This is a genomic window from Atopobium deltae (assembly GCF_001552785.1).
Taxonomy (GTDB): Bacteria; Actinomycetota; Coriobacteriia; order Coriobacteriales; family Atopobiaceae; genus Atopobium; species Atopobium deltae.
The window spans coordinates 89853-147523 of the sequence record NZ_KQ959516.1 but is presented as its reverse complement, the minus strand read 5'-3'; the positions used below and the strand labels follow the sequence as shown (position 1 = coordinate 147523).

The window sequence follows — 57671 nt, the reverse complement described above, 5'->3', positions numbered from 1 at the left end:
TTGACCGACGAGCAAACGCGTTCGGTTTGTGCTAACGCTGCGGGAATGGAGTTAATAAGACGACGGTCGGCGTTGCCAATGCCCTTGTGCACGAGTGCCGAAAAACCACCCATAAAGTCAATGCCCAACGCTTTAGCAGCGCGATCCATGGTCTGTGCCAGGGGAGTTAAATCTTGGTCGTGGCATGCGCTCGCAATGTGCGCGACAGGCGTTACTGACACGCGCTTGTTCACAATGGGAATGCCATACTCGTCCTGCAGATCCTGCGCTGTCGCGACGAGTTTCTCGGCAGTCGTGGTGATGCGATCATACACTTTGGTGCACATGCGTTGCATGTCTTCGTCAGCGCACGAAGCGATGTTAATACCCATGGTAATGGTGCGAATATCCAGGTGTTGGTCCGCCACCATGCTGCGGGTTTCGGCAATTTCTTCGAGCGTAATATCCATACGAGACATGTTTCGCCTTTCTACGGGCACAATGTAGTGCCAATGAGTCCGTTTGATGCCTACGAGCCACATCGATTCTCTCGACAATTGGGTAAGCAGCTAGGATATTGGCACAATGTGAACTTCTAGCAAACTACGGCACCATTAAGGGGTAAGTCCCCCGTGCGCATCATATTCCTATACACTGATATTAGATTATAGAAGCTCTGATAAACCACAAGGTTGGGAGTAAGTATGGATAAGTGCGAACTTAAAAACTACACGGGCGTACCCATTCCCGAGGGCGTTTCGGATGTCGTGGCGCGTTTTATGCGCTACGTACAGGTGTGGAGCACATCGAATCCGAACAATTCCGACGAGGTTCCGTCGTCGCCCATGCAATTTGATATGGCGCGCATGCTCGAGAAGGATCTGCTTAAGCTGGGCTGCCTTGATGTTGCGGTAAGCGATCATGCCTACGTCACTGCGACGGTTCCTGCGTCTGCTGGTGCCGAGGATCTGCCTGCGCTCGGCCTGTGCGGCCACATGGATTCGGCCCCCGATGCCCCTGGTAAGGGCGTGCGTCCGCATATCGTACATTACGAAGGCGGTCCCTTGGTTGCAGGCATCGTTGATGGCAAGCCCGTGCAAACCACGCCCGAAATGGTGCCCGATCTCGAGAAATTCGTCGGTATGGACATCGTGTGCTCTGACGGCACCACCTTGCTTTCGGGTGACGATAAGGCCGGCGTGGCCGAGATCATGGCCCTTATCGCCCGCCTGCAGGCCGATCCTACTATCCCACATCCCACGCTGAAGATCGCCTTCGTTCCCGACGAGGAAATTGGCCACGGTGCGGAGCTTTTGGATATCGATAAGTTCGGTGCTAAGTGGTGCTACACCGTCGATGGCGGCGCATTAGGCGAGATCAACTACGAGACCTTCTCGGCATCGGAAGTCAACATCACCATTAAGGGTGTGGCCGTGCACCCCGGCGAGGGCAAGAACATTTTGGTCAACGCGATCACCCTCGCGCACCAGTTTGACGCGCTTGTTCCCGCCAACGAGCGTCCCGAGCATACCGAGGGTTACGAAGGCTTCTTCATGCCCACCGAGATTTCGGGTAATGAGTCCGAAATAAAGATGCAGTACATTATTCGTGACTTTAATAACGAGAAGTTCGCCGTGCGTGAGCAGTTGATGCGCGATGTGGCTGAGTTTTTGAATAAGCGCTACGGCGAAGGCACCATTGAGGTTTCGATCAGGCCTGAGTATCGCAACATGGCCGAGCGCCTGGTTGGTTTGGACTTCTTGATTGATCACGCTATCGAGGCAAATCACGAGGCTGGTGTTGCGGATGTTCGTTGTGTTGCAGCTCGTGGCGGTACCGATGGTAGCCAGTTGACCTTCCGCGGCTTGCCGTGTCCCAACCTGGCAACGGGTGCGTACGGCATGCATTCGATTCGCGAGTTTGTGCCCGTGCCGAGCCTGGAGACCATGGTTGACGTGCTGCAAAACTTGGTTGCTTACTTCGCCGTGCCCCAAAAGGAGGAGTAGGGGCGACGCCGCACACTTGCGTCCGTCGTAACCGAACATTTTGACCAAACAGGGGGTTTATGTGATTAAGCTTGTTTTATCGGATTTGGATAACACACTCTTGCCATTTGGTGAGCCCGTTGTGTGTGAGCAAACTTTGCAAGCAATTCGAGAGCTTCGAAGTGCTGGTATACGTTTTGCTCCCGCAACGGGACGTCCCCTCAATGATTTACAGTACTTTTTTAAGCACGATTTGTCGGCGCTTGATTGTGCACTTATGTGCAACGGCTTGCTTTTGCGCATTGACGGCAAGACCGTGTTTGAGAGGTGTTTCGATCACGAAGATCTTGTGCGCATTGCCAAGCTGGTAGAAAAATATCCTGGCGTCGGCTTGCTTTTGAGTGATGAGGATCCCCAGCCGTGGATTATCGGTATAGGGGATGTCGTCAATTGGCAGATGCAGCACGAGCAGGTCTTTCCTCACGGTTATCGTGTAGTGAATGAAGTTCCTCGTTTTGCCTGCAACAAAGCAGCGCTTACTTGTGATGCGTCCTTGGCGGACTTGCAGGCTTTACATCAGGAGCTTTCGGAAACGTTCCCGCAGTTCGAATTTTTTAACTCCTACACCGACTGGTTTGATGTATCGCCTGCTGGTTGGACTAAGGCTGACGGCATAAAAATTCTTGCCTCCAAACTCGGTCTGAGCCTCGACGAAATCATGGTATTTGGCGACGGCGTCAACGATATCGAGATGTTCGACGCGGCGGTGCATTCGGTTGCAGTACACAACTCAGTGTCCGAAGTTCACGCCCGCGCCCGCTATCACATTGGCGCCGCTGCCGATCACTCAGTCGCGGCTGCATTTTGTGAGCTTGCCGATGCCGCTCGTGACCAGCGTCTTCCCGCTTTTATGCAAAGCGCTTAACGCAACATAACCTACAGTCAAAAGAGAGGGCAGCATGATTAAGCTTATTGCATCTGATATGGATGGAACATTGCTTGACGAGAATAGCGAAGTACCACCCGAGACTTATGATCTGATTCTTGCCTTGCGCGAGAAGGGCGTGCGTTTTGCCGCTTCTTCGGGTCGTCGTTACGATACCCTTTGCAAATTCTTTGCGCCTATTAAGGACAAGATGGACTTTGTCGCTTCGAACGGTGCGCAGGTATACGTCGAAGGCGAGCTCGTCGATCGTGAAGTGATGAGCCACGCAGCTCTGAAGCGCCTTATTGAAGTGGTGCGTCGTTTCGATTGCTTGCACGTCGCTCTGTCGGCGCGCACGCAAACGTTTTTGTACGACGATTTTGATGTTTACGAGCGCGAAGTCGATAAAGACCTCCCCGATGCGCATCGTATTTATGACGAGCTGAGCCCGAGTGTCAACATTATTAAAGCTGCTATTTACTGCGATACGGCCGAGTATCTGATGGACATGCAGTATGCGCTTTCTCGCGAGCTCGGCGACCGCTTTGCCTTTACGCCCTCAGGCAAAAAGTGGATTGACGCCAACCAGTTGGGTGTGACAAAGGCGACGGGTATCGTACAGGTTATGAAGGCGTACGGTATTTCGCGCGATGAGGTCATGGCCTTTGGCGATTCGATGAACGACTACGAGATCTTGAGCTTTGTGGGTCATTCTTGCGCTATGGGTAATGCCCGCTATGCGATTAAGCAAATTGCCGAGCGTGTTATCTTTACGAATCGCGAACAGGGCGTGCAGCAGGAAATGCGAGCGTTGCTGGAGTCGCTTTCGTAGTGTGCCGCCAGCGTCTTAACAAGATCGTCACAACTAGTTGACACGCTTCTGGCAGGTTGTTAGTATTATATGTCGCACGTTGTGCATACCATAGTGCGGGGTGGAGCAGTCTGGTAGCTCGTCGGGCTCATAACCCGAAGGTCGTTGGTTCAAATCCGGCCCCCGCGACCAAAATTTCAGCCCTGAACTGGTAAAACAGTTCAGGGCTTTTTCGTTTTCCAGAGCCAAAAGGTCGCAAGGTAATAAGTATGGCAATAAGTATCGGCAAAACCCGGCTAGTGCCGCCGCTGACGAGAAGACCCTCGAAGCTTCGGGCACCTACGGCATTCGTCGATACATTCTGATGGAGGATCCCGTGCCCGCGGGCTTCGTGAACAGGTATCTGCCAGTGCCACAGGCAGGTGTTCCTCAGGGCAGCGATCGTTCGAGTAGCGACCTTCAGCCGTCGATCCTTCAGGTGCGGCTCGTTCGAACGCCACTGTTAACACGCGGTCAAGCACCAGCGTAAAGCGTCGGAGCAGTCAACGCCGCAGCAGTTCAGCAAGCAGCAGGTTTCTTCTGCTACACCTGCAGCCGTGGCCAATAAGCAGACAAGTCAAAACCCAGGTGCACAAAAAACTGGCGCTGCAAAACTTCCTCATACGTACGACACGTCCTCCATGCTCACGCCGCTTGTGCTGGGTACGGCAGCCTTCGCCGCGACCATAACACAAGGCAAACGCCGCTCAAACACTGCCTCTATACAGGGCTTGTGAAGGTATGTACATATTTACCACCGTTTTTATTACGGTCTTCTCGGCAAACTTTTTATCCATTCCGTTAATCGTTCGCATGTTTCCGATAATCGGTTTGTTCTGAGCGCTTGTAGGATAGTGCTCCAAGACAAAACCTTTCCTTATTACTCTATAGATAACCAAAGGTGGTTTTTTGTACGTCGTCTTTGTTGTGTGTGGTGCACCTTAAATGCGCCGTACGGACATCCACCCAAGGGTGCGTTTCGTTTTGCACGTCCTCGAAAGCATAAACTCTCTGGGCATTGTGCATTCACGACCTGCGCAAACAGAAGCGCGAGCGTTTGGTTCTACTAGTTAGTGTAAGCAGTTCGTAGTGTAAGCATACGTTATGATTGGAGTAAGTATGGGCAAGTATGCTTTTAAAGGCGGCAAGCTTATCGATGGTACTGGCGCTGCCCCTGTCAACGACAGTCTGGTGCTTGTTGATGACAAGAAAATTGTCTATGCAGGCGAGGGTAAGGAAATCCCTGAGGGTTACGAAGTCCTAGACATTACGGGCAAATCCATTATGCCTGGTCTTATTGACACCCACCTGCACTTCTCTGGTAACCTGACCGACAACGATAACGACTGGGTTATCGAGTCTACTGCTCAAAAGCAGGCTTGTGCTGTTAAGCAGTCCTATGATGCTTTGAGCCATGGTCTTACCACCGTACTTGAGATCGGTCGTAACGGTATTGCTATCCGTGACTTGGTCAACATGGGCGTTATGAAGGGTCCTCGTATCTTCGCAACTGGTCTCGGCTTCTGCCGTGTTGCTGGACATGGTGACTCCCACAACCTGCCTTTGCAGATCTCCCGTGAGACCCATCCTTGGGGTTATCAGGCCGACGGTCCTTGGGAGCTTCGTAGGGCAATCCGTATGCGCCTTCGCGAGAACCCCGATGCCATTAAGATTTGGGCCACTGGTGGCGGCATCTGGCGTTGGGACTCTGACCGTCTGCAGCTCTTCAGCTCTGAAGAGATTAAGGCTATTGCTGACGAGTGCAAGATGGTAGGCATTCCTCTGGTATCTCACTCTTACAACAACTTTGGCGCTGCGTATGACGTTGTACGTTTTGGTAGCCGTCAGCTTATTCACGGTTTCGAGGTGGACGAGCGCACCATGCAGCTTATGGCCGAGATGGGTACCTACTTCACCCCAACTATCGGCTTCCTGCCCACATGGTACTCCACCTATCCACCCGACTGGACTCCTGAGCTCGAGAAGTTCGAGGGCGAGACCGTGGTCGAGAAGGGCCTTGACCGTACGTACAAGAACCTCGAGAAGGCTTACAAGATGGGTATTACCCTTACCATCGGTTCTGACTCCTTCAGCTTCGTAACTCCTTATGGTCACGTAACCATCGATGAGATGTACGCATTCGTAGACCACGCAGGCGTCTCCATTATGGACACCATTAAGGCTGCTACCCTCAACGGTGCTGCTATGCTTGACAAGGCTGACGAGTTTGGTTCTCTCGAGGCTGGTAAGTATGCTGACTTGCTCGTTATCAACGGCGATCCTTCTCGTGACATCCACGACCTCAAGGTTGATAACATGGACAAGATCATGAAGGAAGGCGAATTCGTCGTCCAGAATGCCTTCTAAGATCAGCGTTGATCTATAAGAGGTGCATTTACCTCTAGCTTAGCTTAGACCCCGGCACTTCTTGCAGTGTCGGGGTCTTTTTTGACCACAGCGTGGCTCTGAGCCGATAAGCTGTTATTGATGTGGGGTATATAGTAGAGCACAGATGCTATACCAATGTGTGACTTGTGTTCTACAAGAGATAGGAGATGCGATGGAGGAGCAAAAACTCGTAAAGGTGGTTTTGCTTACGGGCTACCTGGGTTCGGGAAAGACAACGATTGTCAATCATATTCTTTCGAATACAGAAGGTATTCGTGCTGCCGTTATCGTCAACGACATTGGTGAGGTCAATATTGACGCAAGCCTCATTAGCGATAATGGCGTAACGAGTTCCGATGACGTCATTCCTTTAACCAATGGTTGTCTGTGCTGCAGTTTGTCCGATAATCTTACCGTGCAATTAGGCGACATTGCCGATACCTTCCAGTACGATTACATCATTATTGAAGCCTCTGGTATTTGCGAACCCATACCTATCACCTATAACATCCAGGCATTTTCCAATCAATCCAGTCATGCCCCAGGGCACGCGCATGTTGTGCTCGACAATATTGTCGCTGTGGTCGATTGCGCTCGCATGTATGACGAGTTCAAGGGTGGTAAAGCGCTCTTTAAAGATAATCTGAACGACGACGATATCGAGAATCTCTTGGTGCAGCAAATTGAGTTCTGCACGACGCTGGTGCTTAATAAAACCGACTTAGTAAGCGAAGCACAAATTAAAGAGCTCAAGGCACTGGTTCGTAGCTTGCAAAAGGATGCCGTTATTCTCGAAGCGGTCAATGGAAAAATTCCTATGACCGAACTTGTCGATACCAATCGTTTTGATCTTGATAAGGCCTATCGCTCGTCCGCTTGGATGGACGCTATGGATCATCCCGAGGAGCACGAGGATCCCGAAGTGCTCGAGTATGGAATTAAGACCTTTGTGTATACGCGCCGCCAACCTTTTGATGGCAATGCTTTTAATGCGTTTGTGAATAGCTGGAGCTCCGACATCATCCGTGTAAAAGGCAAGATTTGGACGATGCAAGATCCCGACATGTCATACGTGTTTGAGCAGGCAGGCAAGCAGGTGACCATGTACGAGAATGGCATGTTTTTCCATGCTTTTGCTGTGGATCACAAGGAGCAAATCTTTGAGGAGCGCCCCGAGCTTGCTAAAATCTGGGATCCGGAATTTGGCGATCGCATAACGCAACTTTGCTTCATTGGGCATCATATCGATAAGGACGAGATTACCAAGCGCTTGGATGAGTGCCTAGTTAGCTGGCCCAAGCAGTGAGCTTACCTTGCGTGCGACGGGCCTGGGCAGTGAAGCTTACCTTCCCGCGATGTATCTATGCGCGAACCGCCTCACGCATGACAAAAACGTTCAGTGACGCAAGCATTGATAGCACGCCATACGTATAATAATGCGTGTGGCGTGTTTGCTTTTAAAAACCGTAAGGAGACATTCGTGAGTATGATAGGCGCCATCGAAGCAGGTGGAACAAAAATGGTCATGGCTACCGGAGACGAAACGGGAGCCATATTTGATCGTCGAGAAATTCCAACGACCGATCCCGATCAGTGCATACCGCAGATGATCTCGTGGTTTAAAGAGCACCACATTGACGCATTGGGCGTGGCAGCCTTTGGACCGACAGGCGTCAATCCTGCCAGCAAGCGTTTTGGCCAGATTCTCGAGACGCCCAAAACCGCATGGCGTTACTTCGATTTTCGAGGAGCACTTTACGAGGGGCTACAGGTGCCCATCGGCTACGATACCGATGTGAACGCAGCCTGTTTGGGCGAAGTGGTCTTTGGTGCCGCCAAGCAGCTTGATTGCGTGGTATATATCACCGTCGGCACCGGTATTGGCGCTGGCGTCATGATTGACGGCAGGCTCCTCCACGGCATGCTGCACGCCGAGGCGGGTCACATTTTGGTCACCCGTGCGAAAGGCGACGCTGCGACAAGCGTGTGCCCTTATCATCAAAACTGCTTGGAAGGCGTTGCTTCTGGCCCCGCTATCGAGAAGCGCTGGGGCAAAACTGCACGTGAGCTTGCGCATGACGATAAGGTCTGGGAGCTCGAAAGTAGCTATCTTGCGCAGGCTATCTCGACCTATGTGCTGTGCTATTCTCCGCAGCGTATTATTTTGGGCGGCGGAGTGATGCATCAAACGCAGCTGTTCCCACAAATTCGCGAGAAGACCCTCGATTTGTTAGCGGGTTATATTACAACGTCTGAGCTTGCGGCCATAGATTCCTACATCGTTCCTGCTTCATGCGGAGGAGATCAAGGTATTTTGGGCTCCATCGAGCTTGGGCGCCGTGTCCTCTAGGCTGAATAACAACGAGCGGCTTAAAGATGAGCAACTGATGCAAGAAAAGTATTTAAACGAACTTTTGCTTCGAGAATTTCCTGAGATTACTAAGGAATTTGAGGACTATATTTCTCAAAATGAATGAGCACTGGGTGCTTTTTGACATACGAATATGTGTTTCTTCCATTCATTGGGCTTCTTGAAGGTTTGAAGGCCCAAGAACAGGACTCCATAAGAAAGTTTTTGGGACCAAAAGCGCAACAGACATATGATTCTCTTGCTTATTAGAAAATATTTCCACTAGAGGCGAGCCATTCAAGTAAACGGTTCGCTTCTAGTGGATGCAAGGTAAAGTCACTTATACTTGCGCTGCAAAGTAATGACCCTTATAGATTTTGCAGCAGGCTTAATACTGAACGCTTAGCGGATGATTGCCAGCATTTGCTCGACGCTTTTACGGCCAAATTCGATCTTCTCGCCATCATTAATAATGATGCAAGGGACGCTCATGACGTTGTAGCGATCCTTGAGCTGCCCGAAGTGCGATACGTCGTAGACCTCTGCGCTTATTGCATTATTGAGGGAAGCGATGCGCTGCGCGGCCACGACGGTGTCGGGGCACATGGTGCAGGTCAGCGATGTGAGGACCTGAATTTTTGTAGGCTTTTTGATTGCTTGAATCGCTGTGCGTGTTGCATCATCGAGCGCCTGTCCAGGGCCTGCTGCATTGTAAAGTCCCAGGACAAAGGGGGTAAACTCATGCCCGCCTGGGACGCCGTGGAATGCCAGACCTGTATCGTTTCCGTCGGCAGTGAAGATGTGCACACTGGGCGCGTAGACGTCGGAGTCGGTGTCGCCGCTTGCGTTACTTGTGCTGACTTTGGTGGTGCTACCGATTGTGATCTTATCGGTAAGGCTTACGATTTGCTTGCAGTAAGCTTCTAGCTCTTGGGAGATGGGTCTGTCGTCAAGAGTGAGCTTAAACACCAGCGAGCGTTGCATGCGATCAAAGACGCTCTTGAGCTGTGAAATCGTGTTACTGTCGAAGAGGGAAGTGGCCGTCGCGGTAGCGTTGCTGGCGGAGTCGGCGGTGATGGCGCTGCCAGCAGGGGCAGTGGTTGAGGTGGCATTTGCGTCCGTGTTTGCGAGCTCGCGGTCTTCTCGGCTGGCAGTGATGCGCGAGACAGGGTGCTGGGGGATAATACCAAGTTTATGCTGCATAGAGGCCAGATGGCGCTCCATCTCGGTGGCGGTACGCGCAGCTTCGCCCACGGCGGTGGTCACCTGACGCAGGTTTTTGATGGTTACATCGCCCGCAGCATACACGCCCTCGACGGAGGTTTGGTTGTGCTTGTCGGTGTTGATGTTACCAGCATGATCGAGCTCGATAAGACCGCACAGAAGCCCCGTTGCGGGAGCGTAACCTGCAAGAATGAACAGGCCAAAGGTGTCGCCATTGGGTGCATTGTAGACGATTTCCTCGCCCGTTTTGTTGTTGCGCATCTTAAGGCTGCGAGGGACGCTGTCTCCCGTGACTTCGACCACCTCGGTATTGGGGTGGATAGTAATCTTTTTGTTTGCGCGCGCACCGTCGGCGGCAGACGCAGCGCAGGTGAAGTCATCAGTTCTCATGAGGATGTGGACGTGGGTGCCGTATTTTGCCAAAAAGACGCTCTCCTCGGCAGCGGCAAAGCCTCCGCCTACGACAAAGATGTCTTTTCCCGTAAAGAACTCGCCATCGCAGGTAGCGCAATAGGCAACACCGCGGCCCCTGAAGGTTTCTTCTCCAGGAAAACCAAGGGTGCGAGGCGCACAACCGCAGGTCAAAAGCACTCCGAAGCAGCGTAGATCGCCTTGGGTGGTGTGGACGGTTTTAATGTCGCCATTCAGCTCAAAACCAGTTGCTTCGGCAAGGAGTAGTTCCGCCCCAAAGGCTTCAGCTTGTTTGCGCATGGTGGTTGTAAGAGCACGACCACTTGTGCGCTCGACACCGGGGTAATTGACAACCTCATTGGTGAGGTTGATCTGTCCACCAAACTCATTCTTCTCGACAACCAATACGCGATAGCGCGCACGCGCCAAATAAATGGCTGCGGTTAAGCCAGCAGGGCCTCCACCTACGATGACTGCGTCGTACAGGTTATCTGCGGCGGTGGTGTTGTCGGTGGCTGCAGCTGTGCTAGTGTTGTTTGCTGCCGTGTTTGGTGAAACAGATGATGTCATAAAGCTCTCCTTAGGGGCGAACACAAACGAAGTGATGGACTGGTTTACAGCTGACCTACCAAGTCAAGGCTCGGCTTAAGGGTTTCGCCACCTGGGGTCCACTGAGCTGGGCAAACCTGGTCGCCGTGCTCGGCAACAAACTTGGAAGCCTGGACAAGACGCAGCAATTCCTTTGCGTTACGACCAATGCCACCAGCGGTTACCTCGTATACTTGGATGCGACCCTTGGGGTCAACAATAAAGGCACCGCGCTCGGCCTGACCGTCCTTCTCGATAAGAACCTCAAAGTCGCGAGCAAGAACCTGTGCAGGGTCTGCGAGCATAGGGTAAGTAACCTTGCTAATGCGCTCAGAAGACTCGTGCCATGCCTTGTGTACAAAGTGCGTATCACAAGAAACAGAGTAAACTTCGCAGTTCTCGGCCTTGAAGGCGTCGTAATTCTCGGCAAGCTCCTCAAGCTCGGTTGGGCAAACGAAGGTAAAGTCAGCGGGGTAGAAGAAGAACAGCGCCCACTTGCCCAAAACGTCATTTTTGGTAATCGTCTTGAAGTCATTATCCACGTACGCCTGTACCGAAAAATCGCCAATTTCTTTACCGATAAGAGACATTGCTCCTCCTTACGCGCATACGTTTGTATGCATAACCATGGGTACATGAAAGGGTGACTGATGAGAGTTCTAAGCAAAACAAGCCTTGAGGCTCGCGCGTGTGGGATGCAAGCAGATGCACTGCGCTATAGCGCACTCAGATGCAGATAAGAGCAGGTGAATGCCTAAGAAGTACAGGTCAATGCATGTGTTTGCGTCGGATGAGCCTTACGTCAGCTGTGCTTTTTTACAACGCACAAAGAGTTTCCCTCTCCTTGTTTGATGGTGTACCCAATGTAAATGTTTGTAGACAGGAACATTCAAGCGATAAAAATTTTTTGCGTGGTACGCTCTACTGGCATAAAAGAAGCGCCCCACTAATCGAGACGCTTCTTGTTTTACTAATCTTATGATACCCTTACGCAATGCGCTTATCCACGGGTTCTATCCCATACGCCAGAGGAATTGAAGTGGTATTTTCCTACCCAGCAGTTGGCAGCCATAGCACCATTGTCGTACAGGAAGTACCAGTAACCATTCAGCTGTTGCCAGCCCGTGCGCATAGCGCCGTTACCACCAAGGAAATACCAGTAGCCGTTCACCTTTTGCCAACCAGCAAGCATGCCACCACTACCATTAAACAAGTACCAGGTGCCGCCAACTTTTTCCCAGCCGGTACGCATAGCGCCATTGCCACCAAAGTAGTACCACCAGTCGCCAATTTTTTGCCAACCGACTCGCATGGCGCCGTTACCACCGAAGAAGTACCAGGTGTTGCCGAGCTTTTGCCAGCCCGTGAACATTGCACCGTTACCGCCGAGGAAGTACCAGGTACCATTCACTTTTTGCCAACCTGTGAGCATTGCGTTGGGCTCTACATCTGCGTCGACGTACGCTATGCCATCGCTGGTGCGGTATGAATCATTGAACAGATACCACCAGTCGTTGATTTTTTGCCAACCCGTTTGCAGTTCTCCAGAACCATTAAAGAAAAACCAGCGCGGCTCAGTACTCAAAGGAGCATCGCCCTTCAGTTTTTGCCAGCCCGTGAGCAAAACACCATTATCCTGCAGGTAGTATGTGTGACGTACGCCGTCAGAATCGTGCGCTTGAATCCAACCTGTCAGCATGATGCCAGAAGGGTTGAGGTAGTACCATGACCCGTTGACCTTTTGCCAACCCGTGGTGCGCGCGCCGTTGTGGCCCATGTAAAACCAAAAGCCCGAAACTTTGATCCAGCCAGTTTGCATGATGCCAGCATCGTCGAAGTGCCACACACGGCCATCTGCTGTTTGAATCCACTCGCTTCGTGCAAAGCTTCCGTCACTTTTTTGGAACTTCCAGCCAGCCTGCGTTTGACGCCAGCCGTCGTGATCCTCAGCGCTAATAACGTCGTTGCTTGCAGCTGCGTTGCTTGCAGTCGCACTGCTTGCGGCCGCCGCACGCGGGCGCGCAAGCGTAGATGCGGGATGCAAAAGCAAAAGCATAACCGCCAATCCCACAAGACCAATAAGGCTCGCGACGAGCAAGAAATGATACTGCGGATACTGTTTATGCTGCGTTGATGTCATGTGAAGCCTTTCGTAGGGTTTCAGCTTGTAAGGGAAGCAAAAGTATTACAAAAATACTATACCATTACAAGCGCACTAAATTGCTTCGTTCCTGAGCACCTCAACAATGTTGCGCGCCTTTGTTTTGTGCAGGGCGTACAGAACGCTGATCGCTAGCACAACCATAACGCACACTCCAGCGCTTATAAACGAGATCCACGGAATCGAAAACGCCATCCTTTCGCCCACGATAGCGCTGTCGAAGCGCATGATGACGTTCTTCCAAAACAGCCAGTAGGCGCCCATCGAAATCAGGCTGCCCCACGCAAGGCCGCGCAGTGCGTAGCGCGCGCATTCGTAAAAGATCATGAGCCTAAACTGCTTTTCGCTCATGCCAACCGAGCGCAAAATGGCAAACTCGCTCGTGCGCAAAATCATGCTATTGCACAGCGTATTAAAGACGTTGGACATCGAAATCAGCAGCATAATGCCTGCAAACAGGCTCATAAAGAGCAACAGTGTCTGCGCGACGAGCAAATCATTGCGCCTCGCCGTAGAAAAATCGTGGATGTCAAAGGTGTTCGAAGCAAAGCCTTGTCGTTTAAGGGTTTCGCGCAGTTGTTCAGTTGCCTTTGCGGCGCTTTGCGTTGTCTGGGCCGCGCCACCCTGCATCGTGAACATGTAGTTGATGGATGGCTTATCAAAATACGAAACATAGCGTTTGTACAACGCAGGCGACATGATCATAAAGTTGTCTGGCGAGAAGTTCGACGAAAACATATACGGTGCCTCAGTGGGGCTTTTCTCGAGCAGTGCGGCGCTCTTCAGCGGCAGGCGCACCAGCTGCTGCTCGATGCTCGAAAGCGGAATGTACGTTTCTTGCTTGTCGGTCTTCTTGCCAGTGCCGCCCTTCTCGGCAGCGTTGGCAGCATCGTCAAATACCACCAGTTCGCCTGCGCTATCGAAATTCGCGAACAGCGGCATGCCGTAGGGCTCGCTGCCATTTTTACGACCGATAAGCGTTGCCGCGCCCGCGAGCACCTTCGCATTCGTAAAAGGCTTGATAGTCTTCGTTTTTATGGGATTTGTGTCGTAGCTGCCTGCAGTGTCTGTACCTGCGGCATCGTTGCCCATCAGCTGCGCATCGACCCGTTGCTTGTTAAATAGTAACATGCCCGTATCGCGGTCGACACCATAGGCCGCAGCGAGTTTTTCCCAGCTTTCTTGACTGGGAACAACCACATTGTAGATGGCGCTCCACTGCTGTGAGGTGGCTGCAAAGCTGCTGTAGGTGTCTTTCACGCGGCTGCCGTCGCTCTTGACGGTTACACCCTGCAACAGAGTTTGCTCACTAGGCTTTCCAGGCTGCGTTGTATACTGTCGCGTCAGGTAGTTGCGCATGGTTTCTGTGAGGGCGTCCTTTTGCAGCACAAGGGTGGCAATCGTGCGCCTGGTTGTCTCGGCAGTCTTAAGACCAGGGATCTGAGCTGCGGCTTTATCGAGCGTGCGCGCGAGCTCTTCAGGATCGTAGCGTCCATCGCCATTCACTCTGACGAGAATATCGGGCACAATCATTTCGTTTTTTGCGAACGCGTAGGGTAAGAAGATCTGTGCAATGACACCCGTTATAACGATGAGCGTCACACTGACAGCAAGTGAAGCGGTGATCGTGCGTCCGCGCGAACTTGCGCGAGACAAATTGCGTGTGCTCAGCATGCCTTCGGTCCCAAAGAGGCGCTCAGACAAGCTGAGCCGTGGTGTTGCGTCGGTGTTGCCTGCGGCGGTCGTGGCGGTGTTGCCCGCGCCGCTCGCGGCTCCACGCTTGGTCAAACGCATGAGCTTTTTGCTCAGGCGACGACCAATTTTAATGTCTTGCGCTTGTCTGATGGCTGCAATGGGGCTCACGCGACTCGCGCGCAAGGCAGGAATCGTGGCACTCATAAAGAGTACGAGCAGCTCAAAGCCTACGGTGGTGATAAGCGCGACGGGGTTTATCGCAAGGCTTATCATGCCCGTTTTGCCAAAGATGACGCTAAAGCCATCGCGTGCAAGCCACAGCGTTCCTGCTACACCTGCGATGCCGCAGATAATGCCCACAGGAATGCCAATGACAGCAATGCTGAGTGTTTCCAGATAGACCATGCGGCGGATCTGCGCCTTCGAGGCACCCAGCGAGGCTAACAGACCAAATTGTTTTTTGCGTTCGGCAACCGAAATGCTAAAGGAATTGTAGATAAGTGCGATAGAAGCCACGCTAATGATAATTGCCAAAAAGATACCCATGTTCCACAAGGCGTCCCAGTTGGAAGAGCGTCCGCGCAAGCCCTCATCACGCATAAGATTCTGGTGGAAAATGACGAACTGTTTCGGTTTAGCGGTGGTGCTGGAGTCAGTGGCGGCCTCGGATCCAGTACCAGCGTTGCCCTCGGAGCCGCCCTCGGCTTCAAGCGACTCATTTTGAACCTGCTTCATGCCGAGGGTATTCTCGACATGCGATGCGAGTCCATCCTGGTGAGAAAAGCCAGCTAAACGATACCAAACCATGCCACGATTGCTATTGGTGTAGCTTGCAGCGTCGGCGGCGGCAAGCGCGAGATAGCCGTTTGTGTCATGCGCCACCAACGAATTGCCGTAGAAGCGGTTCATGGCATCATAAAAACCGCTGACGACCCAGTTTTGTATTTTTCCGTTCACCTTAAGGTGGATAACGCTGCCTACGTCGAGTTTCTCGTCAGAATAAACATTGGAGTCGGTAAAGCGCGTATTGCGGCAGGTTTCGGGCAGCGCAATCTGATTTTTTGCCGTGGGGAAGGCGCCCTGTGTCATGCTTGGCTGTGTGGTGAGCTTGCGTGCCTCTTGCGGAGATCCTTTCAAAACCTGCGGCAGAGTTCGAATCGTAAAGTTTTCGAACGCCTCGTCGTTGGGCCCTTTTGCCGCAAAGGTGACGCGTGCGACTTCGGTTGACGAAGCGGCGGTGTGCACCTGCTGTGTTGCGATGAGTTTCTTTACAGTCTCGTGTTTGACGTCCGAGGACATGGCGTGCCAGCTGCCTTCAAAGGCGACCAAACGGTTGAGCAGCGCGCCGTGCACGCTCGAAACGGTGGTAAAAACTCCGCAGATAAGGGCGGTCGACAGCACAACACCAATGATGGAAACGACGGTGCGCGTGCGATTTTTTGCGAGCGACCGCTTGGTGAATTGCCATAAAATACTGCGTTTCATGCGGATCACATCCTGCCTTTGGCGCCCACGCGCGTGTCGGATACGATGCGCCCGTCTTCAAGCGAAATAACGCGTGAAGCCATCAGCGCAACGTCCTCATCGTGGGTAATGATGACCAGCGTTTGGTCGAGCTCGCGGTTACTCGCACGAAGGAGCTGCATAATTTCGGCAGAATTTTTGCTATCGAGATTACCAGTGGGCTCGTCGGCCAACACAAGCGCTGGCTCGTTGAGCAGTGCGCGACCAATAGCAACGCGCTGCTGCTGGCCTCCCGAAAGCTGGTTGGGCAAGTGATGCTCATAGCCGTTGAGATTTAACGCATAAAGCAAGGTCTTGAGGCGCTGCTCATTAACCTTGCGGCCATCGAGGCGTACGGGCAGGGTAATGTTTTCGAGCGCTGTGAGCACGGGAATCAGATTGTAAAACTGGTATACCAGCCCGACCTCGCGGCGACGAAACACAGCAAGCTGTTCATCTGTGCGCGCATAAATGTCTTCTCCGTTAAGGTAAATGGTTCCCGATGTTGGTCTGTCGACACCGCCCATGAGGTGCATGAGCGTTGACTTTCCCGAGCCCGAGCTGCCGATGATAGCAACGAACTCGCCCTGTTGAATCTCGAAGCTCACATCATTGAGTGCTGTCGTCTTGTTTTGATCACTGCAATAGATTTTGCTGAGATGCTCGATACGAAGAAAACTCATTGCTCCTCCAAAATTGCCTGCTGCTTTTTGCGTGCTTGTGCTCGCGGCAAGATAGCTGTCCTAAACTAGCCATAAGTGTGACAGCCGTATCTGTCTGGCAGGTGACAACAGTGTGACAATTTAGTCATATACCTGTAGCGGTTGACACTTTTGCAATGTTTTGGCTGACACTTTTGCAATAACTTATAGCTTATTACGCCTACACGACGTTGCGATAAAAGGAAACATCAAAGCGCGCGCCGCACACAGAACCCTGCGCATCTCGTCTGTTGGATGCACGAATGGTGCCGTCTTGTGCATGAATCAGCGCTTGTGCAAGCGAAAGTCCAATGCCAACACCGCTTGGATTGACGGGACTTTCGGGGGAGGCGCTGGGGGAGGTGTTGGAATCGCCGCTAGAAGAGCCGTTAGGGGAGCTGTTTGCACCAGATCCAGCGCCCGTCGAAGTATGGCTGCGCCCACGATAAAAGCGTTCAAAAATGTGAGGCAGATCCTCGGAGGTAAAACCAGGCCCTGTATCTACAATGCTTATGCGACACGCTATGGGATCCTGCTTGGCGCTGATAGTGATAGTTCCCTGGGGTGGGGTATGTTCAATGCAATTCTTCAGGATGTTGCGCAGGGCTTCGCATGACCACGCGGCATCACCCTTAAAGTGTAAGCCCTCTTCGACATCAAGCTCGAGGCTAATGTTTTGCAAATCAAGACTGATTTCAAAGGGCAAAATCACGTCTCGCATGAGTTTCTCGACAGATACATCGCTGTGCGCCAAGGTAATGACACCCGCATCAATGCGCGCAAGGCGCAGCAGGCTTTCGATCAGCCACTGCATGCGATCAACGAGTTGTTGGCTATGGCGCACACGCCGCCGCAGATCATCAGTGTCGTTGCTTTTGCGCATAAGCTCCAGCTCGAGCCCGAGGGAGGTCATGGGCGTGCGCAACTGATGAGAAATGTCCGCCAGCGAATCAGCCAGCGATTGACGCTCGTGCAGCAGCTTTGTATTGACAACAGTGAGCTTGTTGAAGGTCTTATCGATTTGGTGCGCAAGCAGCGACAATTCACCCTCGTGCATATCGTTCATATTCAGGGAAGCCTCATCGTGCAGCGCCATGTCAATCCGCTCGATCAGGTGGTTAATGCGTTGCAAGCGCCACCATGCAAGGGCAAGCCCAATGGCACTTATCGCTAAGCAGATAAGCCCGCAGATAAGACCAGCGCGTCTGCCTGCATAGGCCCAAGCAAGCCATGTGCCTGCTAAGCTCACAAGGCAAGAGAAGAGTAACTGCAGCTTAAGAGACCTGTTGCGCAAAAAAAGTTCCATTAGGCGTTCCGCTCATTGCCAGCGTTGTGATGCGCGTCACTCCGTTCGGGAGAGAAGAAGGCCCCGCTGGCGTTAGTGCCCCCAGCATTACTGGGCGCTGGCGTTTTGTAACCACGCCCACGCACCGTAAGAATGAGTTCAGGCTCGGCGGGGTTATCTTCAAGCTTTTGACGTAGGCGTTTGATATACACCGAGATGGTATTATCGCCCACGTAGGCGTTCGCATCATCCCACAGCGCCTCGCGCATGGCTTCGCGCGTGACCAGCGCACCTGGTTTTGAGGCAAGGCACAAAAGCAGCCGATATTCGATGGCCGAAAGATCAATGTCTTTGCCCGCTTTGGTAACGCGCGCCTTGGCAAGGTCGATAAAAACGTCTTTGAGCTGCAGTATTGATTCTGTGTTAGGACGATTTCGGCGCAAGATGACGTGAATGCGGGCGAGAAGTTCTTTGGGTCGGAAGGGTTTTGCAATGTAGTCGTCTGCGCCCATGGCAAGTCCTGCAACGGTATTAAACTCGTCGCTCGAAGCGGTCAAAAATACGATGGGCAGCTTAGGGTTTTGCTCCTTGATAGCCGAGCAGGCGGCAAAACCATTGCCTTGCGCAAGACTGATATCCAACAGCACCAGGTCAAAGTGGTAGTTCGCATCGTAGGCAAGGCGAATGGCATCATTTTGCGTCGCGGAGCTTGTGACCTGCATGCCCTCGCGCTGCAAGAGTTCAGAAAGGCTGTGCACGATGTCATTATCGTCTTCGACCAACAATATATGTGCTTTCATGGTGCGACTCCGACTTCTCTGAACGATTCCGCTTCCTCTAGTCACTTCCTTTAGTGTATAGCAAAAGACAGATAAAACAGATTTCGACCAATAAAACAGGTTTAGCCGTTGGCAAATATGGGCATTTTTTAACGAGGCTTGGGTATTTAGCGTAGTGCTTGGAGTATGATTACGTAAAGGAGTGACTGTGTTTTTACAAGGAGGGAACACAGATCAAATAAGTGCTGTACGTGCGCTTGCCGCACGTGGAGGAGCAGCATTTTTGCACGTACGCGCAGCGAGTAACAACGCACGCGCGGCGCAACTGTGCGTCAAAAGGAGAGGAAATGGCAAGAACGTATAAATCCATGGACGGCAACGAAGCCGCTGCCTGGGTTTCGTATGCATTTACGGAGGTCGCGGGTATTTACCCGATTACTCCATCAAGCCCCATGGCTGATCATGTCGATCAGTGGGCAGCACATGGCTTAAAAAATATTTTTGGCACGCCCGTTAAGGTTGTAGAAATGCAATCCGAGGCAGGCGCCGCAGGTATGGTACATGGCGCACTTGGCGCTGGCGCCTTGACGACAACCTATACCGCTTCCCAGGGTCTTCTCCTCATGATCCCCAATATGTATAAAATCGCCGCAGAAGGTCTACCAGCTGTTTTTCATGTGAGTGCCCGTGCCGTCGCAACGCACGCCTTAAACATTTTTGGCGACCATTCCGACGTTATGGCCACTCGACAAACAGGGTTTGCCATTCTGTGTGAGGGCACCGTGCAAGAGGTTATGGATCTGTCGCCTGTGGCACACTTGTGCGCGATTGCTGGCAAGGTTCCGTTCCTCAACTTCTTCGATGGCTTTAGAACTTCGCACGAGATTCAAAAGATCGCGCGCTGGGATTTTGACGAGCTCGCCGAACTTATCGACATGGATACCGTCCAGGCGTTTCGCGATCACGCGCTCAATCCAGAGCATCCTGCAGCCCGTGGCGCGCATGAAAATAGCGACATTTTCTTCCAACACCGTGAAGCATGCAATAGCATTTATGCTGATTTACCTGCGCTTGTGCAGCAGTATATGGATAAAATCAACGCGCATTTGCATACGAATTATCACCTGTTTGATTACTATGGCGCGCCCGACGCTGACCGCGTGGTTGTCTGTATGGGCTCGTTCTGCGACACTCTTGAAGAGGTTATCGACTGGCTTAATGCGCATGGCGAGAAGGTCGGTCTTGTCAAGGTGCGTCTGTATCGCCCTTGGTCCGTGAAGGATTTTGTGGCAGCGCTTCCCGCATCGGTCAAAAAGGTGGCCGTGCTCGACCGCACCAAGGAGCCAGGCGCCATTGGTGAGCCTTTGTATCAGGATGTGTTGTCGGCGCTCTTTGAGTCGGGTCGCACGGATATTCAGGCCATCGGTGGCCGCTACGGCTTGGGCTCGAAGGACGAGCCTCCTGCGGCAGCTTTCTCGGTGTTCGAGGAGCTCAAAAAGGACGAGCCGAAGCGCGAATTTACCATTGGTATTGTTGACGATGTTACGCATCTGTCGCTGCCCATGGATCCTGATGCGCCCAACACCGCTGCTCCTGGCACCATCGAGTGCAAGTTCTGGGGCCTTGGCGGCGACGGTACTGTTGGTGCCAATAAGAACTCCATTAAGATCATCGGCGACCACACCGACAAATACGTGCAGGCCTACTTCCAGTACGACTCCAAAAAGACGGGTGGCGTCACCATTTCGCACCTTCGCTTTGGCGATAAGCCCATCCGCTCGACGTACTACGTCACCAAAGCAGACTTCGTCGCCTGCCATAATCCGAGCTACATTCTGAAGGGCTTCAAAATGCTGCGGGATGTCAAGCCTGGCGGTATCTTCCTGGTCAATTGCCAATGGACGGACGAAGAATTCGACAAGCATTTTCCTGTTAACGCTAAGCGCTATGCAGCGCAGAATAACATCTCAATTTATTTGATCGACGCTATTGATCTGGCGGCAAAGGTGGGCATGGGCAAGCGCACTAACACGGTGCTGCAGTCCGCATTCTTTGCTCTTGCGCATGTGCTGCCCGTTGACGAGGCTTTGAAGTATCTAAAAGATGCCGCTCAGAAGAGCTACGCTAAAAAAGGCCAGGCCATTGTTGAGGCCAACTGGAAAGCCATCGACGCTGGCGCTACCGCCTTCCGTAAATTTGAGGTTTCCGAAAGCTGGGCAAACGCGCAAGATGAACCCACGCGCCTGACTCTTAAGGGTCGCGCCGCCATTGTCGAGCAAGTCAAAAAATTGCTCATTCCCATCAACCTTATGGAAGGCGATTCGCTGCCCGTCTCGGCCTTTTCGAAGCATGTTGATGGTCAGTGGGAGCTGGGTGCTTCCCAATACGAGAAGCGCGGTACCGCTGTTATGGTGCCACATTGGGACGAGACCAAGTGCATCCAGTGCAACCAGTGCTCGTACGTCTGCCCGCACGCGACGATTCGCCCCTTCGTCTTAAACGAGGACGAGGTCGCGCTCGCTCCCGAACAAATGCGCATGCTCGATCTGAAGGTTCCCAAGAACACAGGCTATAAATTCGCCATTTCGATAAGCCCGCTCGATTGTATGGGCTGCCACAACTGCGCTAACATTTGCCCTGCTCATGCCCTCGAGATGACACCCGCAACGCAAGAGCAACAAGAGCAAGAGGTGTGGGACTTTGCGGTCGAGAAAGTCACACAAAAAGACGAACTCTTCACTTCTAAAAATGTCAGGGGATCGCAGTTCCACAAACCACTGCTTGAGTTCTCGGGTTCCTGCGCTGGCTGTGTCCAGACGAGCTATGCGCGCCTGATTACGCAGCTCTTTGGCGATCGCATGTACATATCCAATGCAACGGGCTGCTCGTCCATTTGGGGCAACCCCGCGGCGACCTCGCCCTTTACGACCACGGCCTGCGGCTTTGGCCCCGCGTGGAACAACTCGCTGTTCGAGGACAATGCTGAGCATGGCATGGGCTTTGAAGTTGGTTACGAGGCACAGCAAAACCGCCTGGTTGAAGCAACCAAACAGCTCATGGCTTCTGATGCCGTATCTGACGACTTCAGAACAGCGGCGCAAGAGTGGCTTGATACTCGCAACGATGCAGGTCGCTCACAGGATGTGTCGGCTGCCTATATCGAACAGTTACGCCTGAATAACTCCAAAGAAGCGCAAGCAATTCTTGCCGATAAGGCCTTCCTCTCGAAGAAATCCTTCTGGATCTTCGGTGGTGACGGTTGGGCTTACGACATCGGCTTTGGTGGCTTGGACCACGTGCTTGCGTCGGGTCGTAACGTCAATGTCTTTGTCTTTGATACCGAGGTCTATTCCAACACGGGTGGCCAGGCGTCGAAGGCATCCAACCTCGGACAGGTGGCACAATTTGCTGCAGCTGGTAAGGATGTCAAGAAGAAGTCTCTTGCCGAGTTGGCTATCAATTACGGTTATATTTACGTGGCACAAGTGGCTATGGGCGCCAACCAGGCGCAAACCCTCAAGGCCATTACCGAGGCCGAAGCCTACGATGGACCTTCTCTGATCATTGGGTACAGCACCTGCGAGATGCACTCCATTAAAGGCGGCGGTATGCAGTACTCTCAGGAAGAGATGAAGAAGGCTGTTGAGTGTGGCTACTGGAATCTCTTTAGGTTTAATCCCGACGCTGCGAAAGGTAAGAAGTTTACCCTTGACTCGAAGGCGCCAAAAGAGGGTTACCGTGACTTCCTCATGAACGAGGCTCGTTATGCGCGCCTCACACGCGAGTTCCCCGACCGCGCCGAAGAGCTCTTTGCCGCCAATGAGCAAGCGGCCATGGATCGCTACAACTACCTGGTCAAACTCAAGGAATTGTACGCCGATCTGTAGCGGCTAGCGCTGGCCACAACTAGTAAGCGCTTAAATTTGCGTATGTAAAAGCCTCTTGAAGCTGCTTGTCAGCTCCAAGAGGCTTTTGATGTTCGGGTGAGAAGGTCGCACGGCAAGAAGGCTGCTAGCCAAGAAGTTCGGTCAGCGGACCCTGTGCCAGAATTGTAATGTGATGCATAGCGCGGCTTATTGCGGTATACAGCCTTTTATGCGAAAGTTCGGAAGTATCGTACTGAGCCGCCTGTGCATCAGGAATAATGACGCCATCAAATTCGAGGCCTTTTGCAAGGGGTAAGGTGATAAGCACCACGCCTTGCGTGGGCAACTTCGTATTGTGTTTGACGACCACAACCTCATCATCTAGCTGTTTTTTAAGCCAGTGGACGCGGTTGGCATGCGCACATATGATGGCCGTCAGTCCTTCTTGCTCAGAAGCTTTGTGTACGGCTGTCCGCAGTGCAGTTAGGTAGTCCTCGTCGTTGTCGTAAGATGCAATGACAGGTTGTTCTCCGCGGCGGTGGACGGAGCTCAGGTGGCGTTGCTGATCGGGGCTCAACAAAGTGGCAAACAACTGTGTAATCTCTGGCGAAGAGCGATAACTTGTCGTGAGCTCGATCTTCTCGATAGAGCCATGGCTGCGCTCAAAAATGGACGTAAGCGTTGCAAAATCAGCGCCGTTGGGGAAAATGGCCTGTTGCTGGTCACCGAGTAGCATGAAGTGCGCACGCTTGAAATACAGCGCAAGAATCATGAGCTGCACCTGCGTATAATCCTGCACCTCGTCGATAAGAACGTAACGTGCATCTTTGGCATAGCTGCCCGTCAGCAACAGCATCAGATATAGCCATTCGGCGGCGCTCAAGTGATCGGTGTTCAGCAGGCGCATGCCTATGCGATCGATCTTGAGCCAGGCGCTTTTATCGATCTCGTCGTGCACGCTACCAAAGTTTTGGTCCACGTAGCGTTTTGCTATGGCGAGAAGCTCCTCGTCATTGGTGGGATTAATCGTTTCGCCAAAGAGCTCGACCTGCTCTTCAAGATCGAACGACATAATCTTTTCGTGTATGTCGGGATCCTTTGCGAGGCTTCTCAGGCGTTTATCAGCACGATCGTGCAACTCTTCTTTGACAAGGGTACAGAGCTTGGGGCCAGGCAAAAATTGCGAGAATTTGGCCACTGCTGAAGCGACAGATTTTGCCTTGAGGATGGTCATGCCACCCGCGCGCAAGTCCTTAAAGTCAGCTTCTTCAAAGCGAAGCTGGGGGAGTGCTTGCTCCAGCGCTTTTAGGCGCTGCACGTCGCCGTCAATACCTGAGTCTCTTTGCGATAAACCAAGATCAGCTATGAAATCTTTCCAGGTGAAAATATGTGGATTGGACTCGCCCAAAGAGGGAAGTACCTGGTCGATATAGTTTTGAAAAATGTGATTAGGCGTGAAGAGAAACACCTGCTCGGGGCGCAGCGTTTCGCGCTCGTTATAAAAAAGATAGGCAATGCGTTGCAGCAGCACCGAAGTCTTTCCCGATCCTGCGATGCCATCCACCAAAAGAACGGGCACGTCTTCATGGCGCACCACCTTATTTTGTTCGCGCTGAATGGTTGCGGTAATGGCCTGCAGTTTTTCGGAACGATGCTTCTTGAGTGTATTCAAAAGCATGCTGTCTTGAATTGCGACGCTCGTGTCGAAATAGTTAAGTAGCGTATCGCGCACGATGTCATATTGGCGTCGCAGGGTGAGGGTCACATTTCGTGTCTTGCCATTGACGACGTAGGAGGTCGGACCCATTTGCTGGTTGTAATAGGTTTCGGCAACGGGGCTGCGCCAATCAATAATAAGCGGACGTCGGGCACTGTCGGTTATGCCCGCGCCACCAATGTAGAGCGTGCGAGGCGGCTGCTCTGGGCGCATTTCCAGCTGCACCATAGCAAAATAGGGCTTTTGCAGTGCGAGTAAAATGCGACGGAGTTTATCGACAGAAAAATCGTGGTACTGATTGTAAGCGTCGATAACAGCATTGAGAGTTTCGATCGCTGCGAGGGTCTCCATCGTTTCGTCGGCACCACCAAAGTCAAGGCGCACTTCACTTGATAGGTCACGCAGGTCTTGAGCTGCGATTTTGTGGTTCTTTTCGAGCTCTTCATTCAGCTGCTCGTGAAGCTCTACCAAGGTTTGGTACGTCTTGGTGAGATGCGCTTGCTCAGCGGCAAAGACCTCGTCGTTACGTGGATCTTTGTCGGTATTCTCGGCAAACAAATCGTCGTTGGCGACGGTGGTGGCGTTGTCGGACTTGGTGGTGTCGCTGGCCGTGATGCCATTGGTGGCGTTTGTGACATTTGTGCTTGTGGCGTTTGTTTTGATGTCCGTCATACGTACTACTCCTCGCAGGCGTCCTCAATAAACTGTTTAAGCGTATCAAGCCCCTGCCCCGTTTGCGAGGACGTCACAACAAACGCAAGAGGATCAATACCAAACTGTTTTGCCAACAGCGCCGCCTGACTTTGTTGCTTGCTTTTGCTGAGTTTATCGGCCTTGGTCAGCGCTACGATAAAGGGAATTTGCTCCCCTCGTAAAAACTCCAGCATGTGTAGGTCAAGCTTTTGTGCCTCATGACGAATGTCGACCAGGCAAATCACAAGGTTAAAGCTACGATTTTGCCTAAAATACCCGTCGATAAGATCGGCCCAGCGCTGCCGCTCCTGCTTGCCCACTTTTGCAAAGCCATAGCCAGGTAAATCAACAAAGCGAACTCCGTCGGCCTCAAAGAAGTTGATGTTAGCGGTCTTGCCTGGTTGAGAAGACACGCGAGCAAGGGCCTTTCTTCCAAAAAGACAGTTCAACAAGGAAGACTTTCCGACGTTTGAGCGTCCCGCAAAGCTCACCTCGGGCATGGTTGACTCGGGGAGTTGCGCCACCGTGCCAAACGAGGCTTCATAACGGGCATGTTGATAGTTAATCGCCATAGCGTAATCCTTAGGTATGTGTCGCGTTACTGCACGCAGGTATTCTCATAAAAGCCTACACGATAATTGCAAAATACGGCAGAGCCTTCTTCTTGTGTTTTATCAAGATCCACATCTGCCCAAATGCCAAAGTCGCGATTGCCTTCGGGATCGCTAAAAATTTGGTGCACATGCCACAGATGCTGCGTCTGTTCGTCAGCGTCATCGATCTCCAAAAACACGTTCGAGCGCGCATCGCCATCGAGCAAAATCTCGTCGTAGCTGTCGTAGTAGCTGTCAAGTGCCTGCTGCCAGATCACTTCGCGCCAACCCCACTCGTAATCGAGCTCGCCGAGCTTGGCGATCTGGCGGCGTGCCGCCAAACGCACGCGCGCAAACAGCGCATTGCGTACGAGCAGGTAAACGCCGTGGCGATCGGCAACCACTGCATTGCGATCGGCGGGTGCGGCAAGTGAACCATCTGCCCAAATGCTGGATGCGTCACCAGACCACTCGTCAAGCAGGCTGGAGTCGGTCGTGCGCACAACGATGCTCAGCCAGCTCATGATGTCGTTGAGGCGTTCGTCATAAAACGACGGCGGAATGGTGTGAGCCAGCGTGCGGTATACATCACTCAAATAGCGCAGCAAAATGCCTTCTGCGCGCGCCAGTTTGTGCGTGCTGATGAAGGTCTTAAAGTCGCTGGCCGTCTCGACCATTTCGCGCATGATGCTTTTAGGCTCGAGCTTATAATCCGCAGCCCAGGGCACCTTTTCGCAGTAGCTCGCGAAGGCTTGGTCGAGCAGCTCCTTGAGTGGCTGTTCATACGTGATGTCCTGGATAAGCTCCATGCGCTCGTCAAAATCGACGCCCTGCGCTTTGAGCGTCTCGATGGCCTGCGAGCGCGCTTCTTTTTCTTGCGCGATCAAAATTTGTGTCGGGTTTTCGAGCGTGGCCTCAACCATGGAGATAAGATCGAGCGCGTAGCTAGGGCTTTCGGGGTCGAGTAGCTCAATCGCTGCAAGTAAAAATATCGAGAGTGGCTGCGAGAGCAAGAAATTCTCGGGTAGTTCGGTATGCAGTGTGTAGTTCGCGGGGCCGATAAGGGCGTGTGTGGACGCAGCGTCGTCGATTGCGGCCTCGCCGGTCTTCTCGACAGCGTCAAGCGGCTCGACACCGATGAGCTTCGCATCAAGCAGCGTCGCAAAAATTTCGTCAATGCGTGCGTGCAGACGCTGCTTTTGCTCATCCGTCTGGGCCGAAACGTCAATGAGTTCGTGCGTGCGCGTCCAGGCATCGCCGCCTTGCTGCACCTCCGCCAAAATCATGGCATTCGTGATGATCATGCGGGGCTTGAGTGCTTCTGGGGTGGCAGCAATGAGCTGGTCGAAGTGCGTTTTATTCCAGCTCACAAAGCCCTTGGGCGGCGTTGACGTTTTTATTTTGCGAAGCTTTTTGGGGTCGCCTGCCGCTTTACGCGCAGCGGTTGCGCGCTCGATGTCATACTCCGTTGCCTGCACGATGACGCGACCTTCGGTGTCAAAACCAGCACGTCCCGCACGACCTGCAATCTGATGAAACTCTCGAGCGTTTAAACGGCGCTGACGCTTGCCATCAAACTTGGCGAGCTGCGTGATCAAAACGGTATGAATGGGCACGTTAATGCCTACGCCAAGGGTATCGGTTCCGCAGATGACGGGAATCAGTCCCTTTTGCGCCAGGCGCTCGACCAGACGGCGATAGCGGGGGAGCATGCCTGCATGATGGACGCCCACGCCCATGAGCAGCAGGCGCTTGAGGGTTTTGCCGAAGGCCGTGCTGAAGTTCGTGTTTCGAATGTGGGCCTTGATGCGCTCACGTTGAGGCTTGTCCGAAACGCCGTAGCTTGCCAGCGCCTGCGCGCTTTTGACGGCTGCGGCCTGAGAAAAATGCACAATATACAAAGGGGCATCGCCGTTACGCAATGCCAGCTCAACGGTGGCCTCGAGCGGTGTTTCGACAAACTCATAGGACAGCGGCACGGGTCGCGGCGCATCTAAAATGCAATCACAGCTGCGATGCGTATGCTCCTCGAGCGAATACGCCAGATCGTTTACGTCGCCAAGCGTAGCGCTCATGAGCAAAAATTGAGCCTTGGTGAGTGCGAGTAGCGGAATCTGCCACGCCCAGCCGCGTTCGGGATCGCCGTAATAATGGAACTCATCCATGACGACGCAACCAATGTCGGCGGCTTCACCAAAGCGTAAGGCATCTTGGGCGAGAATTTCGGCGGTGCAGCAAATGATGGGTGCTTCGGAATTAATGACGACGTCACCCGTAATCATGCCTATGTTGTCTTTGCCAAAGACATCACACAAGGCGAAGAACTTCTCGGATACCAAAGCTTTGATAGGGGCAGTGTAGTAGGCGCGGCGATCGGTGCAAACCGCCATAAAGCACATGCCCATGGCGACCAGCGATTTTCCTGAGCCCGTGGGGGTGCCCAAAATGACGTGATCACCCGCGGCAATACTGAGAAGGGCGTCGAGCTGATGATCCCACGGTTCAAGATCCTGTTCGTGCACCCACTCGAGATACAAGTCCAGCGCTTCTTCGGGATCGATATTGGCAAAGGTTTCGTCATCGGGCCAAGGGATTTTTGCACCAAGACTCGCGGTATCGTCGGCGTCGTGTTCGGTATCGTTGGCGCCGACGGGTGCAGAAGCGCAGGTCTTCTCGTCAGCATCTGCCTCAGCCGTTGTTTTGGCGGCATTGTCGCTGGTATCGGCTGCATCTGTGATTGCCATGGGAGCTGCCTTTCGTATAGTAGTATGTATGTATCCTACCAAAGGATGAACATCCCACCAAAGGAGTGCATGATGGAAAAAATTGCAAGTTTTACCGTGGATCATTTGCGCCTCGAACCTGGCGTGTACCTGTCTCGCACAGATATTGATCCTGATACCAAGGCTTGTGTTACCACCTTTGACCTGCGTATGACAGCGCCCAACTGCGAACCCGTTATTAACACCGCTGAGCTGCATACCATCGAGCACATGGGCGCCACGTTTTTGCGTAATGATTCGCAGTGGGCAAGTCGCGTGGTCTACTTTGGCCCCATGGGTTGCCGCACGGGCTATTACCTCGTTGTTTTTGGTAACTATACATCACGCGATGTACTGGATCTGGTCATTCGCCTTTTTGAGTTTATCCGCGATTATGAGGGAGCGGTTCCTGGTGCTGCGGCGGCAGAATGCGGAAACTACCTCGATCAAAACCTCTCGATGGCGCAATTCCGCGCCAAAAAGTACTTAGACGATACCTTATACGGAATTGAAGAGAAGCACTTGCACTATTAACAGTACTATTGAAGTTAGTGTCGCTGCTGCATCACGTGAGTCAAGTGCGTTGTCGTGCCACCACAATGTGTTTTGTACCGCACTGTGTTGTGAGCTATCAACACTCACATTTTGGGTATGAGTGTAAGTAAGCGTATAAATCGAAGATCGAGATAAACGCCAAAGAGCGAGAGAAACGCCAGATAAAGCGAGAGGTGGGTCATATGCCTACGCAAGATTTACAACTGTATCATCGTCCAACTTGCCCGTATTGTGTCAAAGTACTGCGTTTTATCGAGCAGCATAACATGCATATTGAGCTGCATAATGTCAGCGAATCCGAAACCGATGCACGGTTTTTGGCCGAGAAGGGCGGCAAGTCGCAGGTTCCATGCCTGTTTATTGATGGCGAGCCGCTGTATGAATCTGACGACATTATTCAGTATCTCGATCGCGCCTTTGCGTAGTGGATGTTTGTGACGTGTCAGTTTCGTTATTGCAAGAGTTGCTCACAGAGGAGCGTCCGTCCGCGGGTGTGCCTACAGTGGCTGCGTCCACAACAGTTACGTCCGACGTACCCACGCGTCTCGACAAAGCGCTGGAGGATCTCGAGACCGTTGCAGATCAGCTTACTGCAACACAATGCGTTGATCTTCTCGAACGTGCCGCCGCCTTTGGTGATTTGGCTGTGTTGCAGCGCATATGGAAGCTTCTTGCACCCTTTGCGTATCCGTCTTGGGCACTTGCGCTTGCACTTCGCTGCGCCCACGAGGATTGTGCGCGCTGGCTTTTGCAGCAGGGGGTCGATTTGCTCGGCGAGGTGGATGCTTCCGTGCGCAAGCACATCGAAATGCTCCCACACGAAGAGGTCTTCACGCGTTTTGCGTTGACGCATTCAAGTCCGACGCTGTTTTTGAACCCCATGGATCCGACGCTGGCAACCGAGATTTTCGTGGCGTTCAACGGAAAAGAGCAGCTCCTTGGCGCACTCTACGTGCAGCCATTTGACCTGCGGCGTACTTGCGACTGTGTGTATCGCATCGCGTGCGACGGCCTGTTTGATGACGACGTTTTTGACGACATTTTTCGCGCCTGTTTGGTCCGCGCGTGGCACAGTGTGCGCCACAAAAACGAGCGCGACGACCGTACCGCCGATATCTGTTTTGACCTTGCGCAAAAACTGCTGCATATACGTGCCGAGAAGCTCAGTGTGGCTGCCGAGAAACCCAGCGTGTTTGGTGACATTGCTGCCGAGAAGTCCGACCGTACCGAGAAGCCCGACCACAGCGCACGAATCACACATATTATGGCATCGACGATCGTGCCTCGCGCTGATGAACGTGTGATGCAATTCGTGTGTGAGCATGCACCGCAGATTTTTTTGCAGCAGCTGCATGAGCTTGCGTGGCTTCGAGACGACGTGGCGCTTATCCAGCGCATGCTCAAGTTTTTGTCCCCCTCAAGCAATGTGGACGAAAACAATGCACTTCTGCAGCTTCTTGCGCGCCATGGCTGTGTAGCAGCCTTGCATCAACTTGAGCCGTGGATGAACACAACAATGGCTGACGCCTCCTCCACCACGCCACACACTACACCCGCATTCGACGAGCAGGCATTTGTGGATGCTATACAGCAGGCCTCCGAAGCGGGGTATGCCGAAGCCGCAACCTGGCTCTTGCGAAAAAAACAGGAGCTTTTTGCCGTGCCGGACCCCGACGATTTTTTGAATGATTTTTTACTCTAAAAAGGATGATGTATGAGTGAGGATCGCATAGATTTAGCACTGCGCATTGTGCAGCTCATACAGGCGAACCTTGTCGCGAATAACCATTTTTTGGCCGCTGCACTCGGGGCGCTCGACGTGCAAATGCACCAGCAAAAAACCTGTTTTGCCACCAACGGGCAGCAGCTGTTTGTCGATCCCAATCAGCTCATCGAGCTCTTTTCTCGAACGGGCGAGCTGCCTCTGCACGACTATATGCACGTGGTGGCGCACTGCCTATTTTTGCATCCTCTGATCGGCAAGCGCATTCATAGCCACGCCTGGAACCTTGCCTGCGATATTATCGCCGAAATGATTAGCAGCGACATTGTGGGCACTCGTCCAGGTGAGCGTGGCGAGAAGATCGACGAGCTGCTGAGCCTTCTTATGCGTCAAACCAACGCACAGCTGACGGCCGAGCGCTTGTATCACCACTTCACGCAGGCCCCGCAGGTCAGCGATACCTCCACGACTGATACAGCCCCATCCGCGCTGCACGAAGCCTATGTCAAGCAGCACGAGCAATGGGAAGCGCTCTGTTTTGTGGATGATCACGAGCTGTGGTACGACGCCCTGCGCACCCAACAAGACGCAGCGTCCAAACAAAAGCAGCCGCAAGTCCAACAAGCCAAGCAACCCCAACAAAAACAAAACGACGATTCCGCATCTCAAGAAGCTTCCAAACAGCAAGCGGCAAGTAACTTAACCAAAGAAGCCGACGACGCAGACGCAGACGATGCCGACCAACAAAAGCCGACCTTATCGGGTGTGCCTTCCGAACTCACCTTAACGGAAGCGCAAATGAAACGCGCTGAAAAAAACTGGTCGAACATCGCGCGCAATATGCGTGTTGACCTCGAAACTCTTTCGCGCCAGCGCGGATCCAAGCTACGCGAGCTTATCCATCAGCTGGAAGTCAGCCAACATGAGCAGTTGGATTATCGAGAGTTTTTGCGGCAATTTGCCAGCTATCAAGAGGAAATGCACGTATCGGATGATGAGTTTGATTATGTCTTTTACACCTATGGTTTGTCGTTGTATGACGACATGCCCCTTATCGAACCCTTGGAATATACCAACAAAAACAAAATTCGCGATTTTGTGATCGTCATCGACACCTCGAGCTCGGTTACGGGCAAAATTGTGCAATCGTTTGTGGATGCTACCTACGACGTGCTCTCGAGCACAGAATCGTTCTTCCAAAAGATCAACATCCACATCATTCAGTGTGACCTCGAGGTGCGTTCGGATACCAAAATTACGAGTCTCGGCGACATGAATCAGTGGCGCAAAAAAATCAAGCTTTCGGGTTTTGGCGGCACCGACTTTCGTCCCGCATTTCGCTACATTCAAAAACTTCGCCAGGCGGGAGAATTTGATGATTTAGCAGGCGTGATTTACTTTACCGACGGTTGGGGAATCTATCCTGAGTCCATGCCACCCTACAAAGTGGCGTTCGTCTTTTATGACGAGGACCACCGACCGGATTTGGTGCCTGCCTGGGCTATACAACTCACGATAAATTCAGGACAATGTGAATCAATGTCAGTCTATTAAGGATGATGGTATGAACATTAGTGAAGCAACACAGCAGGTAGAAGGTGCAATTAAGGCCTATTTATCCAAGGATGAGTTCGGTGCATATCGCATCCCCTTCAGAATGCAGCGCCCGCTGATTTTAATGGGCCCTCCAGGCATTGGCAAAACTGCTATTGTTGCGCAAATTGCCAAGCGTATGGACATCAATTTTGTGTCGTATTCCATCACGCATCACACGCGTCAGTCGGCGCTGGGCTTGCCCTATATCGATAAGGCCACGTTTGATGATCGAAGCTATCGAGTTTCTCGCTATACCATGAGCGAAATTATCGCCGCCGTACACGACAGTATCGAGCGGTCGGGTGTGCGCAGTGGCATCTTGTTTTTGGACGAGATCAACTGCGCCAGTGAGACCTTAATGCCTGCCATGCTGCAGTTTTTGCAGTATAAAACCTTCGGCCAGCATCGCCTTCCTGCAGGTTGGGTGATTGTGTGCGCTGGTAATCCTCCCGAGTACAATCGCTCGGCCCGCGAGTTTGACCCCGCTATGATGGACCGCATGAAGCGCATCGACATTGAGGCTGACCTCGAGGTATGGCTCAACTATGCCGTGGCGCATGGCGTGCACCCCGTCATCACGACGTTTTTGGCCAACAAACCCGATTCGTTTTACAAGGTTCGCGCCGTCTCGGGTGGCGCTCGCATCGTCACCGCCCGCGGTTGGGAAGACCTTTCGCGCATCATTTATGCCTACGACGCCGAGAAGCTCCCCGTCGATTTGAACCTTGTCTCGCAGTACATTCAGGATCAGCGCATCGCCGAGGACTTCTCGATTTATCTTGATTTGTTCCGCAAATATGAGGATGACTATAAGGTCGACGAAATTCTCGAGAAGACCGTGAGTAAAGACATCGTCCTGCGTGCGCAAAATGCTGCCTTTGCCGAGCGCCTCGCGGTTGTTAATCTGCTCATACATGCCCTGCTTCTGGAAGTGCATGCGCAACAGCGCTTTGAGCAGGCCTGTCGAGGCGTCAAGCGCAACTTGCAAGATTTGCAAGAACAGTTGGTTGATGTGGATGCTACTGCCTTGTGCCATCGCATTGATGACCTTGCGCATACTGCTACAAGCCAGCTTGCACAACTGAAATCCGAGGGTAAAATCGATGCTGCTACGCTTGAGCTGATGAGCAAAACCGCTGCTATTCTCGACGAGATTCGCGCCAGTACTAACCAGGCGTTGATTCAGACGGGTACGGCTGCTGCGACAACGCAAGGCTTGTTTGAGGTTATTAAGGCGAGCTTCGCTTCGATTTGCAAGCGCATGGCGACTGATGCGCAGCAGGTATCGGCCCATGTTGATGCGGCGCTGGCATTTGTGGATACCGCTTTTGGCAGTGCGCAGGAGATGCTCGTTATGGTCAGTCGTCTGTCGTGTGATCACAGCTTCATGTCGTTTGTGTCGGCGCATCCCATTGAGGCGTTCACGCGCGCGAGCAAAGCGCTGATGTTTGAAGAGCGCGGCCTCGAGCTTTTGAAGGAGGCGCGCCAAGCGTAAACTACGCTTGCATAGCGCATGCGACTGTTCAGAGAAAAGAGGGGATACGCACCGCCCAAGCGTGGTATAAGTTTGTTGAATATATGTATGAGGCTCGCTAGAAAAACTATGGATCCATCCATAGTCATCCCTAGTAAACTTTGTATATGTACGCTGTCTATAAACCTTTGTAGAAAGGAAACAATATGGCCTGCACTACGATTTTGGTAGGTAAAAATGCCTCTTTGGATGGCTCTACCATTATTGCTCGCAACGAGGATTCAGGCTCTGACGAGTTTTGTCCTAAGAAATTCTTGGTGGTTCAACCCGCCGACCAACCTCGTACGTACACCAGTGTTCTGAGTCATGTAACGGTGCAACTCCCCGACAACCCCATGCGTTACACCTCAGTTCCCGAGGCTGTTGATGGCCACGGGCTTTGGGCAGCGGCTGGCGTTAACGAGAAAAACATCGGCATGACCGCAACCGAAACCATCACCTCCAACGAGCGTGTTTTGGGTGCAGATCCTTTGGTTGAGTACCACGCCGCACAGGGCAAACCTGGCGACGCCGACTACACCCCCGAGGTCATCGGCGGTATTGGCGAAGAGGACATGGTGACGCTGGTATTGCCCTACATCACCTCCGCCCGCGATGGCGTAAAGCGCCTTGGTGCTCTTCTTGAGCAGTACGGCACCTACGAGATGAATGGCATCGCGTTTTCGGACACCAACGAGATTTGGTGGCTCGAGACCATTGGTGGTCACCACTGGATGGCTCGCCGCGTTCCCGATGACATGTATGTAACCATGCCCAACCAGCTGGGCATTGACGCCTTCGACCTCACCGATGCAGAAGGCGAGCAGAAGTGCTTCATGGCCAGCGCTGACCTGCGCGAGTTTATCCAGAAGTATCGCCTCGATAAGCTCGATGAGAATAGCCGCGCAAGCATTGGCTGGATCGAGTCCGAGTTTGAAGAGGCAGAAGATCATACCCTTTTCAACCCTCGTCTTGCGTTTGGCAGCAGGACCGACGCCGACCGCGTGTACAACTCGCCTCGTGCCTGGAACATGCACCGCGTGCTGAATCCCCACATGGACTGGGAAAACCACGGTTCTGGCTGGCTTCCCGAGGACGATGACATTCCTTGGTGCCTCGAGCCCGAGAACCCCATCACCATTGAGGACGTTAAGTATGTGCTGTCCCTGCACTTCCAGGGCACTCCATACGATCCATACGCGCACTACGGCGATCCTTCGCAGCGCGGTAAGTATCGTCCCATTGGTATTAATCGCAATGGTGAGCTTCTGGTTATTCAGCTTCGTCCGTACGTACCCGAGGCCATTGCTGCAGTTCAGTGGCTTGCTTACGGCAGCAACACCTACAACGTGTTGGTACCTTTGTACGCAAACACCAATGCCAACCCCGAGTACATTTCCAACACGACAAAGCGTGTAACTTCCGAGAGCTTCTACTGGGCCAACCGTCTTGTTGCCGCGATGGCCGACGCTCACTTTAACGAGTGCGCCACTCATATCGAGCGTTATCAGGAGACCTACGGTGCTATGGGTCGTCACTTTGTCTACAAGTTTGATGACGAGATTACCAAGGCGGGCTTGGGCTACGACCAGGCAGCTGGCGAGCTAGCAAAGGCCAACCAGGAGATCGTCGACGCGCTGAAGAAGCAAACCGACGAACTTCTCGACAATGTCTTGTTGACAGCGAGCTTCAACATGAAGAACGGTTATGCACGTTCCGATGCATAACATGGGTGATTAACAGGGCAAACACAACAAGAAGAACAGGACGAGCAAGTGAGGTATCCGCAACCACTCGCTCAATCGGGCTCGATAGCAGTTGTGGCACCATCGTTTGGAGCGACAACTGAGCCGTATGTTTCGGCACTTGCTTCTGCTTATCAACAATGGCGTGCGCAGGGTTATTCCATTAAGGAGTGGCCCTGCGTTCGTGTATCTGATGGAGTGGGAATTTCTTCGACGCCTGCGCGCTGCGCCGCAGAGCTCATGGATGCTTATGGCGATCCAGCCTCTGAGGTGCTGCTGTCTGCGGGCGGTGGAGAGCTCATGTGCGAACTGCTGCCGTATCTCGATTTTGAGCGACTTACAAACGATCCCGCAACATGGTTTATGGGCTATTCCGATAACACCAACTTTGGCTTTTTGTTGCCAACGTTGTGTGATGTAGCCTCGATCTATGCACCGTGTGCACCCAGTTTTGGTATGCGCCCTTGGCATGCCTCGCTGCATGATGCCTTCGCACTGCTTGGTCTTGGAGCTGGTGACAGTGTGCGCGTGCATTCCTATGATGGTTGGGAGCTGCAATCGCTTAAAAGTGCAGAGCATCCACTGGTGCCCTATAACGCTGTCGAGAAGCCCAGCGTACAAAGTTATAGCGCCGCTCGGTTTGATGCTGCTGCGTGCCCGTCTGTGGATGCTGCTGCCTGTGATGGCACGCCTGGTGGCAACGACGTTGTGCAGATGCAGGGACGACTACTGGGCGGCTGTCTCGATATTCTCATCAATCTTTGTGGCACGCGTTTTGATGAGGTTGCTCGTTTTAACAAACGTTATGCTTCCGATGGAGTCATCTGGTTTTTGGAGGCCTGTGATCTGGGACCTTTGCAGGTGCGTCGCGCACTGTGGCAGCTTGCACAAGCTGGCTGGTTTGACATAGCAGCAGGATTTATGGTGGGGCGACCGTATCGTTATGATGAGTGTCAAATGGGTATGACTCAAAATCGTGCAGTTCTCGATAGTTTGTATGAATTGGGTATACAACAACCAATCATTATCAATGCAGATATAGGCCATCTACCTCCTATGATGCCGCTTATCTGCGGAAGTTATGCAAGGGTTGCTGCACATAAGGGGCGCATAAGCGTTACCATGGAGCTGGTGTAATTCGGTGGCTTGTTAGCGAGCTGTGCTGCCGCAGCGCACGGTAGGTTGTTCGGCTCACGGCAGCGTATCGCCGTGTTTTTGAGGATGGTTGTATGAGTAAGGTTCTTGTAGCAATGAGTGGCGGTGTTGACTCTTCGGTCGCAGCGCAGCTTTTGCTTGAACAAGGACACCAATGCATTGGTGCGACGATGATGCTGGCGCGTAACAGCACCTGCTGTCGTCTTGAAGATGCCATTGATGCAAAATCAGTGTGCATCAAGCTTGGCATACCTCATCTGACCTTTGATTTAACACGTGAATTTGACGAAACGGTTATCAAGCGTTTTGTGGAAGGCTATGTTCAGGGTGCGACACCCAATCCGTGCATTCAATGCAATCGCTGGCTTAAATTTGGCCTGCTGTGGCAGCGTGCGCAGGCGCTTGGCTGCCAGTATATTGCGACGGGTCATTATGCTCGTACTGCGCGCGATAGTCAAGGCGTGATGCAGCTCTACACTGCGGTTGATATTCAGAAGGACCAAAGTTATGTGTTGTATCCTTCGGTTCCCGAGGTGCTCGAGCATTTGCTGCTGCCTTTAGGCGAATTCAAAACAAAAGACGAAGTTCGCGCCATTGCCGAGCGCTGTGGTTTTGATAATGCGCACAAGCACGATAGCCAGGACATTTGCTTTGTGCCCGATGGCAACTATGCTGGTTTTTTGGAGCGGCAAAAGGGAGTGGTTGCCAAAGAGGGCAATATCGTCGACAGTGCAGGAAATGTCCTTGGTAAGCACAAAGGCATCTTCCACTACACGATTGGCCAGCGCAAGGGACTTAACATTGCTGCAGGTAAACGCATTTATGTGGTCGATATTAATCCCGTGACCAACACCATTGTGGTGGGGCCAGCCGAAGAGCTTATGGCCAGCGATTTTGATGCGGTGCAGGCGTTGTGGCCCTCGGGCGTTTCCGAGGATGTCATTCATGCTGACGCTGTGGTTTCGTATCATGGGCGTCGTCATCCAGCCACGATTACCAAGACGGGTGCATCGAGTTTTCACGTGCACACTGACGAACCTATTCGCGCGATTGCACCAGGGCAATCCGTTGTGATTTACGATAAGGATCGCCTCGTTTGTGGCGGCATCATTATAAAGAGGGGCTATGTACTCACTTAAAACAGAGAGCGCCTTTGATTCAGCGCATTTTTTAACCGATTACTATGGCAAGTGCGAAAACCTCCACGGCCACCGCTGGCGGGTGGTGGTTTACCTGCGCTGCGATGAGCTGCAACAAGCAGGCACGATGAAGGACATGGTTATGGACTTTGGCGTGTTTAAGCGGGAGGTTCGCGCTCTGGCAAAAACCCTCGACCATACGCTGCTGCTCGAGAAAAACTCGCTGAGCCCCGCAACCGTTGCATGCCTCGAAGCGGAGGGCTTCTCGATAACCACCTTGCCTTTCCGTACGACCGCCGAAAATCTGGCACGCTATTTTGCCGAGAAACTCATCGAGAAAAAACTTCCCGTTGCGCAAGTAGATATGTACGAAACGCCCCTTAATTGCGCGACCTATACGTGTGATAATAACAGTGGTGCGAGCGGTGCCGATGGCGTATCGAGCGCGCACGATGCTGCGTGCGGTGCCGACGCAACGTCTGCCGCGACAAACGAAAAGGGGACACGATGATGCAGGAAAAATTGCAAGGCGTCAACCTTGATGGGTGGCTCATGCTTGAGCCGTGGGTCACGCCCGAGCTTTTTTCTCAGACGTCAACCCTCGACCCCATTTCTCTTGCGAATAAGCTGGGCAAAGACGCCTACTGCGAGCTCGTACAAAAGCACGTACAAAGCTTCATCACTGAGGCCGATTTTAAGCAGATCGCCGATCGTGGCTATAATGCGGTGCGTCTGCCCATTCCGTGGCACATTTTTGGCGAAGACGGTCCGCTCGCGGGCTTTCACGCTTCGTATATCGAGTATGTCGATAAGGCCTTCGATTGGGCTAGCAAGTACAAGCTCAACATTTTGCTCACCATTGCGCTTGCGCCCGGTGCCGAGAAGAGCTGTCATTCGTTTCGCATGAAGACCGACTTTACTCCCGCTCGCCGTCGTGCGCTCATACAGATTGCAGGTATGTTGGCTGCCCGTTATGTTGGTCGTACGGCGTTCTTTGGCATTGAGCCACTCAACGAAGTGGTAACCATGCGTCGTGTGGGACTTTCGGTGGAGCCAGGACTGCCCTTATCGCACCTGCGCAATTTGTATCGCGACCTCTATGCCGAAATTCGTCGCTGCGCCGGCAATGGCTCCGTAATCGTATTTTCGGATGCGGGACGCCACGCCAACTGGAAGTATTTTATGGCAGCAAAACGCTACGAGCGCGTCTGGCTCGATACGCATCTGTATCGTCCTGGCACTATTTCGGCAGCGTTTGGCAATGCCAGTGCTTCCCAGTTATTGAGTGCAAGTCGCCAAGCCCTCGCGCAAGCGCACACGAGCGGTCTTCCCGTGATGGTGGGCGAGTGGTCTGCGGCAATCGCAACTGCTACCAAAGGCATGACACCTGAGGGACGCGTTGCACAAGAGCGCTTATTTGTGGCACAGCAAATCAATTTGCTTTCGGTGTGCCCTGCATGGTTCTTTCAAACCTGGAAGACCTCCAATAGATTATCTGCCTGGGATGCTCGCGTGGCACTCGCCAATTTTGAGCGCGCGATGCTGAAATAGGACCTGTGGCATGCTTTCTGTGGTAGGAACACCCATCGGTAATCTTTCGGATGCAGCGCCTCGTGTAATACAGACGCTGCACGCCGCTGACCTTGTCTTATGCGAGGACACGCGCGTCACGTCCAAGCTTTTGCATTATTTTGATATTGAAACGCCGCTTATGCGCTGTGATGAGCATGTAATTGCGTCGCGCGTGCCTCAGATCTTATCAAAATTGGAAGCGGGGCAGCATATTGCCTTTGTTTCCGATGCGGGCATGCCTGCGATTTCGGATCCTGGGCAGCGCTTGGTTGATGCTGCCTTGGACGCGGGCTTCAAAACCGAAGTGATACCTGGACCTTCGGCGGTGACCTGTGCGTTGGTTGCCTCAGGTCTTGCCGTGCAGTACTTCTTTTTTGAAGGCTTTTTGCCGCGCAAAATATCCGAACAAACACGTCGCTTACAGATGCTCGCGACCATTCCAGGAGCGCTTGTGATTTATGAATCGCCACGTCGTGTGAAAAAAACGTTGGACGCCATCGCTGGGGTGTATCCGCATCGTCGTGTGGCGCTCGTGCGCGAGCTCACCAAGCTGCACGAAGAAGTGGTTCGCGAAAAGGCGCCTGTATTAGCGCAGCTCATAGCAGGCCGAGAAGACCTTCGCGGTGAGTGCGTCATCGTCATTGAGGCGCCGACAGAAGCTGAGGCGCGCGAGGTTAGCATCGTGGGAGCTACACCCGCTTCAGTCGAAGATGTCATAGCGCGTGGTCTTCTCGATAATATGGCGCCGTCAGCGTTGGCAAAAATGGTGGCGCAACAATGTGGAATATCGCGCTCGCAAGCATATGATCGCATCGTGAAGTACAATCAAGAATCTTGAGTATTTGAGTTTGAGTATTTGAATCTGAGGAGAAGTAGGTATGGCGCACGCAAAGCCGTTTTACATCACAACCCCCATTTACTACGTCAATGCGGCCCCTCATTTGGGGACCGCTTACTGCACGATTTTGTGCGATGTGCAGGCGCGTTATCGTCGGGCGATGGGCTACGATGTCAAATTTTTGACGGGCATGGACGAGCATGGGCAAAAGGTTGCCGAAGCTGCGCAAGCGCATGGCCTTTCTCCGCAGGCGTGGTGCGATAGCCAGGCACCGCTGTTCAAAAATTTGTGGGAGCAACTCGAGATTTCGATGGATGATTTTATCCGTACGACCGAGCCTCGTCAGTACAAAGCTGTCCAGCACCTCTGGAATAAAATGAAAGACTCGGGCTTTTTGTATAAGGGCAGCTACGATGGGTGGTATTGCGTCCCCGAGGAGACTTACTTTACCGAAAATCAGGTTCGCAAATCCGATGAAGAACATCACACGCAGCATCAGCATCTGTGCCCCGATTGTGGCAGGCCTCTGCAGCGCGTACAGGAGGAGTCATACTTCTTCAAGCTTTCAGCGTTTCAGGATAAGCTCTTGGCGCTCTATGATGAGCATCCCGACTTTGTGCAGCCTGCATTTCGCATGAATGAGGTGCGCAGCTTTGTAGCGGGCGGCTTGCAGGATTTGTCCGTTTCGCGTACGAGCTTTGATTGGGGCGTGCCCGTACCATTTGACGAGAAACACGTCACCTACGTGTGGTTTGATGCCTTGCTCAACTACATGACTGCCGTTGGCTACGGACAGGATGGCACCGACGCTGCTTGCGAATTTGCCCTGCGTTGGCCCGCTGACTATCACGTGGTTGGCAAAGACATCATCCGCTTTCACTGTGTCATTTGGCCTGCCATGTTGATGGCGCTCGGCGAGGCGCTGCCCAAGCACGTCTTTGCGCATGGCTTTTTGACGGTACGCAATCCGGAGACGGGCGCTGCCGAGAAGATGTCAAAGAGTCGTGGCAATGCCATCGCGCCCGCCGATGTTATCGATCTGTTGGGCATCGAGGGTTACCGCTACTACTTCATGACCGACGTCATTCACGGAGAAGATTCCGCGATTAGTTTTGAGCGCATGGAGCAGGTCTACAATGCCGACTTGGCCAATAGCTGGGGTAACTTGGTATCTCGCAGCTTGACGATGAGTGCCAAATATTTTGACGGAAAAACGCCCGAACTTGGCGAGTGGGCTTCTCACGAGAATGTCTTGCGCGACTGTGCGTCAGCTGCGGTTCCGCGCTACCGTGAATCCATGGAGCGCATGGATTATGTGGGCGCCAAAAATGCAGTGATGGAACTCATCCACGCCGCAAACCTCTACATTGAGCAATCGGCTCCATGGAACGTTGCCAAAGATGAAGCTAGACGTGGCGAGCTCGTCGATATTATCGCCAATCTGCTGGAATCGATCCGCATTAGCGCGCATTTGCTCATGCCTTTTATGCCGCAAACTTCGGCCGAGACGCTTCGTCGCATGGGGCTAGAGGAGCAAGTCGCAAGTACCGACTTGGTGGAGGTCTGCGCTTGGGGCGGTCTTGTGTCGCAGCGTGAGGTGATTAAGGGAGAAGCCCTGTTCCCGCGTCTGAGCAGCCACAAGGAGTAGCGATGGCAGACCGACAAGTGTCCAACTCGTCTGCGACGACTGCACAACAGGCGCCTGCCCAGTGGGTTGCTGCTCAGCAAGGGTCCGCCCAGCAAGGATCTGCCATAAAACTTGCGACGCCGTCGGGCACGCGCGAGGTGCTTGAGGTCTTTGGTCTGGCAACAAAAAAGCGCCTTGGGCAAAACTTTTTGGTAAACGAAGCGATTGTCGAGAAGATCTGTGATCTTGCCGACATGGACCCCAATTCGAGTTGCGTGCTCGAGGTTGGTCCTGGGATTGGAACTTTGACACAAGCGCTGCTTGCGAGGTCGCGAGCAGTTGTTTCGATCGAAGCCGATAAGAATCTCAAGCCCGTGTATGGGCTTACGTTGGCACCTTGGCTCGACAAGTTTGCACTGCTTGAGGGCGATGCGCTGAAGGTGAGTGCCGACGATGTTCGCTCGGCATTTTGCACACTTCTGTCGTCCGAGATATCTGGTGCCGCGCCACTCGCTACCACACCCGCTCCATCGATGTTTGTTGCCAATTTGCCCTATAAGGTGGCGGCAACGGTACTCCTCAAGTTTATAAGAGAGTTTTTGAGTTTGTCTCGCGCAGTCGTGATGGTACAGGCGGAAGTGGCCGATCGAATAGCAGCTGTACCTGGCACCAAGACCTATGGTGCCTATACGGTGAAGTTGCAGCTCTATTCCAAGGTCACGGGCCGTTTTGAGGTTGGCCCTCACAACTTTTTCCCGCCACCACGTGTGAATTCTGCGGTGGTGCGCCTTGATCGACAGCTTCGTAAAGACCCGTACACAGGAAAGACCTTATCGTCAGATGATCTGAGCTGTGTCACCCGACTCGTGGACGCAGCTTTTGCACAACGCCGCAAGACCCTGCGTAACTGTTTGTACACTGCGGGGTATGTGCCTGAGCTTGTGGAATACGCTTGTGAGGAAACATCAATAGAACCAACACTTCGCGCGGAAGCACTTTCGGTTGACGATTTTATTCGCCTCGCACTGACAATGCGCAACGCCGTTGTTGCCGCAGCCGACGTTGTGAGTCGCAACCTGACGCCGTTGTCACAACAAAAGCATGTCAAGTAATACGAAGGATCTGAGCTGTGGAAACACCTGCGGAAACATCGATGCAGCTGCCCAATAACCTGCCCGATGATTTTTGGGAGGCTTCAAGCGCACGTCTTGCCGAACAGCGTGCCGCCTTATGGCGCATGGTCAAAACGCAAGGCATTTGTGCAACTCTAGGCATTGTTGGCGGCGCATTATTTGTCGATAAGAAGCATCGAATCTGCGCGATCCCCACATCCCCAGCACCATTTGTCGATACGCACGGCCATCTCAGTTGCTTGCGAACACATAGTGCATCGGTAGCGCTTGCCCGCGCTGCGCTTGCGGGGGTTCGTGTGCTGGTCAGCCCCGCCGATCCTCTCGACGAAATTCCCTCTAAATTTGCAACCCCAGCAGCCTACGTTTCGTGGATCGACGCGCAAATCGAAGATGCGCATAAGCTGCTGGAACTGTGCGCGAACGAAGGTCTGATGCCGCCAACATTTGCGGGATACGAAAGCGCGCCCGCATTGCTCGATGCAGTCTACGTGGTTGCAGGAGTGCATCCGTATGGAGCGGCGCAGTACATGCACGACAAGACGCAGTCTCGCGTGTTGATGCAGGCATTTTTGACAAACCCCCGCTGCCGTGGCGTGGGCGAGATCGGCATTGATTTTGGCCCGTATAACAGCCTTGATGCTGGGGTGCAAGCCGACGCCCTTCTCGACCAGCTCATGCTCGCCCGTGCGTATGAGCTTCCCGTTGAGTTGCACGTGCGCAACGATGCTCAGCATCAAACAAAATCCGCGCATAATCTGGTGTACGAGCTGCTTGAACAGCGGGCGACGCAAACCCGCGCGCAGAACGTCGCGCCTTTGCGTTGCGAGCTGCATTGCTTTACCGAGGATGCGCCCACGATGCAGCGTTTTACCGATAAGGGCATCTACGTGGCCTTTGGTGGGGCAAGTAGCTTTGCACGTTCCCAGAAGATCCGTCAGGCTGCAGCAGCGTGCCCCGAGCATTTGATCTTATCGGAGACGGATGCGCCTTATATGGCTCCCGTACCTGTTCGTGGTCGCGAGTGTGAAAGCGCAATGGTTGGCTTTACCGCTGGACACCTTGCGCGTGTGCGAGAAGAACAAACGGGCATCACGAAGCACAGTACGTATCAAGCTTTGTGGGATAACGCCCACAGATTTTTTGCGCTTGGCTTAGCGTGATTAAGCAGCTTGTGGATAGGCTTGTAAGCCAGATTGGATGTTTATTTCGCAATGAGTTCTGATACCGTAATGAGTTCTGGTGCCACGCCTTCGCACGAGTCCGTGCAAGATACCAGCAATGATCAGTGCAACGCCCAGTATGACGGACGGCACGAACAATCAGCTGACCAGCACGAACCCCAACAGAGTCAGCGCTATGTGGTCATAGAACCACGCCGTAAATTTACGTTTACCTGGTCAATTCTCGCAATTTTTGGTATTCAGTTTGGCTCGGCCTTCCTCAGTATTGGAATTGCTAAACTTTTGAGTCTTGCGCATATCTATATTCCCAAGGGCAATGTGGCGATGATATTCGTTCTTGCGATAACGACTGTCATAACCTTTGGATTCATGGCAATTTTTGGTGGTTGGCGCTCACTGGCTCTTAAAAAAATTGATCTGCTGCATGCGCTTAGGCATAGTTGGTACTTTTTAGCGTTGGCGCTCATACAGCTTGGAATTTCGTTGAGCGAAATCCTTTCTTATCGTGGTGCTATTTTGGGTAATTGGCCGCAGATTTTACTGGAAGTATGTATCCTGTGCATCTTTGTAGGCATTTCGGAAGAGGCAATGTTTCGAGGCATTGTCGTCGGAGGATTTTTGAGCCGTTATAGTAAAACAAAAGCAGGATTTTATACCTCGATTATGCTTTCGGCCCTAATTTTTGGGTTGATGCACCTCACGCCGACAGATCGTATAACGCCGCTCGTTTTGTCTCAATATGCGCTCAAAGTTTTACAAACAGGCATGCTCGCACTGTTCTTCTCGGCACTTGCTTTGGAGTATAAAAGTTTCTGGGGCGCTGCTCTTCTCCACTTTTTATGGGACTTTTTCCTGCTTGCCGGCCCCTCGCTTATACAGCAGTCGCTAGAGCCCAGCTATATCGAAACTGGTTCGCAAGGGTTTGCAATAACTATATTTTATGTAGTCATTATTGTGTTGCAGATTCCCATTGTGGTGCATGCCTTTAGGCGTTTTGCACATCACACCAGGCATTTGCCGTACGTGAGCTGGTTTTCTCGCACGAGTATATTCGAAGGGGAGCTTTCGGATATGGTGCTTACGTCTGCGGGCGCCGCTGTTCCCGAAGAGCAGTTTATAGCGTTGCATACTCCTGCCGAGGTCAAACAAATAGTTGATACGCCAGCGTCTGCGCCAGGAGCTGTGACGGTGCCTGCGTCAGCGGCTGTGACGTCGAGCCCAGTAACAGAGGCGTCATCCTACACAGAATCCAACTCCGGATCCGACGCATCCAACAACGCATAGCGCAAATCTAACACCTCACGTGTAATGCACATAACTCCAGATAAATGACCCTGTTTTACTCACGCTTGACCATTGGGGTTTTAGGCTTACAAGCGCATAGTTTCCTGCTAAGCTCCATCTATACCAACCGTGCTGTCGAGAAGTTCGTGTAGCAGCGGCGCTGTTGCCTGCTAAGAGCTTCTCTCGGCAACTGGCCCTGTGAACAACCGCCTCAAAGGAGCGTCTATGGCGCTATGGAAGGAGCTTATACAACAAAGTGCTGAACTTATGTGGCCTACACGCTGCATTGCGTGCAACAGGCCAGGAGAGTTGCTGTGCGGCGCATGCCGACCACAATTCAAATGGATAAATCAACGTTGGGCTTGCCGCAGCTGCGGTGCGCCTTATGGCTGGCTGTGCTGCACAGCATGCGATAAACACTGGGAAGAATTTTCGAGTGTGGTGTGCAGCACCTCATTTGAGGGCTGGCAGGCTCATATGGTGAGCGCCTTAAAGGATGAGCACGAAACACGTCTTGCTCCTGTTATGGCTGCCGCCATGGCGTGCTCGTTGGATGAAGCCTCAGGCTGGGGACGTATTCAGCTCTCTTCGCTCGATGCGATCAGCTTTATTCCCGCAACACAAAAAGCATATATGCGTCGTGGGTTTGATCATATGGAGTTGGTGGCACGCGCCTTAAGCGAGTTTTTATCGATTCCGTATGTCGATGTGCTGTATAAACAAAAGACCGCTGACCAGCGAGGACTTTCTCGACAGCAACGCCAAATCAACCTGAGAAACAGCATTAGCCTTGCGAGTGATGTTTGCGGTGCACAGCTGCTCTTAATCGACGACGTCCTGACGACGGGGGCGAGCATGCGTGCCGCAGCACAAGCCTTGTGCTATAAAGGTGTTAAAAAAATTATTGGGTGTACCTTTTCTAGAGTCTGGTAGTTGCGACGATAACCGCAGCACTTGCGCGCTGCTTTTAGGCAGTCGCGAATATTCGCAGCTCTTCGCTGGCGTTCTATTGGGTAGCGCTGATATAATGAATGCGTCTTTCGCTAGGCTGTGGTTGCGGATGTGCCTCTACACACATCCTAGTCCAAGGCAGACGAGGCCAAAAGGATCCACGTAAGTTTAGCGGGTTGCAGCTTGCTGCGCCTCGTTAAGCGAGCATGGCTCGTCCTAGAAGTAAGTCGTACCGTTCGTTTGAATAAAGGCATAGGGCCTTGCGAACGAGAGCATTAGTCGTGCGCATACCTCAGGCAAAGCCACAAGGCCAGCCAGGGGATATGCAAGCAAACGTGCCAGTATGCGAGTGTGGGGTCAAATACCAGGTCAGCTAACGAAAGGCACCTTGTATGGGCATGAAGGATTGTACTATGGCAAAGACAGCATGTTCTAAGAGGGGTGGTTATGTGCACAAAAGTGCTCAAGAGAGCAAAAATGCTCAGACGTGTAAAAATCAGCACGCAACGCTTCGCCGCGCCCTGCTTGCATCTGCGAGTGTAATGCTCGCCTGCGGCTTGTGCGGCTGTTCTCTTCCTGTTGTGGGAACCATTACGACCACTACCGTGCAACAGGCACAAGATCAAAAAATCAAATCGTTAACTCCCAAGGTCGATGACAAGGCCCTTATAGAGCCAGGAACCTTAACGGTTGGCCTCACTTCGTCCAGTAAAGTGTTGCCATACTTTAGCCAGATTGACGAGAAGACCAATCGTGGCATCGACATCGAATATGCTTGCGCTCTAGCAAATCACCTAGGCTTGCAGGTAAAATTTGTGCATGTCCCCAGCACCCAAGCGCTAGGCAAGCAGTGCGATATTGTCATGAATGCCGAGCAGCAAAAGAGCTCCGAGCAGTCGGGCGAGGCTGCCATTTCGGTGCTTGGTCAGTACACTGCAGGCGCAACAGGTTTTTTCGCAAAAACCCAACAAAAATCTGACACTCAGCAACCATCCACGGGCGCCCAGCAGCCACCTGCGGACACCCAAAAATCTGACGAGAAGACCGCGCAATCAACAACCCCATCCGCCACAGAAGATGCCGCTGCGCCCACAGGCATCGCAAAAGCGTCTAATATTGCAGGAAAAAAGGTTGGTGTGCAGGCTGATTCGGCAACCAAAAATCTCTTGGGTAGTTCTTCTCTGCAGGTGGAGCAAAAAGAATTTGCCGACATCGAAAGCATTTTTAAAGCGCTTGCCGATGGCAGCATCGACTACGCTCTGTGCGATGTGCGCCCTGGTTTTGTGCTGGCGCGCAAGCACAAAACGATTTCGTTTGCAGGCACGCTGGACACGCCACAGCATCGGGGCGTGGCGGTCTTATCGTCCAACGAAGCCCTGAAGGCGGCGCTCGACACGGCTGTTTCGACCGTTTCGAACAATGGCATCCTGGGATACATTACCCACTATTGGCTCGGTGCCGATATGGCCTTATCCGAGAAGACCAAGGTAGAAGGCATAAGTTTTGCGAATACAAGCACAACACCCTCTTCGTCAGCAAAGCCATCAAACATACCATCGCTTCAAACGGGCAACAATGGTGCGGTAACAATTCCGTCTTCGGGTGACGGCTCAACGGCGGGCTCAAACGCTGCAAAAATTAAATAGGGGATTGTAGGGGGGGCTTGGTCAAGAGCCGTTTGACCGCAAACTCAAGCGCTGCAAACTCAACCGACGCAATCCCAAATCTGCAAGAGCGTCTTGTGCTATCAACGTTTTTTTACGACCAACGTTTGCGTAGCCATAGCAACCTTTTAACCGTCGCACTGCCCTCCAAAGTTTTACGCAGAGAGCTTTAGGGTATTACTATGAATAAGTACCTTGTGCACAATGTAGGTGCGTGCAACGTGACGTAGCTGATTTGCCGTGCCAACAAGCAGCCAACGTCCGCAGCCAGCGCACCCCACGAGCGGCGCAAGGTGGGTAGTCCTACAACCGAGGAGGCACTTATGGTCGATATCAAAGTATCCGGACGTAAAACTACGGTTACCGAGGCTTTGCGCCAAGCAGTGCAAGAAAAAATTGGTTCTGCGCTTAAAGTATTTGATATTTCACCAATGTCGTGCGACGTGGTCTTGCGTGTCGATAAAAATCCCTCTATTGCACAATCGCAATCGGTAGAAGTCACTGTGTTTGTGCGCGAGAATGTCGTGCGTGTTATCTCTTCTCACAGCGATATGTACGCCGCTATTGATGAAGCTGCATCCAAAGTTACCCGCCAGCTGCGCAAATACAAGACCCGCATCATCGATCGTCGTCAGCGCACCACATCCCAGCGCACAGCAGCTCCTGCTTCAGAACATGAGGTGTCCGATTTCGCTGATCTTCTCGAACCCGTAGATGATGAGCTCGTTCGCGAGAAGATCATCGACTTGACGCCGATGTCCGAGGAAGAAGCGCTCGTACAAACCGATCTTATCGGCCATGATTTTTATGTATTCGAAAATGCCACAACAGGCTTGATCAATGTCGTATATCGTCGTCATAATGGCGGTTATGGCATTATTAAGCCCAAGATTGAGGAACTGCATGAGTAAAGAAAAAACAGCATCACTTATTAACCTTGTTGGCAATGATTTTAAGCACTTTCATGCGCACAAAACCTGTCACATTATTGTGGACTCCTGCGCCGACTTTGCGCCCGACGTCCCCGAGCAGCTTGGCGTAGAGGTCATAGAGTTTCCGTATGTGATGGATGGCGTCGAGCATTTTGACGGCAGTTACAAGACGATAAGTGCGCAGGAGTTTTATAACCATATGCGCAAGGGAGCTCGTATTACAACCTCGGCCGTTACGCCTGGTCGCTACCTTGACGTGTTTACGCGTGCCGCTCAAAAGGGCGTGCCGACCCTATACTTGGGCATGACGGGTGGTCTTTCGTCAAGCATTGATGCCGCCCGCCAAGCAGCTCAGATGATCAAGGATCAGTATCCTGACTTCGAGCTGTACATTTTGGACAATCTCTGCCCTTCAGCGGCAGCCGAGCTTTTGGCGATTGAAGTGACGCGCCTAGCGGGCAATGGTCTTTCGGCGCAAGAGTTGTATAACTGGGCTCAGGATGCTCGTTACTTTATTCAGGGCTACTTCACGCTCGATACCTTGGATACGCTAGCTGCGGGAGGGCGCATTCCTCCTGCAGCTGCTCATGTTGGCAGCAAGCTCGACATCAAGCCCGAGCTTTCATATGACCTCAACGGTTCTTTGACTTTGTGTGGCATGTGCCGCGGTCGCAAGAAGGCTCTGCGCGCTATTCTCAAAGATTTCCGTGAAAATTATTCACGCGATCCCTTCCTACCCATCGCAATTGCCACGGCCGATGCCGATAAGGACGGCGATTGGCTCGAGAAGGAAATTCGCAAAGAGCCTGGGTGCGAGGATGTTGTCATCATTAGAAGTCACATTGGACCTGTTATTGGTGCACACGTTGGTCCTGGCATGGTGGCACTGGTCTTTTGGGGCAGCGACCGTCGCGAGAAGATCTCTTTGACGGACCGCATTGCACGCAAAATTAGGCGCGAGCGTTAAGGGCACGCATTGCACGTGTGCACGTGCTGACGGCATGCGTCGCTAGGCACGAGTGCACTACCAATACCGCAAGGTTACAGCAAGAAAGTGAGCAGGCATGGCTGTTACAAACATACATCGCGTTGCCTTTATCGGCACGGGCATTATGGGCACGCCCATTGCGCAACATATCATGGATCATGGCTACGAGCTGACGGTGTACAACCGCACCAAGCAAAAGGCTGACGAGCTTGTAGAGCATGGTGCGACCTGGGCAGACTCAGCGGCCGCTGCAGCTGTGGATGCTGATGTCATCTTTACCATGGTCGGCTATCCTTCCGATGTCGAGAAGACCTATCTTGCCCAAGACGGCCTGCTCAGAGCAGCAAAAAAGGGTACGTGGCTCATCGATTTGACAACCTCGTCCCCTCAGCTTGCGCGTGATATTCACGCCGCCGCACAAGAGCTGGGGCTCTATGCTTTTGATTGTCCTGTAACGGGCGGACAAGCAGGCGCACAAGCAGGAACACTGACGGGCATTGCGGGCATTTCTGAGGGGGAAGCCGCGCCCGTAGCTGAGCTCCTGAGCTGCTTCACGAGCCGTATATTTTACTTTGACGGGGCAGGGCAGGGTCAAGTGGCCAAGCTTTGCAACCAGGTCTCGCTGGCCTCATGCATGGTTGGCATGGCCGATGCGCTTGCATTGGCGCAGCTTGGCAAGCTCGATTGCCAAAAAATGGTGGAGATGGTTGATTCTGGTATGGGCTCATCGCGTGCGCTGCATGATTTTGCGCCAAAAATTTTAGACGGAGATTATCGCCCAGGATTTTTGTCCGAGCATATGCGCAAAGATATTCTGCTCGCGCTGGACGAAGCTGAAGAGTTGGACATTACCCTTCCTGGAACTGAGGTTGCTTACACCTTGTACGACATGCTCTGTCAGATCAATGGTTCGCGCCTAGGCACCCAAGCGATCTCGTTGCTTTATGCAGAAGAGGCCGATGGGGTAGCCGCAGGACTTGATTGGTCGAATTACAAGCACGAGATCGATCCTCGCGAAGAGGCCTGTGAGAAGCACAATTCCAAGAATAGCTGCGAGTGTGGCGACACCACCGATGACGAAAATAGTTGTGACTGCAGCACCGATACAGCTGACGCCAGCTGCGACTGTGACACCGACAATGCCAGTGCCAGCCGTGGCTGCGACACAGACAACAAATCCTGTGATGCATAAGGAGTGTTAGTGCCAGATCCAGTACAGCAAGCCGCGGGTAGCAATATTAGTTTTGGTGTTGCAATTGTCGCGATTCTTCTCTTTATTTTTGGTGCCGTCTTAGGTGAGCATATGGCCGAGATCTGGGGCTACAAGCTCGTCACTCGTCGCGATTATTTTCTTGCAAACCTTGGATGGTTTGTTGGATGTATTTTTCTATCGTCGCTAGTATGGACTTTGGGATGGTCGACGCTGACGGGATTTTTCTTCGGTATTTTAGCAGGCGGTATGGCAGGCTTTAAAATTGCCTTCGGTGAGTCCATTGGTCCATGGAAGGTGCTCGACAAGTATTTTAAGGTCAACAAAAGCCATGTTGCTGCTGCATCTGACCCGCAGGCAGCCAAACGTCGTCATGCACGTAAGCAGTATAAACAGGGCAAGGCTCCCAAACCAGAGTACATAAGCACGGCGCAGAGTCCTGTGACCAGCACATCTGCGTCTGCATCCAAAGCCGCAGCACCCAAACCCAAATCGGCCGCAGCATCCAAATCAAAGTCTGCTGCATCATCCAAATCAAAATCGTAATACGTACACCCTTTGCAAGCGCAAGGCCTGCAAAGGGTTCTTTTGAAAGGTAGTTTTTGTGAATGATTCAACTCAAAGTTCCATGGCCGTGTTTATCGACTATGAGAACCTTGCATTAGGCACGGGCAAGCGAAAGAAAAATGGCCATCAGGAGCCAGGCCCGCAGCCCGACATCAAGCGCATTTTCGAGCGCCTGGTCGATAAGGGCCGAATTGTGGTCAAGCGCGCCTACTGCGATTGGCAGCGCTTCGAACCAGCCATCACTCCCTTGCATGAACTCGGCATCGAACTTATCGAAATCCCCGATCGCGCGTACACGGGCAAAAATTCGGCGGACATTCGCCTTGCCGTGGACGCTGTCGACACCTGCCTGAATCGCGAGCACATCGACACCTTTGCCATCCTTTCGGGCGACTCGGACTTCTCGCCCTTGGTGTCGAAGCTCAAAGAGTTTGGCAAGCAGGTCATCGGCGTGGGCATGCATCCTTCGACGAGTTCGTTACTGGCCGAGAATTGCGACGAATTCATCTATTACGAAGATATTATGAGCTCGGGCCGCGTTCCTGACTTCACGAGCAAAGTGCCTGTCGAGAAACACGACTGCTATCAGCTGTTGTTCGAGACGATTGATGCCGTACAAGGCGAAAGCGACTCTTCCATCTTTGCATCGCAGCTCAAGAGCACCATGCGCCGCAAACGCCCGCAATTCTCGGAGCGCAGTTATGGCTATGGCAACTTTACACAGCTGTTGCACGAAGCAAGCTCGCTCGGGTTTATCAAGATGCATATCGATAAAAGGAGCGGTACGGCGGTTGTCGACGGCTTCAAAGAGTAGTAATAATAAAGAGGAAATGGTAGAGAGTCGGCTAGCGATTCAGCTAACAGGTCGGCTAGCAATCTAGTTAACAAGTCGACTAGCGATCCGGCTAGCGCGATACAACACAGAAGCTTGTGTGAAAGGGGTTTGGCATGTCAGACGTTTCGGCTGAGCATATTGGCATGCTCGTCGAGTTGCTTGTTGGTGCAAGTCGTCGTGAGCGTCAAGAAGCTGCACATGAACTTGCGCTTGCTGCAAAAGAGGATCCAAATGTGGTGTGTGAGCACCTTAAAGTGCTGGTTAAAGCGCTCAAGGTGTCCGAGGCGCAGACGCGCTGGGAAATTATGGATATCCTGACGTTGGCATGCTCCGAGCATGCTGATGTTGTTGCGAAGGCACTCGGTGCAGCAGAGGATGCTCTTTTTGATGAAACATCGGCAACGGTGCGCCTGAGCGCGTTTCGCATGCTTACCCGTCTTGCCGCAACCACACCCGCGCGTTCTAAGCGCATCTGGCCCCTGCTTGATGAGGCAATCCAGTGCTTTCATGGGGATGCCGAATACCGCGACATGTTAAGCAGTCTGGTCGATTTTGCGCAAGGCAACATTGCTCCAGCGACCCGCCAGGCGCTCATCGACCGCGTAAAGTTTGATGCGCAAACTGCGGACGGCTACATAAAAACCTATTCCGAAAATATTATTGCAGCAACAGGTACATCTTTAAAACAGCCTTAAGTCTAGATAAAAAGCCGTTTACCTTACCTACACGCTTTTTGCACCATTCAAAAATAAGTTAGTGTTAGTCTAAGACCGTATTTGTGTCCTCGAGAAAGTGAAAGAGCACTATGGATAATCAAAAAGCAGTAAATGCCGTAAAGACTGTACCTTTCTGGACGGTTTTGGTTGTGGCAATCGTTGCTCTGGCCATTGGCTGGGCAATCGGTCGCTTCTTCTTCGGTTCGGCGGGTTCGGCAAATGGCAAGATCACGCTCAAAGAAAACGAGCTTGATACCACCATTGGTACGCTTACCTATAAGAACAAGACCGAAAAGATTACGGCCCGCGAAGCCATTGAGGCAGCGACCTCGCTGAAGGCCGCCAAGAATAAGGATGGCGTCTATACTGTTCCTGGTGCCGATAAGGTGCTGGCTGTCGCACGTAACAAGATTTTGGCTCAAGCTTGCGACGAAGCAAAAATCAACGTCACCGATGAGGACATTCAGCAGTATGCTGAGAAGACCCTCAAGACGAAGGATTTGAAGCAGATCGCCTCTAAGTACTCCATGACCGAAGAGCAGGTCAAAAAGCTCATCGGCCAGTCAGCTCGTGTCAAGAAGCTCTACAACTCGGTTGTCAAGACTGCTGATGTGCAGGCACCCGCTGCTCCCAACAAGCCCAAAGATGGCAACAACGATGCCGCAACAGAAGAATACGGCAAGTACATCATTGGTCTTCTCGGCGATGAGTGGGATGCCAACAAGGGTACCTGGGCAAAGACCGATGGTAAGTACTACAAGGCTCTGAAGGATCAGAAGTTCACCGCCACTTCCGCCAGCTATGCGCAGGCTCAGGCTGCCTACTATGTTGCGTACCAGGAGTACTCCAGCAAGATGGGCGACGCTAACGCAAAGTGGAGCAAGTTTGTCAATGAGCGTCTGTCTCAGGCAAGCATTCAGATCTCGACTTTGGTGTCGTAGCACGCATAACTTGCCCGCATACCAGTTTTGATTAGTATGGAGATGAGAGCCGACGGGGTTCTCATCTCCTTTTTTGAAAAGCGCCTTTAAAAGCATCTTTGCAAGCATGTTTGAAAGAAGGGTCGCAGCATGCGCGTTATTATCAGCGAATGTTTGTTGGGCGTGCCCTGCCGTTTTGATGGTTCTGCAAAGCCCAGCCGAGAAGTCCGCGAGCTTGCGCGAAAAACTGAGGTCTGTGCCATTTGCCCCGAGGTGACGGCGGGCCTTTCGACGCCGCGTCCGCCAGCAGAGCGCCTCGGCGACGCAATCCTTCTGAAGGATGGCACCGATGTCACGCAAGCGTTTTTGACAGGCGCCCGTAAAGAACTCGAACGCGCACGGCGTTGTGGCGCCCGTATAGCGATTCTCAAAGCAAAAAGCCCCTCCTGTGGCGTGTCGAAGATCTATGATGGTACGCATACGGGCACGCTCGTTTTTGGGGATGGAATATTGACGCAACTCCTTAAAGAGGAGGGGATTTGTGTGGTAACAGAAGAGGCACTCGCGACCATAAAACCTTCGGTGGAGCATCCAGTGGCGATCATTTTGGGCACTGGTTTGGCGCATCTTGCGCACTTGGTCACACCCGTGCGCAGAATTGCCTATGCCGATATCGATGGATTTCCTGCAGGTGCGCCCGCTCAGCCTGGGCAGGTCTTTGAGGCAACCATAGGTACCATTGATGAGGTTCCCGTGGTGGTGTATCCAGGTCGTCTGCACTTGTACCAGGGATATACAGTCTCAGAGGTGGTGTCTTTAGTTCGTCATGCGCATAAACTTGGCTGCCGTGACATTATTTTTGCCTGCGCGACCGCAGGTATTGCAGGTAACGCCCATCCCGGCCTGGGCATTATCAGCGATCATATAAATCTGACGGGAATAAACCCCTTGGCGGATCCGCACACCTTGCGTGATCTCCCCACCGCTTTTATCAGCATGCGCGAAGCGTACTCACCCTATTTATGCAGCTTGACGCAGAGTATTGCAGAGGATCTGGGTATTGAGCTGCAAACAGGTGTGCTTGCACAAACGCTTGGCCCCAGCTTTGAGACGGCTGCCGAAATCGAGGCACTGCGCCGTAGTGGCGCAAGTTACGTGGGCATGTCGGTTGCCTGCGAAGTGATTATGGCTCGCGCACTCGGGATGCACGTGCTAGGCCTGACGCTCGTTGCGCACCAAGCGGGCGCATCCGAGATTTCGCACGAGAGCATTCGTCAGGTCGCCGAGGCACGCTCCGAGGATTTTGAACGCCTTGTGTGTGGCGTGCTACGAATGCTGTAGTTTATGAAAACCCCTTGCGCAAACTGCAATTTATACGTATAGTTACAAGACGCACGCCAGCTTAGCTCAGTTGGTAGAGCATCGCTCTCGTAAAGCGGAGGTCATCGGTTCGAGTCCGACAGCTGGCTCCAGAAAAGTAAAGGTCAACGACACATGGTGTCGTTGACCTTATTACAAACTCGCCTTGCAGGGCCAGTGCTTTCAACGGAAGGTGCGCTACCTGTACGGGTGCGCTACGCGACAGCTGTGTTCCGCCGCAATTGCAAAACGAAAGGTGCGCTATGCGAACATTTAAAAAATCAACCAAGCTCGAAAATGTGTTATACGATGTTCGTGGACCTGTAGTGGATGAAGCCAATCGCATGGAAGCTCATGGTATGCACGTGCTCAAACTTAACATTGGCAACCCCGCACCCTTTGGTTTTCGTGCGCCCGATGAGGTGGTCGAAGACATGCGCCACCAGCTGGCCGATACGGAAGGTTATTCCGCAAGCCGCGGGCTCTTCTCGGCGCGCAAAGCCATCATGCAATATGACCAACTCAAGCACATTCCCAATGTCGGTATGGACGACATTTATACGGGCAATGGCGTCTCGGAGCTCATTAATCTAACCATGCAGGCGTTGCTCGATGCTGGCGACGAAATTTTGATCCCTAGTCCCGATTATCCGCTGTGGACCGCGTGTGCTACGCTTGCGGGCGGCACGGTGATGCACTATTTGTGTGACGAGAAGGCCGACTGGTATCCCGACCTTGACGACATCCGCTCTAAAATTACGAGCAATACCAAGGCAATTGTCATTATTAACCCGAATAATCCCACGGGCGCGTTGTATCCGCGCGAGCTGCTCGAGGAGATCGTCGAGATTGCGCGTGAGCACCAGCTCATCATTTTGTCGGACGAGATTTACGACCGCTTGGTTATGGATGGCGAGAAGCACACCTCGATTGCGTCTCTTGCACCAGATCTGTTTTGCATTACCTACAATGGCCTGTCAAAGTCGCACATGATCGCTGGATATCGCATTGGTTGGATGAGCCTTTCGGGCAATAAAGACCTGGCGAGCGACCTTATTTTGGGCATCAACATGCTTTCCAACATGCGTCTGTGCTCCAACGTGCCCGCGCAGTCCATCGTACAAACCGCGCTCGGCGGCTTCCAGAGCGTTGAAGGTTACTTGGTTCCTGGCGGCCGTGTTTATGAGCAGCGTGAATATGTGTACAATAGCTTGAAGGAGATTGATGGCGTCAGTGTCATCAAGCCCAAGGCGGCCTTTTATACCTTCCCCAAACTTGATCCCAAGAAATTTAATATCACCGACGATGAGCAGTTTGCCCTTGATTTGCTGCGAGATAAAAAAGTCCTCATCGTGCACGGTAAAGGCTTTAACTGGGAAACGCCAGGATACTTCAGGATCGTCTTCTTGCCACGTTTGCAGACGCTGCAAGAGGCCATGGCAAAGATCGCGGACTTCCTAAGCTATTATCATCAGTAAGCGCGAAGCGCAATCGGGCGGTCAGTCGTTTGCCGCTGAGCCTGTTGCCACTGCTACAGCCGCTGCAGTTGTTGTAAATAACTGCGTTTTTGCACGCCGCGGCCTGTTTTTTGGCTTGTTTCATTTCCCGTTATACCGTACACTCAATACGGGTCTTGTACTTGGGCACGACGTGTCCTTACGAGAGGTAGCGCATGATAAGTATTGAGCAATTTTGGGCAATGGTCCAAACGAATCCATTTTTGGCCATTGTCATGTTCTTGGTTCTCGGTACCATTTTTGTCAATGGTGCCACCGACGCAGCAAATGCTATTGCCGAGCCAGTTGGCACACGAGCAATTAATGTAGATGCTGCTATTTTTATGAGTGTCGTTTGCAACTTCATCGGTCTTATCGGTATGACGTTGGTATCGACTGCTGTTGCCGATACGATGAGTGGCATGGTGGACTTCGGTGGCGATTCACACGCGGCGCTTATTGCGCTGGCGGCTGCTACGGTGGGCATTGTGACTTGGGCTTCGATCGCTTGGGTTTT

At 52.6% G+C, this 57671-nt stretch carries 43 protein-coding genes, 2 tRNA genes and 2 pseudogenes (1 of these 47 only partly in view); 36 read left to right on the top strand and 11 right to left on the bottom strand.

Annotated features, from left to right (window positions below; translation table 11 throughout):
• Positions 1-449, bottom strand: the 5' portion of a protein-coding gene (locus tag HMPREF3192_RS05845) for a PFL family protein (RefSeq protein ID WP_066306647.1). Its footprint begins 916 nt before the window's first position; 449 of the gene's 1365 nt are visible here — the first part of the coding sequence; the start codon lies at positions 447-449; its stop codon lies beyond the left edge, outside the window.
• 234 nt (positions 450-683) lie between these two features.
• Here HMPREF3192_RS05845 and pepT point away from each other — a divergent pair, with 234 nt between their 5' ends.
• From pepT to HMPREF3192_RS05805, 7 genes are all read left to right on the top strand, one after another.
• A complete protein-coding gene (gene pepT / locus HMPREF3192_RS05840) occupies positions 684-1985 on the top strand; it encodes a peptidase T (protein ID WP_066306356.1) in 1302 nt (433 codons plus the stop codon).
• A 61-nt stretch (positions 1986-2046) separates the two neighbouring features.
• Positions 2047-2889, top strand: coding sequence for a Cof-type HAD-IIB family hydrolase (locus HMPREF3192_RS05835; protein ID WP_066306354.1), 843 nt, complete (start codon positions 2047-2049; stop codon positions 2887-2889).
• A gap of 34 nt (positions 2890-2923) precedes the next feature.
• On the top strand, positions 2924-3721 hold the full coding sequence (locus HMPREF3192_RS05830; protein ID WP_066306353.1) for a Cof-type HAD-IIB family hydrolase: 798 nt from the start codon (positions 2924-2926) through the stop codon (positions 3719-3721).
• 94 nt (positions 3722-3815) lie between these two features.
• Positions 3816-3892, top strand: a tRNA-Met gene (locus HMPREF3192_RS05825).
• A gap of 966 nt (positions 3893-4858) precedes the next feature.
• On the top strand, positions 4859-6106 hold the full coding sequence (locus HMPREF3192_RS05815) for a metal-dependent hydrolase family protein (protein WP_066306350.1): 1248 nt from the start codon (positions 4859-4861) through the stop codon (positions 6104-6106).
• Between the two features lie 193 nt (positions 6107-6299).
• Positions 6300-7433 (top strand): CobW family GTP-binding protein, encoded by a 1134-nt coding sequence (locus HMPREF3192_RS05810; RefSeq protein WP_066306347.1) that lies wholly within the window; start codon positions 6300-6302, stop codon positions 7431-7433.
• Between the two features lie 180 nt (positions 7434-7613).
• The gene (locus tag HMPREF3192_RS05805) at positions 7614-8477 is read left to right on the top strand and encodes an ROK family protein (protein WP_066306345.1); all 864 of its coding nucleotides are present in this window, start codon (positions 7614-7616) and stop codon (positions 8475-8477) included.
• Between the two features lie 402 nt (positions 8478-8879).
• Here HMPREF3192_RS05805 and HMPREF3192_RS05800 read toward each other — a convergent pair whose 3' ends face one another.
• From HMPREF3192_RS05800 to HMPREF3192_RS05770, 7 genes are all read right to left on the bottom strand, one after another.
• Positions 8880-10682: an FAD-dependent oxidoreductase gene (locus HMPREF3192_RS05800; protein ID WP_082715688.1), complete on the bottom strand. Its 1803-nt coding sequence runs from the start codon at positions 10680-10682 to the stop codon at positions 8880-8882.
• A 44-nt stretch (positions 10683-10726) separates the two neighbouring features.
• Positions 10727-11290 (bottom strand): alkyl hydroperoxide reductase subunit C, encoded by a 564-nt coding sequence (ahpC, locus tag HMPREF3192_RS05795; protein ID WP_066306343.1) that lies wholly within the window; start codon positions 11288-11290, stop codon positions 10727-10729.
• A gap of 410 nt (positions 11291-11700) precedes the next feature.
• Positions 11701-12840 carry an N-acetylmuramoyl-L-alanine amidase family protein gene (locus tag HMPREF3192_RS05790; RefSeq protein ID WP_066306341.1) on the bottom strand — a complete coding sequence of 380 codons (1140 nt, stop codon included), beginning with the start codon at positions 12838-12840 and terminating at the stop codon, positions 11701-11703.
• 75 nt (positions 12841-12915) lie between these two features.
• Positions 12916-16041 carry an ABC transporter permease gene (locus HMPREF3192_RS05785; protein WP_066306338.1) on the bottom strand — a complete coding sequence of 1042 codons (3126 nt, stop codon included), beginning with the start codon at positions 16039-16041 and terminating at the stop codon, positions 12916-12918.
• Positions 16042-16046: 5 nt separating this feature from the next.
• Complete coding sequence (locus HMPREF3192_RS05780; RefSeq protein ID WP_066306336.1) at positions 16047-16742, bottom strand: ABC transporter ATP-binding protein; 696 nt, start codon at positions 16740-16742, stop codon at positions 16047-16049.
• A 199-nt stretch (positions 16743-16941) separates the two neighbouring features.
• Complete coding sequence (locus HMPREF3192_RS05775) at positions 16942-18066, bottom strand: sensor histidine kinase (protein WP_066306334.1); 1125 nt, start codon at positions 18064-18066, stop codon at positions 16942-16944.
• A complete protein-coding gene (locus HMPREF3192_RS05770; RefSeq protein WP_082715687.1) occupies positions 18066-18845 on the bottom strand; it encodes a response regulator transcription factor in 780 nt (259 codons plus the stop codon). The genes HMPREF3192_RS05775 and HMPREF3192_RS05770 overlap by 1 nt, the downstream gene beginning before the upstream one ends.
• A 326-nt stretch (positions 18846-19171) precedes the next feature.
• Between HMPREF3192_RS05770 and nifJ the strand changes: the two genes are divergently transcribed.
• Positions 19172-22711, top strand: coding sequence for a pyruvate:ferredoxin (flavodoxin) oxidoreductase (gene nifJ / locus HMPREF3192_RS05765; RefSeq protein ID WP_066306332.1), 3540 nt, complete (start codon positions 19172-19174; stop codon positions 22709-22711).
• Between the two features lie 124 nt (positions 22712-22835).
• Here nifJ and HMPREF3192_RS05760 read toward each other — a convergent pair whose 3' ends face one another.
• The 3 genes from HMPREF3192_RS05760 to HMPREF3192_RS05750 are packed head-to-tail and all read right to left on the bottom strand — an operon-like array spanning position 22836 to position 28437.
• The gene (locus HMPREF3192_RS05760; protein ID WP_082715686.1) at positions 22836-25079 is read right to left on the bottom strand and encodes a HelD family protein; all 2244 of its coding nucleotides are present in this window, start codon (positions 25077-25079) and stop codon (positions 22836-22838) included.
• A 5-nt stretch (positions 25080-25084) separates the two neighbouring features.
• Positions 25085-25672 (bottom strand): ribosome biogenesis GTP-binding protein YihA/YsxC, encoded by a 588-nt coding sequence (gene yihA / locus HMPREF3192_RS05755; protein ID WP_066306330.1) that lies wholly within the window; start codon positions 25670-25672, stop codon positions 25085-25087.
• 26 nt (positions 25673-25698) lie between these two features.
• On the bottom strand, positions 25699-28437 hold the full coding sequence (locus tag HMPREF3192_RS05750; protein WP_082715685.1) for a DEAD/DEAH box helicase: 2739 nt from the start codon (positions 28435-28437) through the stop codon (positions 25699-25701).
• Between the two features lie 72 nt (positions 28438-28509).
• Here HMPREF3192_RS05750 and HMPREF3192_RS05745 point away from each other — a divergent pair, with 72 nt between their 5' ends.
• From HMPREF3192_RS05745 to HMPREF3192_RS05610, 28 genes and pseudogenes are all read left to right on the top strand, one after another.
• On the top strand, positions 28510-28989 hold the full coding sequence (locus HMPREF3192_RS05745; protein ID WP_066306324.1) for an S-ribosylhomocysteine lyase: 480 nt from the start codon (positions 28510-28512) through the stop codon (positions 28987-28989).
• A 203-nt stretch (positions 28990-29192) separates the two neighbouring features.
• On the top strand, positions 29193-29435 hold the full coding sequence (locus tag HMPREF3192_RS05740) for a glutaredoxin family protein (RefSeq protein WP_066306322.1): 243 nt from the start codon (positions 29193-29195) through the stop codon (positions 29433-29435).
• Positions 29436-29449: 14 nt separating this feature from the next.
• On the top strand, positions 29450-30712 hold the full coding sequence (locus HMPREF3192_RS05735) for a hypothetical protein (protein WP_156422894.1): 1263 nt from the start codon (positions 29450-29452) through the stop codon (positions 30710-30712).
• Positions 30713-30724: 12 nt separating this feature from the next.
• On the top strand, positions 30725-32287 hold the full coding sequence (locus HMPREF3192_RS05730; protein WP_066306318.1) for a vWA domain-containing protein: 1563 nt from the start codon (positions 30725-30727) through the stop codon (positions 32285-32287).
• A 10-nt stretch (positions 32288-32297) separates the two neighbouring features.
• Entirely contained in the window at positions 32298-33824 is a 1527-nt protein-coding gene (locus HMPREF3192_RS05725; RefSeq protein WP_066306317.1) for an AAA family ATPase, read from the top strand.
• A 185-nt stretch (positions 33825-34009) separates the two neighbouring features.
• A complete protein-coding gene (locus tag HMPREF3192_RS05720) occupies positions 34010-35569 on the top strand; it encodes a C69 family dipeptidase (RefSeq protein WP_066306316.1) in 1560 nt (519 codons plus the stop codon).
• A gap of 93 nt (positions 35570-35662) precedes the next feature.
• Positions 35663-36724 carry an LD-carboxypeptidase gene (locus HMPREF3192_RS05715; protein WP_197414582.1) on the top strand — a complete coding sequence of 354 codons (1062 nt, stop codon included), beginning with the start codon at positions 35663-35665 and terminating at the stop codon, positions 36722-36724.
• An 86-nt stretch (positions 36725-36810) separates the two neighbouring features.
• Positions 36811-37881: pseudogene (gene mnmA / locus HMPREF3192_RS05710) on the top strand (tRNA 2-thiouridine(34) synthase MnmA); the annotation flags it as partial.
• On the top strand, positions 37868-38392 hold the full coding sequence (locus HMPREF3192_RS05705; RefSeq protein ID WP_082715684.1) for a 6-pyruvoyl trahydropterin synthase family protein: 525 nt from the start codon (positions 37868-37870) through the stop codon (positions 38390-38392). The pseudogene mnmA and the gene HMPREF3192_RS05705, both read left to right, overlap by 14 nt.
• On the top strand, positions 38389-39432 hold the full coding sequence (locus tag HMPREF3192_RS05700) for a glycoside hydrolase family 5 protein (RefSeq protein WP_066306311.1): 1044 nt from the start codon (positions 38389-38391) through the stop codon (positions 39430-39432). Before HMPREF3192_RS05705 ends, HMPREF3192_RS05700 begins: the two co-directional genes overlap by 4 nt.
• A 10-nt stretch (positions 39433-39442) precedes the next feature.
• Positions 39443-40291 carry a 16S rRNA (cytidine(1402)-2'-O)-methyltransferase gene (rsmI, locus tag HMPREF3192_RS05695; protein WP_066306310.1) on the top strand — a complete coding sequence of 283 codons (849 nt, stop codon included), beginning with the start codon at positions 39443-39445 and terminating at the stop codon, positions 40289-40291.
• A 40-nt stretch (positions 40292-40331) separates the two neighbouring features.
• The gene (gene metG / locus HMPREF3192_RS05690) at positions 40332-41939 is read left to right on the top strand and encodes a methionine--tRNA ligase (RefSeq protein ID WP_066306307.1); all 1608 of its coding nucleotides are present in this window, start codon (positions 40332-40334) and stop codon (positions 41937-41939) included.
• Positions 41940-41941: 2 nt separating this feature from the next.
• Positions 41942-43030 (top strand): 16S rRNA (adenine(1518)-N(6)/adenine(1519)-N(6))-dimethyltransferase RsmA, encoded by a 1089-nt coding sequence (gene rsmA / locus HMPREF3192_RS05685; protein WP_082715683.1) that lies wholly within the window; start codon positions 41942-41944, stop codon positions 43028-43030.
• A gap of 17 nt (positions 43031-43047) precedes the next feature.
• Positions 43048-44211, top strand: a complete 1164-nt coding sequence (locus HMPREF3192_RS05680) for a TatD family hydrolase (protein ID WP_231723379.1) — start codon at positions 43048-43050, stop codon at positions 44209-44211.
• A 51-nt stretch (positions 44212-44262) separates the two neighbouring features.
• Positions 44263-45516, top strand: a complete 1254-nt coding sequence (locus HMPREF3192_RS05675) for a CPBP family intramembrane glutamic endopeptidase (RefSeq protein ID WP_082715682.1) — start codon at positions 44263-44265, stop codon at positions 45514-45516.
• Positions 45517-45741: 225 nt separating this feature from the next.
• Positions 45742-46449, top strand: coding sequence for a ComF family protein (locus HMPREF3192_RS05670; RefSeq protein WP_066306301.1), 708 nt, complete (start codon positions 45742-45744; stop codon positions 46447-46449).
• 431 nt (positions 46450-46880) lie between these two features.
• A complete protein-coding gene (locus HMPREF3192_RS05665) occupies positions 46881-48113 on the top strand; it encodes a substrate-binding periplasmic protein (protein ID WP_066306299.1) in 1233 nt (410 codons plus the stop codon).
• Between the two features lie 341 nt (positions 48114-48454).
• The gene (gene hpf / locus HMPREF3192_RS05660) at positions 48455-49042 is read left to right on the top strand and encodes a ribosome hibernation-promoting factor, HPF/YfiA family (RefSeq protein WP_066306297.1); all 588 of its coding nucleotides are present in this window, start codon (positions 48455-48457) and stop codon (positions 49040-49042) included.
• Positions 49035-50030 (top strand): DegV family protein, encoded by a 996-nt coding sequence (locus HMPREF3192_RS05655; protein ID WP_066306295.1) that lies wholly within the window; start codon positions 49035-49037, stop codon positions 50028-50030. Before hpf ends, HMPREF3192_RS05655 begins: the two co-directional genes overlap by 8 nt.
• A gap of 97 nt (positions 50031-50127) precedes the next feature.
• Complete coding sequence (locus HMPREF3192_RS05650) at positions 50128-51243, top strand: NAD(P)-dependent oxidoreductase (protein WP_066306291.1); 1116 nt, start codon at positions 50128-50130, stop codon at positions 51241-51243.
• Between the two features lie 9 nt (positions 51244-51252).
• Entirely contained in the window at positions 51253-51807 is a 555-nt protein-coding gene (locus HMPREF3192_RS05645) for a hypothetical protein (RefSeq protein WP_066306289.1), read from the top strand.
• 58 nt (positions 51808-51865) lie between these two features.
• Positions 51866-52642, top strand: coding sequence for an NYN domain-containing protein (locus tag HMPREF3192_RS05640; protein WP_066306288.1), 777 nt, complete (start codon positions 51866-51868; stop codon positions 52640-52642).
• Between the two features lie 134 nt (positions 52643-52776).
• Positions 52777-53358 carry a hypothetical protein gene (locus HMPREF3192_RS05635; RefSeq protein WP_066306287.1) on the top strand — a complete coding sequence of 194 codons (582 nt, stop codon included), beginning with the start codon at positions 52777-52779 and terminating at the stop codon, positions 53356-53358.
• Between the two features lie 110 nt (positions 53359-53468).
• Complete coding sequence (locus tag HMPREF3192_RS05630; protein ID WP_066306284.1) at positions 53469-54320, top strand: hypothetical protein; 852 nt, start codon at positions 53469-53471, stop codon at positions 54318-54320.
• Positions 54321-54449: 129 nt separating this feature from the next.
• Positions 54450-55640, top strand: a complete 1191-nt coding sequence (locus HMPREF3192_RS05625; RefSeq protein ID WP_066306280.1) for a 2-thiouracil desulfurase family protein — start codon at positions 54450-54452, stop codon at positions 55638-55640.
• A 55-nt stretch (positions 55641-55695) separates the two neighbouring features.
• A tRNA-Thr gene (locus tag HMPREF3192_RS05620) sits at positions 55696-55771 on the top strand.
• Between the two features lie 150 nt (positions 55772-55921).
• Positions 55922-57136: pseudogene (locus HMPREF3192_RS05615) on the top strand (aminotransferase class I/II-fold pyridoxal phosphate-dependent enzyme); the annotation flags it as partial.
• Between the two features lie 194 nt (positions 57137-57330).
• Positions 57331-57671, top strand: a 341-nt coding sequence (locus HMPREF3192_RS05610) for an inorganic phosphate transporter (RefSeq protein ID WP_197414581.1), incomplete at its 3' end; no start/stop codon positions are given.

Coding starts and splice junctions, on each gene's coding strand:
- HMPREF3192_RS05775 (WP_066306334.1), bottom strand. CDS start 18,066: ATGGAACTTTTTTTGCGCAACAGGTCTCTTAAGCTGCAGTTACTCTTC.
- HMPREF3192_RS05805 (WP_066306345.1), top strand. CDS start 7,614: ATGATAGGCGCCATCGAAGCAGGTGGAACAAAAATGGTCATGGCTACC.
- nifJ (WP_066306332.1), top strand. CDS start 19,172: ATGGCAAGAACGTATAAATCCATGGACGGCAACGAAGCCGCTGCCTGG.
- HMPREF3192_RS05780 (WP_066306336.1), bottom strand. CDS start 16,742: ATGAGTTTTCTTCGTATCGAGCATCTCAGCAAAATCTATTGCAGTGAT.
- HMPREF3192_RS05790 (WP_066306341.1), bottom strand. CDS start 12,840: ATGACATCAACGCAGCATAAACAGTATCCGCAGTATCATTTCTTGCTC.
- HMPREF3192_RS05760 (WP_082715686.1), bottom strand. CDS start 25,079: ATGACGGACATCAAAACAAACGCCACAAGCACAAATGTCACAAACGCC.
- HMPREF3192_RS05750 (WP_082715685.1), bottom strand. CDS start 28,437: ATGGCAATCACAGATGCAGCCGATACCAGCGACAATGCCGCCAAAACA.
- HMPREF3192_RS05800 (WP_082715688.1), bottom strand. CDS start 10,682: ATGACATCATCTGTTTCACCAAACACGGCAGCAAACAACACTAGCACA.
- HMPREF3192_RS05675 (WP_082715682.1), top strand. CDS start 44,263: ATGAGTTCTGATACCGTAATGAGTTCTGGTGCCACGCCTTCGCACGAG.
- HMPREF3192_RS05730 (WP_066306318.1), top strand. CDS start 30,725: ATGAGTGAGGATCGCATAGATTTAGCACTGCGCATTGTGCAGCTCATA.
- pepT (WP_066306356.1), top strand. CDS start 684: ATGGATAAGTGCGAACTTAAAAACTACACGGGCGTACCCATTCCCGAG.
- HMPREF3192_RS05650 (WP_066306291.1), top strand. CDS start 50,128: ATGGCTGTTACAAACATACATCGCGTTGCCTTTATCGGCACGGGCATT.
- HMPREF3192_RS05830 (WP_066306353.1), top strand. CDS start 2,924: ATGATTAAGCTTATTGCATCTGATATGGATGGAACATTGCTTGACGAG.
- HMPREF3192_RS05815 (WP_066306350.1), top strand. CDS start 4,859: ATGGGCAAGTATGCTTTTAAAGGCGGCAAGCTTATCGATGGTACTGGC.
- HMPREF3192_RS05705 (WP_082715684.1), top strand. CDS start 37,868: ATGTACTCACTTAAAACAGAGAGCGCCTTTGATTCAGCGCATTTTTTA.
- metG (WP_066306307.1), top strand. CDS start 40,332: ATGGCGCACGCAAAGCCGTTTTACATCACAACCCCCATTTACTACGTC.
- HMPREF3192_RS05810 (WP_066306347.1), top strand. CDS start 6,300: ATGGAGGAGCAAAAACTCGTAAAGGTGGTTTTGCTTACGGGCTACCTG.
- HMPREF3192_RS05720 (WP_066306316.1), top strand. CDS start 34,010: ATGGCCTGCACTACGATTTTGGTAGGTAAAAATGCCTCTTTGGATGGC.
- rsmI (WP_066306310.1), top strand. CDS start 39,443: ATGCTTTCTGTGGTAGGAACACCCATCGGTAATCTTTCGGATGCAGCG.
- HMPREF3192_RS05745 (WP_066306324.1), top strand. CDS start 28,510: ATGGAAAAAATTGCAAGTTTTACCGTGGATCATTTGCGCCTCGAACCT.
- HMPREF3192_RS05770 (WP_082715687.1), bottom strand. CDS start 18,845: ATGAAAGCACATATATTGTTGGTCGAAGACGATAATGACATCGTGCAC.
- ahpC (WP_066306343.1), bottom strand. CDS start 11,290: ATGTCTCTTATCGGTAAAGAAATTGGCGATTTTTCGGTACAGGCGTAC.
- HMPREF3192_RS05670 (WP_066306301.1), top strand. CDS start 45,742: ATGGCGCTATGGAAGGAGCTTATACAACAAAGTGCTGAACTTATGTGG.
- HMPREF3192_RS05785 (WP_066306338.1), bottom strand. CDS start 16,041: ATGAAACGCAGTATTTTATGGCAATTCACCAAGCGGTCGCTCGCAAAA.
- HMPREF3192_RS05725 (WP_066306317.1), top strand. CDS start 32,298: ATGAACATTAGTGAAGCAACACAGCAGGTAGAAGGTGCAATTAAGGCC.
- HMPREF3192_RS05635 (WP_066306287.1), top strand. CDS start 52,777: ATGTCAGACGTTTCGGCTGAGCATATTGGCATGCTCGTCGAGTTGCTT.
- HMPREF3192_RS05665 (WP_066306299.1), top strand. CDS start 46,881: ATGGCAAAGACAGCATGTTCTAAGAGGGGTGGTTATGTGCACAAAAGT.
- HMPREF3192_RS05700 (WP_066306311.1), top strand. CDS start 38,389: ATGATGCAGGAAAAATTGCAAGGCGTCAACCTTGATGGGTGGCTCATG.
- HMPREF3192_RS05740 (WP_066306322.1), top strand. CDS start 29,193: ATGCCTACGCAAGATTTACAACTGTATCATCGTCCAACTTGCCCGTAT.
- HMPREF3192_RS05625 (WP_066306280.1), top strand. CDS start 54,450: ATGCGCGTTATTATCAGCGAATGTTTGTTGGGCGTGCCCTGCCGTTTT.
- hpf (WP_066306297.1), top strand. CDS start 48,455: ATGGTCGATATCAAAGTATCCGGACGTAAAACTACGGTTACCGAGGCT.
- HMPREF3192_RS05655 (WP_066306295.1), top strand. CDS start 49,035: ATGAGTAAAGAAAAAACAGCATCACTTATTAACCTTGTTGGCAATGAT.
- HMPREF3192_RS05630 (WP_066306284.1), top strand. CDS start 53,469: ATGGATAATCAAAAAGCAGTAAATGCCGTAAAGACTGTACCTTTCTGG.
- yihA (WP_066306330.1), bottom strand. CDS start 25,672: ATGGCGATTAACTATCAACATGCCCGTTATGAAGCCTCGTTTGGCACG.
- rsmA (WP_082715683.1), top strand. CDS start 41,942: ATGGCAGACCGACAAGTGTCCAACTCGTCTGCGACGACTGCACAACAG.